Below are 55894 nucleotides of genomic sequence, written 5' to 3'. Positions count from 1 at the left end.
TTCTCGCGGCCGTTCGGCGCCGCGGCAGTGAGAACTGCCACGGCCCGCTGTGGGCTGCGCCACGTTGCGCTTCCCCCGGTTCTGACGTACCACAAAACGGAACCAAAGCGGCCCCATTTTCCGGACATTGACGAACGAAGCGACGAACATCCGGCTGCGGTACAACGATCGGCCAGCCTACCTCGCGCCGTCCGGCAGCAAGGTCACGGGGCGCTCTCGACCCTTCGGCCGGAGAGCAGGAAGACGACGGAACGCTCACGTTCCGCCCATGCCGTCGTGTCCATTTCGACGGACTGCAGCAGCGCGCACTCCACCTCGTAGCCGCCCGCCGCGAGGGCCGCGCCGATCGCCTCGGCCTCGTCCCGCGTCGAGGCGTGCGTGACGATGCGCTGGGGCCGCCGGTCGGCGCACGCGGTCACCACCGGGACTCCCCCGCCACCGATCCGTACGACATCGGGCTCGGGCAGCCGCTCCAGCACATGCGGCGCGCGCCCTTGGACGACCTGGAGCTGGGCGCCCGCGTGCCGGGCCGTGGCCTCCGTGCGGGCGCAGGCGTCCGCGTCCGCGTCGACGGCGATGACCGCGGCGCCGAAGCGGGCCGCCTCCACCGCGAGTGCCCCGCTGCCGGAACCGATGTCCCAGACCAGGTCACCGATACGCGGCCCGAGGCGGGCCAGTTGGGCGGCGCGCAGCTGCACCGACTCGCCTTCGCCGAGACCTTCTCCGTACAACTCTCCGTACGAGTCCGAAGGCAGCGCCCAGCCCCGTACCGCCGGCGGATAGCCGGGCTCGCGGCCCGCGATCCAGCCGCCGCCCTGGACGGCCGCGGTCGCGGCGCCGCCGATGACGATGACGACGTTGGGGTCGCGCCAGGCGTGGTCGGCGGCCTTGTCGGAGGTGAGGACGGTGACCTGCTCACGGTCCGTGCCCAGTTCCTCGCAGATGACGAAGGTGCGGTGGACTCCTTCGAGCAGCAGGGCGAGCTCGGCGGGCCCGGCGCCCGGGGAGGTGAGGACGGCGACCTTGGGGTGCGCCCGGCACACGTTGACGGCACGGCGCAGCGTACGGCGGTGGGCGACGACGATCTGGGCGTCGTCCCAGGGCATTCCGGCCCGGGCGAAGGCGGTGGCGACGGACGAGACGGCGGGGACGACCTCGACCTCCAGGCCGTGCTCCGGCGCACGCAGCGTGCGTACGACGCCGAAGAAGCCCGGGTCGCCGTCGGCGAGGACGACGGCGCTGCCTCGGTGGCCCGCGATCCGCCGGGCGGCGAGGTCGACGCTGCCGAGCCGGATGCGCTCGGCGCCCTTCGGCACCTCGGGGAGGGCAAGGTGGTGGGCCGCTCCGGCCACCAGGGTGGCAGCGGAGAGTGCGGACCTGGCCGCCGCGGTGAGGGGCGAACCGTCCCAGCCGATCACCGTGACCCGGTCGGCCATCGTCGTCAGTCTCCTGGTGTTGTCGCAGGTCGGGGCAGCCCGCGGGCGCGGGCATGGCGAGAGTACCTGGAGCGGGCGGCGGACGGTCGTGGGTGCCGGTCAGTTCCAGTCGGTGAAGGAGGCGTAGCCCGCGTCCGCCATGTGGTCCGAGACGCCTTCGAGGTCCTCGGGCAGCAGGCTCCAGACGATCAGATCGGTACGGATGTCGGCCCAGCCGCCGTCCTCCGTCTGCGTACGCGCTATCCAGGCGTTGCGGAGCACGCCCTCGCTGATGGAGCCGATTTTCTGCGCGACCTGCTGGGATGCGGTGTTGTCCGCGGCGGTGCGCAGTTCCAGGCGCTCGAACCGCTGGTCGCGGAACAGCCACTGGGCGACGGCCAGCACCGATTCGGTGGCGTAGCCCTCACCGCGCGCCCAGGGGGCGGTGACGTACGCGGCCTCGGTGGCGAGGGTTCGCCAGTCGGTGTTCTTCAGTTGGACGATGCCGACGAGCCGCTGGGTGAGGAATTCGGTGACGGCCAGAACGATTCCGCGGCCTTCGGTGCGCTCTGCAGGAGCGATCCTGCGGATCCATGCCTCGGAGTCGGCAGCGGTGTACGGGTGCGGCACCGAGGTCCAGGCGGTGACCATCTCGTCGTTCATCATCTCGGTGTGCGCCTGGATGTCGGCCTCCTCGAAGGGGCGCAGCACCAACCGCTCCGTGCTGATGGACACGTCCGGGAAGGTGGTAGTCATGCGCAGCTCCATGCCGAAGACCGTCGAAAGGGTCGTAGCCGTAAAGGCACAGCATGCAGCATCCGGTGACGGATGCGCATGGCCGGGTGGTGAGTTGCACAAGGCCCCGCGCACCTGTCGTGGTGCGCGGGGCCTCGTTCAAACGGCGTGCGGCAAGCGTTACTTGGCGGCGCCGAAGGCCGGGACGACGGAGCCGGCGTACGTGTCCTCGATGAACTTCTTCACCTCGGGGGAGTTGAGGAGCTTCGCGAGCTTCTGCACGCGGGCGTCCTTCTCGTTGCCCTCCTTGACGGCGAGGAAGTTGGCGTACGGGTTGCCCTCGGCCTTCTCGAGCGCCAGGGAGTCCTTGGCGGGCTTGAGGTCGGCCTCGATGGCGTAGTTGCCGTTGATGACCGCGGCGTCGACGTCGTTCAGGGCGCGGGGAAGCGTGGCGGCCTCGATCTCCTTGAACTTCAGGCCCTTGCTGTCCTTGATGTCGGAGAGCTTGGCGCCGCTGCCCGCGCCGTCCTTGAGGGTGATGAGGCCGTTGTCGGCGAGCAGCTTGAGCGCGCGGCCCTCGTTGGTGGTGTCGTTCGGCACGGCCAGCGTCTGGCCGGACTTGATCTCCTTGAGGTCCTTGACCTTCTTGGAGTACAGGCCGAGCGGCTCCAGGTGGACGGTGACGACCGGGACGATGTGGGTGTTGTTCTTCTTGTTGAAGTCGTCGAGGTACGGCTTGTGCTGGAAGAAGTTGGCGTCGACCTGGCCGCTCTCGGTGGCGGTGTTCGGCAGGACGTAGTCCGTGAACTCCTTGACCTCGAGGTTCAGTCCGGCCTTCTTCGCCAGGTTGTCCTTGACGTAATTGAGGATGTCCGCGTGCGGCGTCGGGGACGCGGCGACGACCAGCGCCTTCGACTCGTCGGCCTTGGCGCCGGAGTCGGACTTGGCGGCCGGGTCGGACGCGGTGCCGCAGGCGGTGAGGCCGAGGGCGAGGGCCGCGAGAGCGGCGGCGGACGCAGTGAGCTTGATGTTCTTACGCACGAAAAGTGCCTCTTTCTGGTGGAGCGGAACGGCGCCCGGACAAGGAGTGCGGGCTGTGCGGGATGTGGTCCGTGGCGTCAGGAAGCGGTACGGCCGCGGCGTGCCAGGAGTCGTACGACTCCGTCGCCCACGAGCTGTACGACCGTGACGATGGCGATCAGGACGACGACCGTGATCAGCATGAACTGGGTCTCGAAGCGCTGGAATCCGTAGGTGACGGCCTTGGATCCGAGCCCCTCGCCGCCGACCGCGCCGGCCATCGCCGAGTAGCCGACGAGCACGATCACGGTGGTGGTGACGGCGGAGACGAGTGAGGGCAGGGCCTGCGGCAGCAGCACCTTGCGGACGATCGTCGGGATCGAGCCGCCCATCGCCTGGACGGCCTCGACCAGGCCGTGGTCGACCTCGCGGATCGCCGTCTCGACGAGCCGCGCGAAGAACGGAATGGCGCCGACGGCGAGCGGCACGATCATCGCGGTAGGGCCGATGAAGGTTCCGACGACCAGCGTGGTGAAGGGGATCAGCGCGATCAACAGGATGATGAACGGCAGCGAGCGGCCGATGTTCACGATCACGCCGACGACCTTGTTCACCGGGGTGTTCTGCAGCAATCCGCCCTTGTCGGTGAGGACAAGGAGCACACCGAGCGGCAGTCCGCCCGCGACGGTGACGAGGGTGGACCACAGCACCATGTAGAGAGTGTCGATGGTGCCCTGGCTCAGCAGGGGCTGCATCTCCGACCAGGTCACTTGGCGACCTCCGCGACCAGCGCGGCGATGCTCTGGGCGGGGAGCGCGACCGGCTCGGCGGGGGCGTCGGGGTCGACGACGTCGACCTGGAGGCCCTGCTCGCGCAGGAAGCCGACCGGGACGACGTTCTCCTCGTACCGTCCGGGCAGTTCGATGCGCATCCGGCCGATCTGCTTGCCGCCGACGGTGTCCATCGCCGCGCCGAGGATCGAGATGTCGATGTTGTACGTGCGCGAGAGCTGGGAGATGACCGGCTGCGTCGCGGCCTCACCGTGGAAGGTGACGTCGATGACGGTGCGGTCGGGGCCCGAGGCCTCGCCGCTCACCGGGAACAGCTCCTGAGCCAGCTCGGAGCCGGGGGTCGCGAGCAGTTCGCTCACGGTGCCGGATTCGATGATCTTCCCCTTCTTCATCAGGGCCGCCGAGTCGCAGATGGTCTTGACGACGTCCATCTCGTGCGTGATGAGCAGGACGGTCAGTCCGAGCTGCTGGTTGAGGTCGCGCAGCAGCTGCAGGATCGAGCGGGTGGTCTCGGGGTCGAGGGCGCTGGTCGCCTCGTCGGACAGCAGCACTTTGGGGTCGCCGGCGAGCGCCCGGGCGATGCCGACGCGCTGCTTCTGGCCGCCGGAGAGCTGTCCGGGGTACGCCTTGGCCTTGTCGGCGAGGCCCACCAGGTCGAGCAGTTCGAGGGCCTTGCGGGAGCGCTCGGCGCCGGAGACGCCGAGGATCTCCAGCGGCAGCTCGATGTTGTCCTTGACGGTGCGCGAGGACAGCAGGTTGAAGTGCTGGAAGACCATGCCGATACGGCTGCGTGCTTCGCGCAGTTCCTTGGATGCGCGGCGGCCGCGGCCGGCGAGCGCGGTGAGGTCCTGGCCCGCGACGGTCACGGTGCCGGAGGTGGGGCGCTCCAGCAGGTTGACGCAGCGGATGAGCGAGGACTTTCCGGCGCCGCTCTGGCCGATGACTCCGAAGACTTCGCCCTCACGGACGTGCAGATCGACGCCGTCCAGGGCGGTGACCTTGCGGCCTCGTGACTCGTAGACCTTTGTAAGGCCCGTAGTGGTGATCACAGGGGGTTTTCCGTCGCTGTCGAGTGCGCGGCGCGGTGTTCCGCCGGGCACGGGGCATTCGGGTGTGGACAGTCGGGCGCGACACGGCTGATTCGGCTCGTGGCCCGGGGTAACGCGTGCGCGGGGCAGGCTCGGTCCGATGCGTCCTGGCGGAGCACCGGAGTCGGCTCGGCTGTCGGTCTCGCTTCGGGGCGCGAGGCTCAGGCAGGGGCCCTCAGTTGGCGCACATTCGACACATACAACGAGCACCGGGCGTCGTGATCGCCTCGGTCGCAAGGGTGCGGCTGCTCGTCGTGGTCATGTCGGCAAGTAAAGCAGACAGGGGTACGAGGCAATCAGCGCTGTCCGAATAGCGGACAGTGCTGATACAGCATGCGGACAGGGTCGGCCTGGGCTCAGTCGGCGGCCGTGATCTCCACTCCCCCGTGCGTGGCCTGCGCGGACACGGCCGAGAGGTCCCTGACGACGACATCGGCGAACAGCTCGGAACGCTGGTGCGTTGTGGCCAAGGCCACGGTCCGCATGCCGGCCGCGCGGCCCGCGGTCAGACCCGCCGGGGCGTCCTCGAAGACGACACAGCGCGCCGGATCCACACCGACGCGGACGGCCCCGAGCAGATAGGGCTCCGGGTCGGGCTTGCCGCGCGTGATGTCGTCGGCGGCGATGAGGACCTTGGGCCGGATACCGACCTCTTCGAGCCGGGCCTCGGCCAGCCGGCGCGTTGCTGACGTGACCACCGCCCAGCGGTCGGCGGGCAGCCGGTCCAGCAGCTCGGCGGTGCCGGGCAGCAGCACGACTCCCCCGGCCACGTCCTCGACCTCGAGCTGTTCGATACGGGCCACCGCCTCCGGCACCACACCCGCGGGCAGCAGATCGGCGGCTATCTCGGCGGCGGTACGGCCGTGCAGCTCGATGCGGGCGAAGTCCTCCGCGGTGATTCCGTACTCCCCCGCCCATCGGGTCCAGCAGCGCTGGACGGACTCCATCGAGGAGACAAGGGTTCCGTCGTTGTCGAACAGCAGGGCTGCGGCGTCGATCCTCATGGTCGTCGACCCTACGGGGCAGTCGGGGCCGCGCGCATCGGGCCTTTTGGCCCGTAATACGCTCAGGGCCATGCTTGACGCCCTGACGGTCGCGGTCGCCGTGACCGCGCTCGCCCTCGCCGCCTGGTGCGGCTATGCCGCCCTTCGCGACCAGCCCACCAAGGACTGGCACTTCATCGGCATGGCCGTGGTGTCTGTGCTGGCGCTGGCGCAACTGCTGATCGGGATCGTGCAGCTGGCACGCGGCGAGAAGGCCGACGAAGGCTCGGTCATCTTCGTCGCGTATCTGATCGGGGCGTTCGCGGCCGTACCGGCGGCGGGCTTTCTCTCCCTCTCGGAGCGGACCCGCTGGGGCTCCGTGACGGTCGCCGCGGGCGCGATCGTCCTGGCCGTGCTCGAAGTGCGCCTCTACGACATCTGGAACGGCTGACCATGACCGAGACCGCAGAAGGCAAGAAGACCCGGCTGGTCCAGGGCCCTGGGCTGCTGCTGGTCTGGGTGTACGGAGTGATGTCGGTGGGCGCGGTCTCGCGCTCCGTCTACCAGATCCTCACCGACTACGGCTCGGCGCCGCTGGCCCACACACTCTCCGCCGTCGCGGCGGTGGTGTACGCGTTCATCACCTACACGCTGGTGCGCGGCGGGGAGAGGGCGCGCAGGGCGGCGCTGGTGTGCTGCGCCGCCGAGCTCGCGGGCGTACTGATCGTGGGGACCTGGACGGTTCTCGAGCCGTCCGCCTTCCCGGACTCGACGGTCTGGTCCACGTACGGCATGGGCTACATCTTCATTCCGGTGCTGCTGCCGATCACCGGAATGCTCTGGCTGCGCCGCTCCCGCAGAAGCTGAACCCGCAGGGAGCCGAACCCGCAGGGAGCCGAACCCGCGGCAGCTCAACCCGGCTACGCGCTCGCGGCGTAGGCGCTCGCCGTGACCTCCTTCTCCAGCGTGACCAGCGTCAGCCGCGGGCCGACCTGCTCGCTGGAGACCTGCACATAGCCGCGGCTGCGGTACAGCCGCAGATTGCTCTCGCTGCGATGGCCGGTGAACAGCTGGAACCGCTTGGCCGCCGACTCACCCGAGAAGCGCCGCTCGATCGCGTCGAGCAGCCGGCCGCCGAGGCCGTGGCGCTGCATCCGGGGGTGCACGATCAGCTTGGCGAGCCGGGCCGTTCCGCCTGCGTCGACGCTGCCGCGCACGGATGCGACCACCTCGTCGCCGAGCCGGGCCACCAGGGCGTGCCCCTGGGCTATTTCGGCCCGCAGATCGTCGAGGGACTGGGTGAGGGGCTCGATTCCGTAGTCGCCGTAGAGCTCGGCCTCACTCTGGTAGCACAGGTACTGCAACTTGAGGATCTGCTCCGCGTCCTGAGCTCTTGCCGCTGAGATGGTCACGCTCATGCCCATGTGCGCATGCCTCCCGCTCACCTGTCCGCCGGTTGTCTATCGCTCCTTTCCCCCGAGTTCAGGAGCCGCAACCTCTGCCGTCAGCATTCTGCGCAGGCATCCCAGGCAGCGGGAACGCATCGGCCCCAGACTGCCCTGTGAGATTCCCAACTCCCCTGCGATTTCGCGGTAGGTCGGGTCGTCGGGCGACAGCATCGCAGTCAGCAGCCGCGGGCAGTTGCCGGGTGTGCGGGCGACCGCGGCGCGCAGGGTCCGGCGGCGCTCGGACCTCAGCGCGGCACGTTCCGGGCTGCCTGCCGGGTCCGCCAACGGCTCCGGGCCGTACGGCCGCTCCCTGGCCGCGGTGCGCCGGGCGCGGCGCGCTTCCGCTCGCACGGCCGACTTGACCCAGCGGGCGGCGTCCGGCGGCGGGCCGTCGCCGCCGAGCCGTTCGAGCAGCCGCACCCAGACGGCCTGTTCCAGATCGCGCGGCTCCATCGCGGCGGCAGGGGCCTCGGCGGTCGCCTCGGCGCTCACGAGCGGACGGAGTTCTTCGAGAAGCGTCATGCCCGGCGGGACGTGCCGTCGCACGGCGGTGGTTGCCGTGCGACGGCACAGTCACCCGTACGGGCGGCCGGGCCTCGCGTGCTGTCAGCCGTTGAAGTCGGCGGCCGCCAGCAGCCCGGTGTCGGCGTTGTCGGTGAAGATGCCGTCGATGCCGGTCTCGAAGTAGACCTTGAAGGCGCCGAAGGCGTCGCCGTAGGCGTTCGGGTCGGTGCCGCGCCGGAAGTCGGCGGGCAGGAAGGTGTTCTCGTTGCGCATCGTGTACGGGTGCAGGATCAGGCCCTCGGCGTGCGCGTCCGCGACCAGGGTCGTCGGCGTGCCCAGCTTGCCGCTCGCGTCCTTCGGGATGATCAGGTCGAGGGTCGGCCCGATGCCCTGCGCGTAGGACGCGATCCACGCAAGGCCCTCGGGCTTGACGAGGTCGGCCACGGTACGCGCGTCGCCCGCCTGGACGAAGTCCCACGGGCGGCTGCTCGCGCCGGACAGCAGCACGACGCCCGGCGAGGACACCAGCTTCGACAGCCGCTGGATGCTGCTCGGCTCGAACGACTGCAGGAAGACGGGCGAGTTGCGGCGGTCGCGGCCGTATCGGCGCAGCAGCTTGGCCAGCGGCTCCTCAAGTCCCAGCCCGAGCCCCCGGAAGTAGGTGGGGTGCTTGGTCTCGACATGGAGCCAGACGGGACGGCCGCGTCGGCGGCCCTCCTTCTCCGCCCAGCGCAGCACCTCTTCGAAGGTGGGGATCGCCCAGCGGCCGTCGTAGAGGGTGTTCTCCTGGCGGTTGGCCGGGATCCGCTCCTTTGCGCGCAGCGTCTTCAGCTCGGCGAGCGTGAAGTCCTCGGTGAACCAGCCGGTCAGGCTCACGCCGTCGACGGACTTGGTGGTCTTGCGGGAGGCGAACTCCGGGTGAGCCGCGACATCCGTGGTACCCGTGATGTCGTTCTCGTGACGGCATACGAGATGGCCGTCCTTGGTGGGCACCAGGTCCTGCTCGATGACATGCGCACCCATGTCCAGGGCGAGCTGGTAGGAGCCGAGGGTGTGCTCGGGCCGGTAGCCGCTGGCGCCGCGGTGGCCGATGATCGTGGGGGAGGGCAGATCCCTGTACGACGATCCGTGTCCGTCATGGCTGTCGTGGAGCTCGCCGGCCTCGGCACGCCCCGCGGTGACACCGCCGACGCCGAGAGCTGCCGTGCCGAGTACCGCCGCCCCGAGGACGGTCCGGCGTCCGGGACTTCTGTCCGCACCCTGTGTCATCGACATTCCTCCGTGTGATGTCCCGCACCTGTCAGGCGACGCCCGATGGTAGGCAGCCACGCCCTACATACGGCAGACCAGGGACGAACGCAGCGAAAACACACGTCAACACTGCGTATCCGCTCCGTGAACCCGATGTGCGATCAACTCTGACCCGCGAGTATGGTCCTCACCTGCACAGACTTCGCCGCCGTTACCGTCCGCCCCCACGCCACCGTGTCTGACACCGGAGGACCCGTTGTCCCGCTTGTCGCTCATCAAGGCCGTGCTAGGACCGATCCTGCGCCTGATGTTCCACCCACGCGTGGAAGGCGCCGAGAACATTCCCGGGACCGGTCCGGTGATCCTCGCCGGAAACCACCTGACGTTCATCGACTCGATGATCCTCCCGCTGGTGTGCGCCCGTCCGGTCCACTTCATCGGCAAGGACGAGTACGTCACCGGCAAGGGCATCAAGGGCCGGGCGATGGCGTGGTTCTTCACCGGCAGCGGCATGATCCCGGTGGACCGCGACGGCGCGAACGGCGGTGTGGCCGCGCTGATGACGGGCCGTCGGGTGCTGGAGGAGGGCAAGATCTTCGGCATCTACCCGGAGGGCACCCGCTCCCCCGACGGCCGCCTGTACCGGGGCCGTACGGGTATCGCCCGGCTCACCCTGATGACGGGCGCGCCGGTGGTCCCGTTCGCGGTGATCGGCACCGACAAGCTCCAGCCGGGCGGCGCGGGACTGCCGCGGCCGGGCCGGGTGACGATCCGCTTCGGCGAGCCGATGGAGTTCTCGCGGTACGACGGGATGGACCGTGACCGCTATGTGCTGCGGGCGGTGACTGACTCGGTGATGACGGAGGTCATGGAGCTGTCGGGCCAGGAGTACGTGGACATGTACGCAACGAAGGCGAAGGCAGCCTGAGGCAGCGCGTGAGGAGGGCCGGACCCCGGGGGTGGGGTCCGGCCCTCCGTCCTGTTCATGGGTGTTGGGGCCTGTCTACGAGTGCTCGAGGCCGTCCTCGAGCTTCTGGCCGCGCAGCAGGAACCACGCCGCCACCGCCGTCGCCAGCAGCACCGCCGCTCCGACACCGGAAGCGAGCCGCAGTCCGTCGGTGAACGCCTCCTGCGCCGCGGCCACCATCTCCGCGCCCTGCCGCTGCGGCAGCGTCGCCGCCGCCTCGACCGCACCGCCGAGCGATTCATGCGCAGCGGACGCCGGACCGGCGGGGACGCCCGCCGGGGTGGTGAACCCGCGGTAGACGCCGGTGACGATGGAGCCGAGCAGGGCGATGCCGAGGGCCGCGCCCAGTTCGTACGCAGTCTCCGAGACCGCGGACGCGGCGCCCGCCTGCTCCTTGGGGACGCTCGACAGGATGACGTCGGCGGTGACGGTGAACGAGAATCCGGCGCCGACACCGACCATCAGCAGGGCCGCGCCGAGCAGCGGATAGCCGGTGGACTGGCCGAGCAGCGTCAGTGCGGCGAGGGCGACGCCCACGGCGGCGAGGCCACCGGCGACGACCGACCGTACGGAGAACCGGCGGGCCACCGTGCCCGCGATCAGACCAGTCGCCACCGCACCGATCGCGGCGGGCAGTTCGGCGAGTCCGGCCTCGAACGGCTCCCGGCCCTGCACCAGTTGCAGGAACTGGGAGAGGAAGAAGACCAGGCCGGACAGGCCGAGGATGGTCAGCAGATCGGCCAGTACCGCGCCCGAGAAACCCCGGTGCCGGAACAGCCGCATGTCGAGCAGTGGCGCCGGCAGCGTCAACTGCCTGCGGACGAAGCCGTACAGCGCGCCGAGGCCGAGCACCGCGGCGGCGGCGGCCTCCGGGCTCGCGCCGTGCGTCGCCGCCTCCTTGACGGCGTAGACGACACCGACCATGCCGACGAGGGACAGTACGACACTGATCAGGTCCCAGGGCCCTGCCACCGGATTCTTCGACTCGGGCAGCAGCTTGACACCGACCAGCACCAGGACGGCCATCACCGGCAGGTTGATCAGGAAGACCGAACCCCACCAGAAGTGTTCCAGCAGGAAGCCGCCGACGACCGGCCCGACCGCCGCGCCGGCGGAGGCCATCGCGCCCCAGATGCCGATGGCGAGGCTGCGCTCCTTGGGGTCGTGGAAGATGTTCCGGATCAACGCGAGGGTGGAGGGCATGAGCGTCGCGCCTGCGACGCCGAGGAGTGCCCTGGCGAGAATCATCATCTCGGGGGTGGTGGCGTACGCGTTGAGGACGGACACCGCTCCGAACGCGACAGCGCCGAGCAGCAGGAGCTTCTTGCGGCCGATACGGTCGCCGAGGCTGCCCATGGAGACGAGCAGGCCCGCGATGACGAACGAGTAGACATCGCCGATCCACAGCAGCTGGGTGCCGGTGGGCTTGAGGTCCTCGCTGAGGAACGGGGTGGCGAGGCCGAGGACTGTGGCGTCGACGGCCACCAGCAGAACGGCCAGGACGAGGACCGACAGCGCGAGCCAGCGCCCGGGGCGGTACAGGGTTTCGTCCGTCCCGCTCGTGCGCTGGATGGTGCTGCTCATTGCTCCACACTCCGTCTCGCTCCGCCGAGCAGCAGCTCGGCGATCATGTACTGGAAGTCGTTCTTGGCGACGCGGCCGTCCATGACGGCCCAGGCGCAGGTGCCGATGAGCCCGTAGAGGGCTTCGGTCAGCCATGCGGGTGTGAGGTCGATCCGGAACACGCCCTGTTCCTGACCGCGCCGGAAGAGGGCGGACACACGGGCATCGAGCCTGGACCAGCCCTCGTTGATCTGGTCGCCCTCGAAGAGCTGGTTCTCGGTGACGAGGAAGGCGAGGAGCTCGGCGACGGGCTCCATCTCGGCGACGAGCCGCCGAAGCCCGTCGTCGGCGGTCCCCTCGTCCAGCCGGGCGCGGTCGATGGAGACCTCGAACTCCTGGATTCCGAGCTGCTCCAGCGCCTTGACGAGCGCGTCCCGCCCGGCGAAGTGCCGATGCAGGGTGGCCCGTCCGATACCGGCGGCCCGCGCGACCTCGTCCATGGTGGCGGTCGATTTACGGGAGAGGAGGGCGGCGGCGGTACGGAGGACCTGCTCGCGATCGACTGTCATGAGACGACTGTACCCCAGATGAGACATTCTTGTCTCACTCGGGTTATGGATGTCTCATCAGCAGTGCGGGAAGGCAGCACGAAGCCGCCTGACCGGCCATGAGGCTCCTCCGGTCAGGCGGCTGAAGGTCGGCGAAAGATCAGCCGACGGGCAGGCAGTCGGGCCGGAAGCCCGGGTCGGCGGGGCCGGACCGCCCCAGGGCGTTCAGCACCCACTGGGCGACGACAAGATCCTTGGGGGCCTGGTCGTGCTCCGAAGTGTTGAGCGGACAGGCGTCCTGGAGCGGCACATTGGTGACGTGGCGGGCAGAACCCTTGAGATAGGAGCTCGTGTACGGGACCACGACCTCGTCGTATCGCGTGGCGATCTGCGTGTAGTCGGGGCCGACCGGCGCCTCGGGGTCGGCGTTGAGCTTTGTCAGCAGCTCGGAGCCGGCCGTCTGGTCCACGCAGGCAGGACAGACAGTGGCACCGGCGGCGAGCGCCAGGGGGTTGCTGGTGCCGTGGTTGGACGGCACGATGCCGACCAGGTCGTCCACCTTGGTCGCCCCGCCGAGGAACTTCACGTAGTAGCGCGGCATCATGCCGCCCTGACTGTGGCCTACGAGGTCGACCTTCTTGGCACCCGTTCTGCTGCGCACGGTGTCGACGAAGTCGCGCAACTGCGCCGCCGAGTCGGGGATCGGGGCGGTGGCCGCCTCGCCATAGTCGAACGCGAAGACGCAGTAGCCCTCGGCCGCCAGCTTCGGTGAGAGCGTGGCCCAGTTCTCCGCCATCGTCTTGAAGGTGCCGTTGACCAGGACCACGGGCTGCGGGTGCGCCACGTCCGGCTTGCAGGACCAGTCGTTCGCGCCGGGTGGGGCGACGGCGGGCTCCGCGGCCGAGGCCGAGGCGGTTCCGGATACGGCGAGCCCCGCCGCTCCGAGTGCCGCCACCGCGGCGGCCGAGATCAGCGGGCGGATGAGGTTGCGTAGACGCATGACGTGGGGGCCTTTCCGTGCTCCGGTCGTGACAGCGGCTGTTCGGCAATGCCAACCGGGATACGGAATATTTGCTTCCGTGTTACTGACGCGTCAAGACATGCGTCGTCGGTAAATGTCACACCGGCCGGGGCGCATGCCCGGGCCGGTGTGGTTGCGACGTGCGCTCGAGTGTCAGCGCTTGGCGTCCGCCCACGCCCGCTGCACGGCCAGGTCTGCCTTCAGCTCGGCCAGTTGCACCGCCACTGCCGACGGTGCCGTGCCTCCCCGGCCGTTGCGGGACGCCAGCGCGCCCTGGACGTTCAGGACCGTGCGGACCTCGGGGGTCAGTTGGGGGGAGATCTTCGCGAACTGCGCGTCCGTGAGTTCGTCCAGCTCGATGCCCTGCTGCTCGCACTCCTTCACGCACCCGCCCGCCACGTCGTGCGCCACCCGGAACGGCACGCCCTGCTTGACCAGCCACTCCGCAATGTCCGTCGCGAGCGAGAAACCGGCGGGGGCCAGCTCCTCCATCCGCTCGCGGTTGACCGTCAGCGTCGCCATCATCCCGGTGAAGGCCGGGAGCAGGACCTCCAGCTGGTCACAGGAGTCGAAGACCGGCTCCTTGTCCTCCTGGAGGTCACGGTTGTACGCGAGCGGAAGGGCCTTCAGCGTGGCCATCAGGCCCGTCAGATTGCCGATCAGACGGCCCGACTTGCCGCGCGCCAGCTCCGCGATGTCCGGGTTCTTCTTCTGCGGCATGATCGACGACCCGGTCGAGAAGGCGTCGTGCAGGGTCACGAAGGAGAACTCCTTCGTGTTCCAGATGATGATCTCCTCCGCGATCCGCGACAGATTCACGCCGATCATCGCGGTGATGAAGGCGAACTCCGCGACGAAGTCCCGCGAGGCCGTGCCGTCGATGGAGTTGCCCGCCGAGCCGTGTTCGAAGCCCAGGTCCGCGGCGACGGCCTCCGGGTCGAGGCCGAGGGACGAACCCGCCAGCGCGCCCGAGCCGTAGGGAGAGACCGCCGTGCGCTCGTCCCACTGCCGCAGCCGCTCCGCGTCCCGGGACAACGGCTGGACGTGTGCCAGGACGTGGTGGGCGAAGAGCACCGGCTGGGCGTGCTGAAGGTGCGTACGGCCCGGCATCGCGACGTCGGGGTGCGCCTCGGCCAGGCCCACCAGCGCGTCCTGGAGCTCGGCGATCAGGCCGCCGATGATGCGGGCGTGGTCCCGCAGGTACATCCGGAAGAGCGTGGCGACCTGGTCGTTCCGCGAACGGCCGGCCCTCAGCTTGCCGCCGAGGTCGGGGCCGAGGCGCTCCAGCAGACCCCGCTCAAGAGCCGTGTGCACGTCCTCGTCGGCGATCGTGCCCACGAAGGACCCGTCGGCGACATCCGCTTCGAGCTGGTCGAGCCCGGCCAGCATGCGCTGCAGCTCGTCGTCCGTGAGCAGGCCCGCCTTGTGGAGCACGCGCGCGTGCGCTCGCGAACCGGCGATGTCGTACGGCGCGAGACGCCAGTCGAAGTGGACCGACGCCGACAGCTTGGCCAGCGCCTCGGCGGGACCGTCGGCGAAACGGCCGCCCCAGAGCCGTACGTCACCGTTGTTGCTGCTCACAGCTGAAGCTCCTCAAGAGGGTGGATGTGCCACCGCCTCCCCGCCGCGGAGGTCGGGGAGGCGGCTGTCGTACGCGTATCGAATCAGGCGAGGTCGCGCTTCGCGGCGATCTTCGACGACAGGCCGAAGATCTCGATGAAGCCCTGCGCCTTCGACTGGTCGAACGTGTCGCCCGAGTCGTACGTGGCGAGGTTGAAGTCGTACAGCGACTCGTCCGACTTCCGGCCGGTGACGACGGCGCGGCCGCCCTGCAGGGTCATCCGGATGTCACCGGTGACATGCTGGTTGGCCTCGTTGATGAAGCCGTCCAGGGCCCGCTTGAGCGGGGAGAACCACAGGCCGTCGTAGACCATCTCGCCCCAGCGCTGCTCGACCTGCCGCTTGTACCGCGCCAGCTCACGCTCGACCGTGACGTTCTCCAGCTCCTGGTGCGCGGTGATCAGCGCGATCGCGCCGGGCGCCTCGTACACCTCACGGGACTTGATGCCGACGAGCCGGTCCTCGACCATGTCGATCCGGCCGATGCCGTGCGCGCCCGCCCGCTCGTTGAGCTGCTGGATCGCCTGCAGGACGGAGACGGGCTTGCCGTCGATGGCGACCGGGACGCCCTCCTTGAAGGAGATGACGACCTCGTCGGCCTCGCGCTGCACGGCCGGGTTCGAGGTGTACTCGTAGATGTCCTCGATCGGCCCGTTCCAGATGTCCTCCAGGAAGCCGGTCTCGACGGCCCGCCCGAAGACGTTCTGGTCGATGGAGTACGGCGACTTCTTGGTGGTCGCGATCGGGAGCTGCTTCTCCTCGCAGAAGGCGATGGCCTTGTCCCGGGTCATGGCGTAGTCACGGACCGGGGCGATGCACTTCAGATCGGGACCGAGAGCGGAGATACCCGCCTCGAACCGCACCTGGTCGTTGCCCTTGCCGGTGCAGCCGTGGGCGACGATGCCGGCGTTGTGCTTCCTGGCCGCGGCGACGAGGTGCTTGACGATCGTCGGCCGGGAGAGCGCGGAGACCAGCGGGTAGCGGTCCATGTAGAGGGCGTTGGCCTTGATCGCCGGGAGGCAGTACTCATCGGCGAACTCGTCCTTGGCGTCGGCGACCTCGGCCTCCACGGCACCGCAGGCGAGCGCGCGCTTGCGGATGACGTCCAGGTCCTCGCCGCCCTGGCCGACGTCCACGGCAACGGCGATGACCTCGGCGCCCGTCTCCTCGGCGATCCAGCCGATGGCGACGGAGGTGTCCAGGCCTCCCGAGTAGGCGAGTACGACGCGCTCGGTCACGGGTTTCTCCTTACGATGCATTCAGCGACAGGCATAACTATGCACTACTCCGTATGTTTCGTCAACGCGGCTTCCGTGCGTGCTCAAATTCGGCGGCGCCCGGCCGTGCGCCCCGCCTACGATCGGCGCTTCGCAGGTACGACCGGGGGGAGCGGCAGTGACAAGGGACGATCGGACCGGGTGGGCGATGGCGGGCAGGCTCCTGGACGGCGAGCCGGTCCGTACCGTCGTCGACACGGCCGACGCCGCCGCCTGGACGGCCCTCGACGTGGGCATACGCGAGCGGGCGCAGTTCCGGCCGGCGGTCCTTCCCTCCCGCGCCCGCATCGAGGGCCGCCGGATCGCGTGGGACCAGAACGAGGGGCTTCAGCTGCACCGCCGGGGCCGTGCTCCGCTCAGCGAGAGCGAGCTCGCTCTCGCGATGTGCCACGTCGACGGCCGGATCCGTGAGGCCGTGATCGACCGGGTCGCGGACTTCCCCGGGCTGCTGCCGCTGATCGTGATCCGCTGTGCGGACTGGGCCGAGCCGGTGCGCGAGCGAGCCCGGCCGCTGCTGGCGGGCGCGCTGCCCAAGGTCGGCGGGCAGGAACTCGTCGCGCTTGCCGCCCTGGTGCTCCGGGTCGCCGGACGCGGCCACGGCACGTTCGGCCAAGACCTGTTGGACCGGACCCTGCGCGAGGCCCCGCGGCAGCACGTCGAAGCACTGCTCGCGAGCGGGGATCGCACCACGCGCCGGTTCGCCCTTCGTCTCGCCGTCCAAGAGGGGCTGCTCTCCCCGGCGAGCCTCGCCCGTGCCGCCGCAGGTGACGACGACGTCGTCATCCAGGACCTCTGCGCCGAGGCGGCCCTCGCCGCCGTACGCGAGGGCGCCTACGACGAGGTGCTGAGCCCGCTGCTGGGCTCCCGGCAGCCGCGGGTGCGCTCAGCGGGGGTCACCGCGCTGCGCCGGGCGGGGCGTCCGGCACAGGCCGAACCCTTTCTCGTCGACCGCTCCGGACTTGTGCGCGCCTGTGCGCGCTGGGTGCTGCGGCAGCACGGCATCGATCCACTGCCGCTCTACCGCGAGCTGTGCGCCGACCCCTCGAACCTGGATCTGCCGCCCGCGGCCCCACTGGGGCTGGCCGAGTCCGGAACGCGTACGGACGCCGTACTGCTGGTGCCCTTGCTCTCCCACCCGTCCGGGCCGGTCCGAGCCGGTGCAGTCGCCGGTCTGCGGCTGCTCGACCGGGCCGACACCGAACTGCTGCTGCCGCTCCTGGACGACCCCTCGCCGTCCGTGGCCCGCGAGGCGGCCACCGCGTTCCTCCCGTTCGCGGACCTGCTGCCCGAGGCGTGGCTGGCGCAGCGGATCGCCGCGAAACGCCCCGTACACACCAGGAAGGCCGCCTTCCGGCTGCTGCGCGCGCAGGGCGGCATCGCCCAACTCCGGGCGGCGGTGCATCTGCTGGCGGACGAGAGCCCCAGGCTCCGGGCGCTGGCCGGACAGACGATCCAGCTGTGGACGGTGCCGCCGGCCGGTGTCCCGCTCGGCGACGCCGAGGTGGATGCGCTGCTTGACCGCTGCACCCATCTGTTCAGCGACCATGTCCTGCGCCGACTGCGGCGCCAGTTGGGTATCACCAGGTGAAATCGGACCCGGCGGCCGGAGCTGATCGTCGATAATCCGTGGCATGGGAAAGCTCTACGAACGGATAGACGGCCGACTGCGCACCTTCATCGAGGCACAGCCCCTCTTCTTCACGGCGACCGCGCCGCTGGCCGGCGACGGGACCGTCAACCTCTCCCCCAAGGGTCTGACCGGCTCCTTCGCCGTCGTCGACGACCAAACCGTGGCCTATCTCGACTTCGCCGGAAGCCACAACGAGACCATCGCCCACCTCCGTGAGAACGGCCGCATCACCCTCATGTGGTGCGCCTTCCAGGGACCGCCGACCATCGTCCGGGTGCACGGCCGCGGGGAGCCCGTCTTCCGTGACGACCCCCGCTGGAAAGAACTGCTCACGCACTTCCCGGACATCGACACCACTCCGCACGGGCTGCGCGCCATCATCGTCGTACAGGCCGAAGTCATCCGGGACAGCTGCGGGTTCGCGGTGCCGTACATGACGTACGACAGTGACCGCGCGACGCACGGCCAGCGGTTCTCGCGTGAGGACGACGCGTCGCTCAGCGCGTACTTCGAGAAGAAGCCGGAGATCGCCACCAGCATGGACGGGCTTCCGGGCCTTCCGCTGCCGCTGCCGCCGACGCCCTGAGCCGTATGGAGCAACGGCGCTGCCGGGCGGGCGGGGAGCGCATACGGTCGCCCCTATGCGTAAGGGTGTCGTCCTCGGTCCTGTTCTGTTCGTGGTCGCCTTCGTGGTCGCTTTCGTGCTCTCCGCCTCGGCGGGCGCCGCGCCGGTCTACGCACCGATCCACGCGCCGCCGCTGCCCGTACGGATGGCCGACACCGGTGGCGGCTCCCAGCTGATCACCGCCGTGGCCGCGCGTCCCGGCTCCACCACCGGCACGGTGACCTGGTGGGACCGCCGCAGCGACGGGCAGTGGGTGGCGGCTGGATCGGCCGTGGCGCGGTTCGGGGCGAAGGGCCTGGTCGAGGGCGTCCGCCGCAAGCAGGGCACCAGCACCACGCCGACCGGGCTCTACCGGCTGCCGTACGCCTTCGGGATCGAAGCGGCGCCCGGCGGGACCGGCTATGCCTATCGCCGCGTGACGACGAGGTCCTGGTGGTGCCAGGACAACGCGTCCCGTGCGTACAACCGCTGGGTGGAGGGGCTGCCCGCGGGCTGCCGGGCCGCCGAGTCCGAGCACCTGTCCGCCTACAGCCCGCAGTACGCCCATGCCATGGTCATCGGCTTCAATTACGACCGTCCGGCGCGCGGCCGCGGCGCCGGGATCTTTCTGCACGTCAACGGGCGTGGCGCGACGGCCGGTTGTGTGTCGGTGCCGGACACGGCGATGCGCCGGATCCTGGCCTGGGCCGAACCGGCGCACCGTCCCCACATCGCGATCGGGACCGCAAACGGCCCGACCGCGATCACTCGCTACTAGCGGTCGTTACTAGCGGTCGTTCTGGGCGAGACGCAGCAGATGGTCGGCGAGCGCCTGACCGCCCGCCGGGTCCCGGCTGATGAGCATCAGCGTGTCGTCGCCCGCGATGGTGCCGAGGATGCCGTGCAGCTCGGCCTGGTCGATGGCCGAGGCCAGGAACTGGGCGGCGCCTGGCGGAGTACGCAGGACCACGAGGTTGGCCGAGGCCTCAGCGGAGATGAGCAGTTCCGCGGACAGCCGCCGCATCCGCTCCTCCTTCGCCGACTCGCCGAGCGGAGCCTGCGGGGTGCGGAAGCCGCCCTCGCTGGGCACCGCGTAGATCAGCTCGCCGCCGGTGTTGCGGATCTTCACCGCGCCCAGCTCGTCGAGGTCCCGGGAGAGCGTCGCCTGGGTGACGCTCAGCCCGTTGTCCGCGAGGAGCTTGGCCAGCTGGCTCTGCGAGCGCACCGGCTGCCGGTTGAGGATGTCCACGATCCGGCGGTGGCGGGCCGTGCGGGTCTGGGGTACGGCGGGCCCGCCGCGCTCGGTGTCCTGCGCGTCGCTCATCGTCGTCTCATTCTCCGGCTCGTCCATCCCCGCTGACTGCGTCGAGAACGCCGGGCAGGGCCCGGAGGAATCCGTCCACGTCAGCCTCTCCGATGATCAGCGGCGGCATCAGCCGTACGACATCGGGGGCGGGGGCGTTCACCAGGAAGCCGGCGCTCTGAGCCGCCTGCTGCACCTGGGGCGCGAGGGGCTCGTTGAGCACGATACCCAGCAACAGGCCCGCACCACGGACATGCGAGACCAGCGGATGTCCGAGCGATTCGATTCCGTCCCGGATCTTCTCGCCGAGCCGCTTGACCGCGTCGAGGATTCCGTCGGCCGCGAGCGTGTCGAGTACGGCGAGTCCGGCGGCGCACGCGACCGGGTTCCCGCCGAAGGTGGTGCCGTGCTGACCGGGCTTCAGCAGCTCGGCGGCCTCGCCGAACGCGATCGTCGCCCCGATCGGGAGCCCGCCGCCTAGCCCCTTGGCGAGCGTCACGAGATCGGGCTCGACGCCCTGGTGGGCCTGGTACTCGAACCAGTGGCCGGTGCGCCCGATGCCCGTCTGGACCTCGTCGAGCACAAGCAGCGTGCCGGTGGCCCGGGTGATCTCCCGGGCGGCTTCGAGATAGCCCTTGGGCGGGACGACGACGCCGTTCTCGCCCTGGATCGGCTCGATGATCACGAGCGCGGTCTCTTCGGTGACCACGGCCCGCAGCGCCTCGGCGTCTCCGTACGGGACATGCGTGACGTCTCCGGGAAGAGGCAGGAACGGCTCCTGCTTGCCCGGCTGGCCGGTGAGCGCGAGGGCCCCCATCGTGCGGCCGTGGAAGCCGCCGAGGGTGGCGACCATGTGCCGGCGGCCCGTCAGCCGGCCGATCTTGAAGGCGGCTTCGTTGGCCTCCGCGCCGGAGTTGCAGAAGAAGACGCGTCCGGGGTGGCCGAAGAGCTGGATGAGCCGCTCTGCGAGCGCGACGGGCGGCTCTGCGACATAGAGGTTGGACACATGGCCGAGCGAGGCGACCTGGCGGGAGACGGCCTCGACGACGGCGGGATGAGCATGGCCGAGCGCGTTGACGGCGATGCCGCCGACGAAGTCGGTGTACTTCATGCCGTCCGCGTCCCAGACCGTGGCTCCCTCACCGCGGACGAGGGACAGCTTCGGCGTGCCGTAGTTGTCGGTCATCACGCCCTGCCACCGCTGCGTGAGTTCCTGGTTACTCATGATTCCCCCTGTCCGTCGGGCAGGACCATCGTGCCGATGCCCTCGTCGGTGAAGATCTCCAGCAGGATCGAGTGCGGTACGCGGCCGTCGATCACGCGGGCGGTGTTGACCCCGTTGCGTACGGCGAACAGACAGCCCTCCATCTTGGGCACCATGCCGCTGGAGAGGTCGGGCAGCAGCTTCTCCAGCTCGGTCGCGGTGAGCCTGCTGATCACTTCGTCGCTCTCGGGCCAGTCCTCGTAGAGGCCCTCGACATCGGTGAGGACCATCAGGGTTTCGGCGCCCAGAGCGGCGGCGAGCGCGGCAGCCGCGGTGTCGGCGTTGACGTTGTAGACGTGGTGGTCGTCGGCGGAGCGCGCGATGGAGGAGATGACCGGGATACGTCCGTCGTCGAGGAGCGCCTGAATGGCGCCCGTGTCGATCTCGGTGATCTCGCCGACCCGGCCGATGTCGACCAGCTCTCCGTCGATCTGCGGCTGGTGCTTGGTCGCGGTGATCGTGTGGGCGTCCTCGCCGGTCATGCCGACGGCGAGCGGACCGTGCTGGTTGAGCAGCCCGACGAGCTCGCGCTGGACCTGCCCGGCGAGCACCATCCGTACGACGTCCATGGCCTCGGGAGTGGTGACCCGAAGGCCCGCCTTGAACTCGCTGACCAGTCCGTGCCTGTCCAGCTGTGCGCTGATCTGCGGCCCGCCGCCGTGCACGACGACCGGCTTGAGCCCGGCGTGGCGCAGGAAGACGACGTCCTGGGCGAAGGCCGCCTTGAGTTCCTCGTCGACCATGGCATTGCCACCGAACTTGATGACGACGGTCTTGCCGTTGTGCCGGGTGAGCCAGGGCAGTGCCTCGATGAGGATCTGCGCCTTCGGCAGTGCGGTGTGCTTCCGCGTCGTGTTCGTCATGAGCTGTACGCGCTGTTCTCGTGGACGTACTCGGCGGTGAGGTCGTTGGCCCAGATGACGGCCGATTCACTGCCCGCGGCGAGGTCGGCGGTGATCTTCACCTCGCGGTAGCGCATGTCGACCAGCTCGCGGTCCTCACCCACGCTGCCGTTCTTGCAGACCCAGACGTCGTTGATGGCGACATTGAGCCGGTCCGGCTCGAATGCGGCCTTCGTGGTGCCGATGGCGGACAGCACCCGGCCCCAGTTGGGGTCCTCGCCGTGGATGGCGCACTTGAGGAGGTTGTTACGGGCGATGGAGCGGCCCGCCTCCACGGCGTCCTCCTCGGTGGCGGCATTGATCACTTCGATACGGATGTCCTTGGACGCGCCCTCGGCGTCGCCGATGAGCTGGCGGGCGAGGTCGTCACAGACGCTCTTCACCGCCTCGGCGAAGTCCTCGTACCGGGGCGTGATCCCGCTCGCTCCGGACGCGAGCAGCAGCACGGTGTCATTGGTGGACATACAGCCGTCGGAGTCGATCCGGTCGAAGGTCCGGCGGGTCGCGTCGCGCAGCGCCTTGTCGAGGGTCGCGGCTTCCAGATCGGCGTCGGTGGTGAGGACGACGAGCATGGTGGCGAGACCGGGGGCGAGCATGCCCGCGCCCTTGGCCATTCCGCCGACGGTCCAGCCGTCCTTGCCGGCCACGGACGTCTTGTGGACGGTGTCGGTGGTCTTGATGGCGATGGCGGCCTTCTCGCCGCCGTGCTCGCTCAGCTCGGCCGCGGCCTTGTCGATGCCCGGCAGGAGCTTGTCCATGGGGAGCAGGATGCCGATGAGGCCGGTGGAGGCGACGGCGACCTCGCCGGCGCTGTGGCCCTCGAGAGCCTCGGCGACCTTCTCGGCGGTGGCATGGGTGTCCTGGAAGCCCTTCGGGCCCGTACAGGCGTTGGCGCCACCGGAGTTGAGGACGACGGCGCCGACCTCACCGCCGCGCAGGACCTGCTCGGACCACAGGACGGGGGCGGCCTTGACGCGGTTGGAGGTGAAGACGCCCGCGGCGGCGCGGCGCGGACCGTTGTTGACCACGAGGGCCAGGTCCGGATTGCCGTTCTCCTTGATCCCGGCGGCGATGCCTGCCGCCGTGAATCCCTTCGCTGCCGTGACGCTCACGGTGCCACTCCGATCGTGGAAAGTCCGGTGTCCTCGGGGAGCCCGAGGGCGATGTTCATGCTCTGCACCGCGCCGCCGGCGGTGCCCTTGGTGAGGTTGTCGATGGCGCTGATCGCGATGATGCGGGCGGCCGCCTCGTCGTACGCGACCTGGATCTGGACGGCGTTCGATCCGTACACGGACGCGGTCGCGGGCCACTGCCCCTCGGGGAGAAGGCGGACGAACGGTTCGTCCGCGTACGCCTTCTCGTAGGCGGCCCGGACGTCCTGCGCCGTCGTGCCCGGCTTGGCCTTTACGGAGCAGGTGGCGAGGATGCCGCGGGCCATCGGCGCGAGGGTCGGCGTGAACGAGACGATGACCCGCTCCCCCGCCGCCGCGCTGAGGTTCTGGATCATCTCGGGGGTGTGGCGGTGACCGCCGCCGACGCCGTACGGGGTCATGGACCCCATCACCTCGGAGCCGAGCAGATGCGGCTTGGGCGCCTTGCCCGCGCCGGAGGTCCCGGACGCCGCGGTGATCACGGCCTCGGGCTCGGCGAGGGAGGCCACGTACGCGGGGAAGAGTGCGAGCGAGACGGCGGTGGGATAGCAACCGGGCACCGCGATGCGCTTGGACCCCTCCAGCGCGGCGCGGGCACCCGGCAGTTCGGGCAGACCATAAGGCCAGGTCCCGGCGTGCGGGGATCCGTAGAACGTCTCCCAGTCGGCGGCGTCCTTGAGCCGGAAGTCGGCGCCCATGTCGACGACGAGCACCTGATCACCGAGCTGCTCGGCGACGGCGGCGGACTGCCCGTGCGGGAGCGCGAGGAATACGACATCGTGCCCGGCGAGCACCTCGGGGATGGTCGCTTCGAGCACCCGGTCGGCGAGCGGCAACAGATGCGGCTGAAGACCGCCGAGCTTCTGGCCCGCGTTGGAGTTCCCGGTGAGGGCGCCGATCTCGATCCCGGGGTGGGTGAGGAGCAGCCGGAGCAGTTCCCCGCCCGCGTATCCGCTCGCTCCTGCCACTGCTGCTCGTACCGCCATCGAACCCTCCATCGGTGATGGCATGACTATACGCAGCGCCGCACTTTTATGCAATCAACCCAAAGAGGAGGCGGGGCGGTGCGGGAGCAACGGATGCCGATCGGAATCGGTCGCCGCCCACCACACCGCCCCGCCTGCCGGGACTTCGGATCGGACAGTCCGCCGAGATCAGACCACCGGAACCGGGTAGGTCGGGTACTCGACCCCGGATACGTGCTGGACGACGCGGATGACCTGGCAGGAGTAGCCGAACTCGTTGTCGTACCAGAGGTAGAGGATCGCGTCGTCGCCCTCGACCTTGGTGGCGCCGGCGTCGACGATCGAGGCGTGGCGCGAGCCGATGAAGTCGCTCGAGACCGCGTCGGGGGCGGTGGTGAAGTCGATCTGGCGCTTGAGCGGCGAGGTCAGCGACACGTTGCGGAGGTAGTCGAGGACCTCCTCGCGGGTGGTCTCGCGCCCGAGTCGCAGGCTGAGGATCGCGATCGAGACGTCCGGAACCGGGACGCGGATGGAGCTGCCCGTGATCCTTGCGTTGAGGTCGGGCAGCGCCTTGGCGACGGCGGAGGCGGCACCGGTCTCGGTCATGACCATGTTGAGCGGCGCCGAGCGGCCGCGGCGGTCGGAGCTGTGATAGTTGTCCAGCAGGTTCTGGTCGTTGGTGAACGAGTGGACGGTCTCCACGTGGCCGCGCAGGACGCCGTACTCGTCCGCCATCGCCTTCAGCGGCGGGACGATCGCGTTGGTGGTGCAGGACGCGCAGGACAGGATCTGCTCGTCCGGCTTGATCGTGTCGTGGTTGACGCCGTGGACGATGTTGGGGACGTCGCCCTTGCCCGGCGCGGTCAGGACGACCTTGTCGATACCGGGGCGCAGGTGCTTCGACAGGCCCTCGCGGTCGCGCCACTTGCCGGTGTTGTCGATGAGGATGGCGTCCTTGATGCCGTGCGCCGTGTAGTCGACCTCCGACGGGTCGTTGGCGTAGATCACCTTGATCTCGTTGCCGTTGGCGATGATCGTGCTCTTCGCCTCGTCGACGGTGATGGTGCCGTGGAACTGACCGTGGATGGAGTCGCGGCGCAGCAGCGAGGCGCGCTTGACGATGTCCTGGTCGCCGCCCTGGCGGACGACGATGGCGCGCAGCCGCAGGCCGTTGCCGGAGCCGGCCTTCTCAATGAGCAGGCGGGCGACGAGGCGGCCGATGCGGCCGAACCCGTAGAGGACGACGTCGCGCGGCTCGCGGCGCTCGATCTTGTTGGCACCCGTGGCACCGACGACGGCCCCGGCGGTGAACTCCTCGACCGAGAGACCGCGGTCGTCGGCCTTGTACGTCGCGGCGAGCATGCCGATGTCGATCTGGGAAGGGCCGAGATCGAGCGTGGTGAGAGCCTGCAGGAACGGCAGCGTCTCGGTGACCGAGAGTTCCTCACCGGCGATCTGCCGGGCGAACCGGTGGGTCTTGAGGATGCTGACCACCGACTTGTTCACCAAGGAGCGGCTGTGAAGCAGGACGGTGACGTCCCGCTCCCGCTGCAGCTTCCCGATGATGGGGATCATCGACTCCGCGATCTCCTCGCGGTTTTTCCAGTTGGTGAACGAGTCGTCATTGACAGTCACAGGTTTATCTTTCGAGCTAGGCGGCGCTCATATGCTAACCCGCGGTCACTTTGATCATTCACGCGGTGCCGCCTGAGCGGAATGCCATGACCGGGCCGACCTCGCCATGCTCGACGGCACAGACCTCGCCCACGCCCTCGTCACCGAACGCCGCACAGACCCCGCGGAGCCGTGCGCGGGGGCGGTCGCTAGTCTGCCCGGATGCGTGATGGGGGAAGCAACAGCGACAGCGTCGACGGGGCAGTCGTTGACGGTCCGACTGAACCGAGCGGGCGGTTCCGCCGGTTGAGGAAGCACCGGCTGCTCGCCTCGGGGGTGGCCGTGGTGGTGCTCGCGGCCGGGGTGGCAATTCCGCTGGCCGTGGCCGACTCCGGTGACGACACGCCCTGTTGGCAGCTGCCCGCCTCGGCGCGGGCCCTCGCCGACGATCCCGCGGCTGCCACCAGAGCGCTCGATCCGGGCGACGATCTCGCCCGCCTCGGGTCCGCGAAGAAGCTGCTGGCGCACGAGGAGGTGTGCGGCGACGGCGCCCGGGTGCTGGGCCGGATCGTGGACGGAGCCACCCGTTCCGCGGGTCCGGGCAAGCCGCACACCATGGCGCAGGCGCGCACCGCCTATGCGGTGGCCGCTGCCCTCGACGACGTCGAACTTCCGGCGGGGCTGGCGCCGGGCGTGGCCCGGATGGTGGCCGAATATGTGGTGGACGCGGCGCGTCACGACAGTCTCCACGACGACGATGTGTCCGGGCCCGCGCTGCCTCCCGAGGAGGCACGGCTCGACGAGCAGGGCTGGGTGTGGCTCGGCCGCTTCCTGGCCCCCCGCGAAGCGCGCGCCGCTTTCGAGTACGCGGACCGCGGTGCGGACGCGGACGCGGACATCGAGGACCTGGTCGGCGAACTCGCCAAGGACCCGGAGGCGTTCGCGATTCTGTACGACGCCGAGCGTGCCTACCTGGCGCACTATCTGGAGCGGCTCACGGGCCGGGGCGGCGACCCCGCCTTCCGCCCGCGGCCGGCCGGCCGGGACAGTCGCTACTCGTCGACCGCGACGACCTGGCCCGACAACGATCTCGAGGACCTGGCGGAACGCGTCGGCAACCTCATGAAGTTCCGCGCCGGCTACACCAGGGACGGGACGATCCCCGACCTCGCCGCCTTCGACACGTCCGTACGGGAACACACCCGGGGCACCTTCCGGCCCGCGCCCGGTCAGCTGGACACCCGTCCGCCGATGGGCGACATCGCGGGCCGGCCGGTCGCCGGGCCGGTGCGCGGCGACCTGATGGACGGACGGCACCAGATGTTCACGGTGCTTGACCAGTGGGCGCAGGAGCGGAAGGTACCGGCGCAGCGCGCCCGCGCGATGCGGCAGTTGGTGGACGACGCGTATGTCCGCGCACTGTGGCTGAGGTTCTGACGCCGGCCGGCCCGACCGGCGCGCTCCGGTGGCGTCAGAGGGAGAACCGCAGGCCGGAGCAGCCGCGCCGGCGCACCTGGTCCTGCGCGAACTCCTTGAACATCCGCTGCTTCATGGCGTTGCCGACCCCCGGAATGTCGTCGGACGCGCTGAGCGCGAAGTTGGCGGCCTCGCCCTCGCAGCGGGCGGTGGCCGTCATGGGGAGGGGCTCGCCATTGCCGTCCTCTGCCCTGAGCCGGTTGCTCCAGTCGCCGTACCAGCCGACGAAGGCCATCCGTGACCGCTCGTGCGTGGACTCCTGGTCACCTGAGTACAGGCGGCAACGCCCCGTGGGTGCGGCGTCGTTCGTACCCACCTCGACCCGCCAGTCCGTGCTCTGAGGCAGCCCGGACCTGGTCGCCCACCCGCAGCCCGTGTTCTTCGCCTGCGACAGCGGCACCGTCTTCGGATCGTCCTCGGGGTCGGCCGGCACGGCGTCCCCCTTGGGTGCATTGAGGGGCTTCGCGCCACAACCGAACCTTTCCGAGGCCGAGTTGGCGAGCGCGACGGCCGTCCGGTACGCGGCTCCCGGGACCCCGGTGTTGACGTCCCGCCCCATCCACGTCCGCACCAGAAGCTTGCGCTGTCTGCCTTCGGCGTCCTTGCCGAGGTCCGGGCAGGGCAGCAGGAGCTGGATGGAGCCGAACCTGTCGATGAAGCCGGGCAGCCCCTCGGGCAGCGGAGCCTGTGGGGAGAATCCCTCCTCCGGGAAGATGGACATGAACTCCCGGTCCTGATCGTCGCGGCGGGTGTACGCCGCCATGCGGACCAGTCGCTCGTCGTTCACCTCGTCGCCCTTCACGGTGAGGCTGCACCCGTACGAGCCGAGCGCTTTCGTCTGCTTGGACTCCTCGGCCTCCATGTGCGAGTCCTTGGGTGCGAGCTGCTGCACGGCATCCCGGGGCAGTGCCCCGCCGCAGGCGTTCCGGGTCAGCAGCCAGTCCTGCGCATAGGGCTCGGCGACGTAGCCGCCCACGCCCAGGACCGCCGCAGCCGCCACCGACACCTTGACCCAGCGCCGCATCGTCTTCCGCCCCCGTAACACCGACAACAACTGTGGCCCCATGGCCGTACGTACGGGCCGGACCCTACTCGTTGCCGTCCAGCCCCTTGCACAGCAGGGCGCAACTCAGCGCGGCGAGCAGCTGGAAACCGGCAGCCGTCAGCAGCGCTCCGGGCAGCGAGCGGACGGCCAGCGGCCCGGCGAGGGCGGCACCGACAGCGAAGGCGGTCAGCTTCAGGCTGGCACCCGTGGTGAAGATCTGGCCGCGCAGCCGCTCGGGCGCCTCCCGATGACGTATCGCGAACAGTGCGGTGAGCTGGGGGCCTTCACCGATGCCTGCGAGCACGACGGCGGCGATGAGCAGCGCGGGGTGACCGGTGGCGGCGAGGAGGAGGGCCGCGGCGAGAACGAGGGTGCTGCACCAGATGACGGTCTCCGGGCGCAGCAGCCGGGGGTGGCGGGTGAGCAGCGCGTTGGCCGTGAGTGCCGATACGGCGATGCCGGAGAGCAGGATCACGCCGTGACCGGCTGCGCCCAGGACCTGCACTCCGAGCAGGGGGGCGCAGGCGACCAGTATCCCTTCGCCCACGCACGAGATCGCCGAGGCAGTCGTCGCGCGTGCCAGCGGCCGGATACGGCAGATTGCGCGGAACCCTTCGGCGAGGTCGGCGCTGACCGGCGTACGTCTTCGCGTGTGCGCCCGATCGCCGGCCGCAGGCAGCGCCCATGCGGTGGGCAGGGCAAGGCAGATGAGTACGGTCGACACGATCACGCCGGCCGTCGCCCCGGCAAGGCCCGCGACCGCTCCGGCCAGTGCGGGCCCCACCAGAGCGGCCACGTTGAACGTCATCGCATCGAGGCTGTTGGCACGCGGAAGGGCTTCGGGCGGGACGACGCGCGGCAGTTGAGAGGTCCAGCCGCCGGACAGGGCCGGTCCCAGGAGACCCGCGAACACAGCGATCGGGACGGTGAGAGCGTTCGGAAGGCGCCCCAGGGCGACGAGGATGACGACGAGCGCCGAGGCGTATCCGGCCAGGGCTCCGGTCAGCAGGCGGCCCGGCCTGCTGGACCTGTCGAGCAGTACGCCGAAGAGGGGACCGCCGACCGCCGCCGCGATCATGATGCCCGCCAGCAGGGACGACGCCGAGGCGGCCGATCCGGTGACCGCGAGCCCGGCGAGGAGGAGGGCTGGGCCCGACATCTCGTCGCCGGTGCGAGCGGCAGCCGCTCCGGCGGTGCAGCGCCATAGCGCGTAACCCTTTTCCATCTGGATCACGTTACGCAGGTAACTCAAAACATCGCCAGATGCGTTACATTGGTGAGGTGTTCCCCATGAACAGCGAGTGGTCGGCCCGGCATTCGGTGCAGGCCGTCGCCCTGCGAACTGCCGCCCTGATCAATGCACTCGCGGACGAGAGTCCGGCGGCCGGCCGTGTCGCCGAGGTGCTGCGCGAGCACGGCGAGACGGATCCCATCAAGCTTTCGGACAGCGACATCGCCGGGATGCGTACTGCAGCCCTGCACCTGCGCGAGGTCTTCGCCGCCCTTCACGTCGACGCCGCCGCCGCAAGTCTGAACGGTCTGCTGCCGCAGAGCACCGGCACCCTGCGCCTCACCTCGCACGGCGGCAGCTCCCCCTGGCATCCGCATCTCGACAGCAAGGACGACGCACCCTGGAGCGAGTGGTTCCTGGCCTCCTCCTGCCTGGCACTGACCGTTTTGGTCTGGGACCGCCAGCGTCCGCCCGGTGGCATCTGTACCTCCCCCGCCTGCCGCAATGTCTTTCTCACCCAGGGCAGCGGACCGACTCGTCGCTACTGCTCACGACGGTGCGCGACACGTGAGCGCGTGGCGGCCCACCGGCGGGCGAAAAAACGTGCCGGTCCGGCCGCGTCCGGTGTCGATCCGGCCGAAGGCCGTTCGTATAGAGGGTGAGCGGCCGGCCGTCCGACGCCGGCCCACACACCGAGGAGAGCCGCCATGCAGGAGTATCTGCTCAGCATCTACCAGCCCGACGGGGGCCCGCCGCCGCCCGAGGTCCTGGATCCGATCATGCGGGATCTCGAAGCCGTGAATGCCGAAATCAGGGCGGCCGGTGCCTGGGTGTTCGCGGGCGGTCTGCACCCGCCGAGCACGGCAACCGTCGTACGGGTGAAGGACGACGAGGTGCTCATGACCGACGGGCCTTACATCGAGGGCAAGGAGCACATCGGCGGGTTCACGGTCATCCAGGCGCCCGATCTCGACGCCGCGCTCGAATGGGGCCGCAAGCTCGCCCGGGCGATCACCCTCCCGGTCGAAGTCAGGCCGCTGCAACACGTGTCCGGTGGGTGAGGTCCGGCAATGCCGAAGGTGACCGCAGCGGTGATGGAACGGGTGTTCCGCGAGGAGTACGGTCGCGCGGTCGCCGTCCTGGTCCGCGTCTTCGGTGACATCGACGTCGCCGAAGAGGCGGTCCAGGACGCGTTTACGAAGGCCCTGGAGCGGTGGCCGTCCACCGGAGTGCCTCCGAGCCCGGCCGGCTGGATCATCACCACCGCCCGGAACCGGGCGATCGACCGCCACCGCAGAGAGGCGTCCCGCGAGGACCGGCACGCGCAGGCCGCCCTGCTGTCCGCCGGCGACGAAGCGTTCGAGGAGGGCCCCGTGCGCGACGACCGGCTGCGGCTGATCTTCACCTGTTGTCACCCCGCGCTGGCACCCGCCGCCCGGGTTGCACTCACTCTCCGTCTGCTGGGCGGTCTCACCACCGCCGAGATCGCGGCGGCCTTCCTGGTCACCGAGCCGACGATGGCTCAGCGGCTGGTCCGCGCCAAGGGCAAGATCCGTGACGCGGGCATCCCCTACCGCCTCCCGCGCGACGCCGATCTGCCGGACCGCCTGCGGGCGGTGCTCGCCGTCGTCTACCTCATCTTCAACGAGGGCTACACGGCCAGTTCGGGCGAGCGACTGGTCCGCGAGGACCTCTGCGCGGAGGCCATCCGTCTCGGCCGGCTGCTGGCCGAGCTGATGCCCGACGAGCCGGAGGTCAAGGGTCTGCTCGCGCTGATGCTGCTCACCGAGTCGCGCCGGGCCGCCCGCACCACGTCCGGAGGCGACCTCGTCCTGCTGGCCGACCAGGACCGCGGCCGCTGGGACCGGGGCCTGATCGCCGAGGGTCAGGATCTGGTCCGGCAGTGTCTGCGGCGCGATCAGCCCGGCCCGTACCAGATCCAGGCGGCGATCAACGCGGTCCACAGCGACGCACCGGTCGCGGCCGCCACCGACTGGCGGCAGATCCTCCAGCTGTACGACCAGTTGCTCGCCCTCGGCCCGAACCCGGTCGTCGCCCTCAACCGGGCGGTCGCGGTGGCCGAGGTCGACGGCCCGGCCGCGGCACTCGCCCTGGTCGACGGTCTCGAACTCGACGGGCATCACCTCTTCCACGCCGTCCGCGCGGATCTGCTGCGTCGCCTGGGGCGCAAGGAGGAGGCCGCCCGCGCCTACGAGGCTGCAATCGACCGCAGCCATAATTCGGCCGAGCGCGCCTTCCTGCGGCGTACGCTCCTGGGCATGTCCATCACATTCGGCGCAGCCGCGCTCAAGCTCCTCGACCAGCCGAACCCCGCGGTCCTGGCGACCGTCAACCCCGATGGAAGTCCGCAGACTTCGGTGGTCTGGGTGGCCAGGGAGGGGGACGATCTGCTCATCTCCTCCGAGGCCGGACGCCGCAAGGACAAGAACGTACGGCGCGAGCCCCGGGTCAGCCTCACCGTGTACGACCGGAACGACCCGCTCCAGTACATCGAGGTGCGCGGCACGGCCACCGTGACCGAGGACACCGGGCGGAAGCTCGCGATCTCACTGGCCGAGCAGTACGAGGGGCCGGGCGCGGGCGAGGAGTATCTGGAACTGCCGCCGGAGGTCATACGCATCGTCATCCGGATCACCCCGGAGCGGGTGGTGGGCAGCGCCACGGAATGATGCGGCCGGGCCCGTATCAGACGGTCGTCCCCAGACGCAGGCTCCAGCGGCCCGCCTGGCCGGCCAGTGTCACGGTGGACAGCGGGCGGACATCCACATTCCAGTACGACGAGGGCGGCGCCTTCAGCGCGTAGACGAGGGCCGCCCGGACGACGGCGGGTTCGGCGACGGCGACCATCGAGCCGCCGTCCTCGCCGGGCCGGGTGTCCAGCCAGCCCCCTATGCGCGATATGAACGCCAGCAGCGGCTCACCCCCGTGCGGCGCCGAGCGCGGGTCGGCGAGCCAGGCGTCGACGGCAGCGGGTTCGCGTGCCGTGACCTCCGCCAGTGTGAAGCCGCGCCAGCGCCCCATGTCGCAGTCGCGCAGCGCGGGCTGGGCGATCGGTGCGAAGCCGAGGGCCTCGCCGGTCGCACGGCTGCGGGGGGTCGGCGAGCAGTACCTCAGCTCGGCCGTGTTGAGCGGCACGAGGGCGTACGCGGCGAGCTGCACCTCGTGCCAGCCCGCGTGGTCGAGAGGCCGGTCGTCGTCGAAGCGCTCCGCGAGCAGGGCAGAACTGCGGGCGGCGGCGACCAACGTGATCCGGACTGTCATGGCGAGATCGTGGATGCGAAAGCCCCGCAGGTCAAGAGGCACCCGAAGGGCCGTGCGACGCGCTCGCGCGCTGCGGAAGAGATGCAGGTCACCGGGTACGGCCCACGCCGGAGCTGCTCAGGTCCGCGGATACTCCCGGCGGTCCGGCTCCGTAGCCGACTGCTCCTGACGGCCGGTCAGACCAGGACCTCGTCGCAGGCGCTCCGCAGTCTTCGTACGCCCTCGGCGATCTCGGCCGGCCCCGCCACACCCGCGAAGCTCAACCGCACATGTCCGGCCGGGGGTTCGGCGCAGAAGTAGGGGCGGCCGGGGGCGATTGCCACGCCTGCGCGGAGCGCGGCCGAGAGCAGGGCCGCCTCGTCCATGCCGTCGGGAAGGCGGAGCCAGAGCTGGTAGCCGCCCGACGGGATGTGCGGGAGGGCGAGTTCGGGCAGATGCATCCTCAGGGCGGCTGACATGGTGTCACGGCGGACCTTCAACTCGGCTGCCACGGTACGCAGATGCCGGTTCCAGGCCGGTGAGCCGACGAGCTCCAGGGCCGCTTCCTGGAGCGGGCGGGGTACGAAGAAGGTGTCGACGACATGGATGGCGCGCAGCCGTTCGAGGACCGGACCGCGGGCGGCCAGCATGCCCACCCGCAGGCTGGCCGAGGTCGCCTTGGTGAGTGAGCTGACGTGGACGACGACTCCGGCGGGGTCGTCGGCGGCGAGCGGGACCGGCAGCGGGCCCGCGTCCTCGTGGGCCAGGCGACGGGCGAAGTCGTCCTCGACGACGAAGGCTCCGGCCTCGCGGGCGATGCGCAGCACTTCGGGGCGGCGATCGGGCGCGAGCACCGCACCGGTCGGGTTCTGGAAGAGCGGCTGGCAGACGAAGACCCGGGCGCCGGTGGCCTTGAAGGCGGCGGCGAGCAGTTCCGGGCGCACCCCCTGGGCGTCCACGGGTACGGGTACCGGCCGCAGCCCGGCGGCCCGGGCGATCGCGAGCATGCCCGGGTAGGTGGGTGATTCGACGAGGACGGCGGCGCCGGGTGGGGCGAGCGCGCGCAGGGCTGTGGTCAGCGCGGACTGGCCGCCGGCCGTGACCAGCACATCGGCCGCGCTGCTGCTCTCGCCGAGGCCGCGGGCGAACCATTCGCGCAGCTCGGGCAGCCCGTCGATGGGCGGCCGCCCCCAGGCGCCGGGCCGCCGTCCGGCCCGGGCCAGTGCGGCGGCCATCGCCCGTTCCGGCTGGAGCGAGGGATGCAGATAGCCGCCGTTGAACTCCACGACGCCGGGCGGCGGGGCGGCGAGCGTCGCGAGGACTCCGGAGGCGTCCACGGCACGCGGCACCAGATCGGTCGCCGCGTCCGCGCTGAGGGTGACCTCCTGCCAGGAGGTGTCCCCGGGTGCGGTGCCAGTGCGGGGCTGCGCCCGGAAGGCTCCGGCGCCCGGGCGGGTGACGACCAGACCTTCGGCGGCGAGCCGGGCGATCGCGCGCGAGACGGTCACCGGGGAGACGCGGTACCGCTCGACCAGCGCCCGACTCGACGGCAGCTTCCCGCCAGGTGAGTAGCGGTTGAGCTCGTCCTTCAGGGAGTTTGCCAGATCAGCGACACTGCTACGCTCATGCATGAAGACACAGGATAGCGCTACTGCTCGGACTTCGATAGCGGTCGCCGACTCGGCGCCGGGCCCCACGGCCGCGCCCGGGACCGGCACCTTCCTCGCCGCACTCGGCGTCGTCGCGTTCTCGCTCACCTTCCCGTCCACCGTCTGGGGCCTGGAGAGCTTCGGTCCCTGGTCGCTCGTCTCCGTACGCAGCGTCCTGGCCGCCGTCATCGCGGGCGGTTTTCTGCTGGTGATGCGCGTCCCGCTGCCCGAGCGCCGCCACTGGGCGGGCCTCGCCGTGGTGGCGGGCGGTGTCGTCCTCGGCTTTCCGCTGCTGACCACGCTGGCCCTGCAGACCTCCACCACCTCGCACGCCGCCGTCGTCGTGGGCCTGCTGCCCCTGACCACCGCCGCCTTCGCCGCGCTGCGCACCGGCCGCCGCCCGTCACGCAGCTTCTGGCTGGCGGCGCTGGCAGGCGCGGCCGTCGTGATCACCTTCACCGTGCAGCAGAGCGGCGGCGCGCTCCAGAGGGGCGATCTGTATCTTTTCGCCGCGCTGCTGGTCTGCGCGGCCGGTTACACCGAGGGCGGCAGGCTGGCCGGCCGGATGCCGGGCTGGCAGGTGATCGGCTGGGCCCTGGTCCTCTGCCTGCCGCTCACCCTTGCGGGCTCGGCCGTCGCCCTCGGCGTCGAGCCGGTCCGGCTCACCGCGCACGGCGTGATCGGACTCGCCTGGGTCGCTGCCGGTTCAACTTTCTTCGGTCTGTACGTCTGGTACCGCGGCATGGCCTCGATCGGCATCGCCAAGGCCAGCCAACTCCAGCTCGCGCAGCCGCTCCTCACTCTGGTCTGGTCGGTGTCCCTGCTGGGCGAGCGGCTCTCCCCCGCTGCCCCGGTCGCGGCCGTCGCAGTCCTGGTGTGTATCGCGGTCACCCAGCGCGCCCGGAGCTAGGTCCTGGCGCGCCCGGAGCCAGGGGGTGCAACTCCCGGCCCCGGCCGTAGACTCGAAGCACGACTACTGCCCTCGAGGAGGTCACTCCCGATGGAAGCAAACGTGGGCGACAAGCTGCTGATGCACGGCAGGACCGTGGGCCAGCACGACAGGGTCGCCGAAGTCGTCGAGGTACTGGGGCAGAAAGGAAACCCCCCGTATCGCGTGCGCTTCGACGACGGGCACGAGGCCCTGATGTCTCCGGGCCCCGACACTGTCGTACGCCACCACGAGCAGACCTGACGCAGTCCGGACTCAGTCCGGCGGGCGCACTCTGGTCGGATAGTGATCGGCCACCACTCTGGCCATCGCCCCGATCCGGTCGGCCATGACCTCCTTCGCAGCGAAGAAGCAGTGGCCGCGTACCCCTTCGTACGTGCGCGCCAGCGTGAGATGGCGTGAGAGCTCGGCGGGGTCCTGCCAGGGCGCGGGCTGGGCCGGGTCACCCGCCTTGTAGAGGGCCTCGCCGGCGTAGAGATCGACTCCCGTGTCCTGTACGACGTCGTTCCACCACGGGAGCAGCCGGGCGTAGTCGGCGACGGGGAAGCCGATGTGCCAGTAGATCTGCGGGATGACGTAGTCGATCCAGCCTTCCTTGACCCACGTGCGGGTGTCGGCGTGCAGATCGTCGTAGGTCTGCACGCCCGCCGCGGTGTCCGAGCCGAGCGGATCGGTGGCGGCATTGCGCCACACTCCGAAGGGGCTGATCCCGAAGGGGATGTCCTTCCCGGAGTTCTTGATCCGGTCGACCATCTCCCGCACCAGCCGGTCGGTGTTGTCGCGCCGCCAGGCGGCCTTGTCCGGGAAGCCCGCGCCGTAGCGTGCGTAGGTCTCGTCGTCCTCGAAGACCTGGCCGGCGACGGGATAGGGGTAGAAGTAGTCGTCGAAGTGCACGCCGTCGATGTCGTAGCGGTGCACGGCGTCCATCATCGCGTCCTGGACGAAGCTGCGGACCTCCGGAATGCCGGGGTTGTAGTAGAGCTTCCCGCCGTACGGAAGGACCCACTCGGGGTGCACCCGGGCCGGGTGGTTCTCGACCAGCCGGGACGGATCGGTGTGCACAGCGACGCGGTACGGATTGAACCAGGCGTGCAGCTCCAGATCGCGTCGGTGGGCTTCGCACACGGCAGTGCCCAGCGGGTCCCAGCCGGGGTCCTGCCCCTGCGATCCGGTGAGGTACTCGGTCCACGGCTCGTACGGCGATGGCCACAGGGCGTCCGCGGTGGGTCTGACCTGGAGGATGACGACGTTCAGCTTCCGGGCGACGGCGGTGTCGAGATGGGCGACGAGTTCAGCGCGCTGCTGGGCCGCGGTGAGGGCGGGTCGGGAAGGCCAGTCACGGTTGACGACGGTGGCGAGCCACATGCCGCGGAACTCCCGGGCCGCCGTATGACGCCCGTGCGTCGCTCCGGCTGCGGACGACGCGGCCGCGTCCCCGGCCGATGCCAGTGCGGCCAGTGCTCCGGCCGCGCCGACCACAAACCCTCTTCTCCCGATTCGCGCCATAAGTCGTCCCCTGCTCTCTCGGTGCCGACCGTCGTATCCGCTCAGCATGCCCGCCCCTGGCCGTCGTGCACGCGCACATCCGGAGTAACGTCGGGGGGTCGAGGTGGGCGCCGGAATCACACGGGGGACCTGCCACACGGGAACAGCGAAAGGCACGAGGTGACGGACTCAATGGCCGACATTGCACGCGTCGGAGTGGTGGGCTGTGGCCAGATGGGCGCAGGCATCGCGGAGGTGTGCGCCCGCAGCGGCCTGGAGGTGAAGGTCGCCGAGACCACGGGCGAGGCCCTGGAGATCGGTCGCACCCGGCTCTACAACTCCCTCTCGAAGGCCGCCGAACGCGGCAAGATCACCGAGGAGGAGCGCGACGCGACCCTGGAGCGCCTCAGCTTCACGACCGACCTCGGGGAGTTCGCCGACCGCGATCTCGTCATCGAGGCCGTCGTGGAGAACGAGCAGGTCAAGACCGAGATCTTCCAGGTGCTCGACCAGGTGGTGACCCGGCAGGACGCGATCCTCGCCTCCAACACCTCCTCCATCCCGCTGGTGAAGCTGGCCGTCGCGACCTCCCGCCCGGACCAGGTCATCGGCATCCACTTCTTCAACCCGGCCCCCGTTCAGAAGCTCGTCGAGCTGATCCCGGCCCTCACCACCTCCGAGGAGACGATCAAGCGCTCCGAGGCAGTGGTGCAGCAGGTGCTCGACAAGCACCCGATCCGCGCCCAGGACCGCTCGGGCTTCGTGGTCAACGCCCTGCTCATCCCGTATCTGCTCTCCGCGATCCGGATGTTCGAGTCGGGTATCGCCAGCCGCGAGGACATCGACAACGGCATGGAGCTGGGCTGCGCCCACCCGATGGGTCCGCTGAAGCTCTCCGACCTGATCGGTCTGGACACCGTCGCCTCGGTCGCGGACTCCATGTACGCGGAGTTCAAGGAGCCGCTGTACGCCGCTCCCCCGCTGCTGCAGCGGATGGTGGACGCGGGTCGCCTCGGCCGCAAGTCGGGCTCCGGGTTCTATCCGTACTCCTGATTCACACGGAGTGTGCGGGGCGTGCCCGCATATGCCGTGCGCACACGCTCCCGCCCTCCTACCAGGGAGAGTTGACTCGGTTCCGCTCAGTCAAGGGTCCGCAGTACAACCTTCCGAAGAGGAGTTGAATCCGTGACCACCGACCCTGATCATTTAGTGGTCGTCGAGGAGTTCGCCGAGTTACGCCGCTGCCTCGACGTCGGCCTCGCCCGTATCGACGGGCATCTGGCCCTGCTCGCACAGCGCAACGACCAGATCGACAGGGATCTCACCGATCTGGCCGCACGCGTCGGGGCACTCGAGCACGCCAGGTGGCCGCTGCCCGCCGTGGCTGCGCTGACCGCGCTCGGAGCGCTTGCAGTCGCGGTCTGGCAGGCGCTCGGCCAGTAGCCGCCGAGGCCGGCCGGCTGCCCGGGGCCGTCAGCCCAGGCGAAGATGGTGGAGCATCAGCAGCCCGGCCGCCATGTTGGCGGCCGGGACCTCACCGCGGGCGATCATGTCGGGGACCAGCTTGAGCGGTATCCATTCGCGGCGCGAGGACTCGAAGTCGTCCTCGGGGTGCCCGATGTACGTGGCGTCCTCGGACCAGTAGAGATGGTGCCGGGCGTCGGTGAGGCCGTTGGACGGCTCGACGGTCATGAGGTGCTGGAGGGGGCCCGGGCGCCAGCCCGTCTCCTCCTCCATCTCCCGGGCGGCCGCGGCCTCGATGTCCTCGCCGTCCTCGACGACCCCTGCGGCGAGTTCCCAGCCCCAGGTGTTGGTGATGAAGCGGTGCCGCCAGAGCATCAGCACCTCGTTGGCCCGGTTCACCGCGGTCGCGACGGCGACCGGGCGCAGCCGGATGAGGAAGTGGTCCAGGTGCCGGCCGTCGGGGAGCATGACGTCGGCCAGGTTGACCCTGAACCAGCGGTTTTCATACACAGTTCGTTCGCTTAAGTTCGTCCACTGCACTTTTCTGCCACCTTCCGACAAGTAGATGGCAATATCGCAGCAGGAGCCGGGTCAGAGGGGAACGCGCAGTGCCCCGTCGATGAGTTCGGCCGCCTCGTTTGCATTGGTGCAACCGCTCGCCACGAGATGCTCACGCACCGCGCGCAGCCGGTCCCTCAGACGCTGCGACTCCATCCCCCTCGCCCGCTCCACCATCTCCGCGGCCGTGTGCGCCGCCCGGTCCACCTCGCCCTGGCGCAGCTCGATCTGGCTGAGCATGGCGAGCCGGTGGACCCTGCCACGGTCGTGCGCGGGAGTGTCGACGGCCGCGGCGGCGTGCTCGCGCGCCGCGGGCAGATCGCCGAGACTCAGCAGGGCCTCCGCGACCTGGACGTTCACCAGGCCCGGCTGGACGTAACCCGTCTCGTCGGGCTCATGCCCCGGACGGATCCGCTCCGCCTCCAGCTCCGCCCGCCGGATGCAGCGCAACGCGCTGCTGCCGTCGCCGAGATGGGCATAGGCCTTCGCCTGCATCGCGTACAGATCGGCGGCCAGCGCGGGGGTGATCTGCTGCCCGGCCGCCCGCAGCGCCGCCTCCGCGAAGGCCACCGCCTGCCGGTGCTCGGCCATGTACAGCGACTGGTTGACCAGCAGCGCGATGACATACGCGCCAAGTCCCCGGTCGCCGCTGGCCTTTGCGAGCCGCAGCGCCTGATGGAAGTAGCGCTGGGCGAGACCGTGCGCGTCGGAGTCGTACGCGCAGATACCGGCGACCGCCACCAGACCGCCCGTCGCCCGGTGCAGCTGGCGGCCCGTCGCGTCGCTGTAGCCGCCGCGCAGCAGGGGCGCGGTCTCGGCGTTGAGAAAGCCGACGATGCGGGCGCGGGTCGCGATGCCGCCCGCCTTGCGGTACATCAGCTCGTAGTGCGCACGGGCGGCCCGCAGCATCTTGATGTCGGCCATGCTCACGCGCGTCTGGCCCGAGCGGGAGACGTCGGAGTCCTCCGGCGGGTTCTCCCACTCCCATACGGGCATCACGGCGGGGGTGCCGGTGACCGCGGGCGCCTCGATGATGTGCGGCCGCTGCTGTTCGTCGGAGCGCCACAGTGCGGTCGCGCGCTCCACGAAGCCGGACAGGGGCGAGCCGGGCGGTGTGACCAACTCGCCCGGTACTCCGAGGCCGATGTCCCCGAGCGTTATGGCCCGGTGCAGCCGGCCCGCGAGGACCTCGCAGATCAGGTCGGGCACCTGGCCGCGGGGACGCTGCCCCTTCAACCACCGTGCCACGGCCGTGTGTTCGTACCGCAGTGACAGGCCTCTTGCCCGGCCCGCCTGGTTGACGCGGGCGGCGAGGCCCGCGTTGGAGATACCCGCCTCGTCGAGCAGGGCGTCGAGCAGGGTGTTGGGCTGCATACGGCCCCTCCGTGGGCTCGGTGGGATCAGCGTAGTGTAGGGGGATTCGCACGGGGTGTGAACGGAGTGCCCCGATCTGTGCCGCGCGCGCTCTGCCGCCGTACTGCGCACACCGGTTGACTGAAATGCCTCTCACAGAGGCGGCCGGGCCGCCGGCTCCCCCTCGTACAGTGCGGCGGCCCTCAATCGCGTCGTCTGCCCTGCTGATCTGCCCGACACTCCGCGGCAGGGCGGGCGGCGCCGGCCGCACGGCAATCCCTTGGTTGCCGATCGCTGCACATGGCTGCAGGTGACGGCTAGCGATTGGAGGGTTCCCGCCGGGTTCGGCGCAGTGTGGCGTCCCCGCACTGCGCCGGCACCCGGGACCGGTCGTTGCGCAGCACCAGCAGCGCCACGTCGTCGGCGAGCCGCCCGCCCGTGTGCCGCAGCAACTGCGAGTGCACGGTGGTGATCACGGCGGCGGGCGAGACCGGCGAGCCGAGCGCCGCTTCGGCGAGTACGGCTTCCAGAGCGAAGAACGTCCCCGACGCGTCACGCGCGTCCGCAGCACCGTCCGTGTGCAGAAACAGCGCCTCGCCGGGAAGCAGCCGCGCACACCGGTGCACCGGCAGCTCGGCGGGCAGCGGAAACAGGCCGACCGGCGGCAGCGGATCCACACAGGCAAGCGGCGACACACCGCAGCGGCCCAGCCGATAGGGCCAGGGGTGACCGCAGTTGAGAGCCACCAGGCTTCCGTCAGGACTGATCTCGAGCAGCAGTACGGTGACGAACTCCTCCGCCGACGGGCAGTCCGGCTCTCCCCCGCCCGCCGCCGGGTGCTCGTCCCTGGCCCGCTCCCGCAGATGCCGCTGAACCGCCCGGTCCAACCGGCCGAGAACACCGCCCAGTTCGGGCTCGTCGTAGGCGGCCTCCCGGAAGCTGCCGAGCACCGCGGCGACGGCCCCGATCGCGGCCAGGCCATGACCGCGGACATCACCGATGACGATCCGGACTCCGTACGGCGTGGCCACCGCCTCGTACAGATCACCGCCGACCGCGGCCCCGCGGCTCACCGAGAGCTGGCCGGCGGCGAGCGCCAGACCGTCCAGGCGCGGTGGCAGCGGCCGCAGCAGCACCCGCTGCGCGGCATGGGCGATTTCACGGACCCGCCTGAGCTCACGGCTCAGCTCCCGCCAGATACCCAGCACAAGTACGGCGCCCACGGCGAAGAAGACGACCGCGGTGACGATCCGCCGGACAAAGCTCTCCGGCTGCTCGGGCGGCCAGCCGATCCTCCGGACGAGGGCGGCCACACCCCAGGCCGCGGGAAGCAGCAGCGGCAGCAGTCGCCTGATCCGTGAGTCGCCGGCACGCGCTGCCCTCGCCCGCCGCGGGGCCGGAAAGGGACCCCAAGACCTGAAACGGATCATGCGGATGGTCCCCTCATAGGCCCTGTCCGGCGCGCAGGCAGGCCCCTACGGCCGCGTCGATTCTGTCGATCGATCGGGCCCCATGGGAACGTCCCCCCGCGTTCTCACCCGAATGAGTGAGGGGCTCACCCGGTGGTCCGGGTGAGCCCCTCATCATGCGGCACGGCAGGTCACATGCGGTCAGGCACCGCGCAGGACCGCCCCGGTGCGCTCGGCGGCGCGCGCGACGGCGGCGTCGCGCGCGGCCGATGACTCCTCGACCGTCAGCGTCCGGTCCGGGGCACGGAACCGCAGCGCGTACGCCAGGGACTTCTTGCCCTCGCCGATCTGCTCACCGGTGAAGACGTCGAACAGCCGGATGGACTCGAGGAGTTCACCCGCGCCCTCCGTCAGCACCCGCTCGACCTCGGCGGCCGGAACCTTCTCGTCCACGACGAGCGCGACATCCTGGGTCGCCACCGGGAAGGTGGAGATCCGCGGAGCCTGGATCGCGCCCTGCGACGCCTGCTCCAGCAGGTCCAGGTTCAGCTCCATCGCGCAGCTGCGCGCGGGCAGGTGCAGTGCCTTGACCACGCGCGGGTGCAGCTCACCGGCGTAACCGACGGTCTGCTCCACTCCGTCGATCACCACGGCCAGCTCGGCACAGCGGCCCGGGTGCCACGGACCGTACTGGCCCTGGCGGACGATCAGTTCGGCCCTGGCCTCGCGGGCGACCGTGCGGGCGGACTCGACCGCGTCGGCCCAGTCGGCCGGGCGGCCCTTGCCCCACCAGCCGGCCTGCTCACGCGCACCGGCGAGCACGACCGCGACATGGCGCGGCTGCAGCGGCAGCACCCCGCTCAGACCGGCGATCTCCTCGTCGGTCGGACGGCGGTGGACCGGCAGCCGTACCGCGATGCCCTCCTGCTCGGGAGCCCGGAAGACCAGGCCGGCCTCGAAGAGCGCCAGGTCGTGGCTGCCGCGGCCGTCGTTGCGGCGCAGCGCGCCGAGCAGCCCGGGCAGCAGCGTCGTGCGCAGCGCGGGCTCCTCGTCGGAGAGCGGGTTGACCAGCTTGACCAGCCGACGGCTCTCGTCGTCCGCCGGGATGTCGAGCTGGTCGAGGACCTGCTCGCCGATGAACGGGTAGTTCAGCGCCTCGACATAGCCGGCGCCGGCCAGCGCGCGGCCGACGCGGCGGTACAGCCGCTGCCGCTCGGTGAGCCCACGGCCCGAGGGCGGCTTGGGCAGCGTCGAGGGGAGGTTCTCGTACCCCTCGAGCCGGATGACCTCTTCGGCCAGGTCGTTCGGCTCGTTGAGGTCCGGACGCCAGGACGGGACGGTGACGACAAGCTCGTCCTGCCCGTAGACGTCGCAGCCCACCTCCTGGAGGCGGCGTACGACGGTCTCACGGCCGTAGTCGACGCCCGCGACGCGGTCCGGGTGGTTCGCCGGCATGGCGATCGTCCGGGGCGCGGACGGCGCGATGATCTCCGTGACACCGGCCTCGGCGGTGCCGCCCGCGAGCAGCACCAGCAGGTCGACGGTCCGCTGCGCGGCGGCGGCCGCGGCCTGCGGGTCGACGCCGCGCTCGAAGCGCTTGGACGCCTCGGAGGCCAGCTTGTGGCGGCGGGCGGTACGGGCGATGGAGATCGCGTCGAAGTGCGCGGCCTCGATGACGACCTCGGTGGTGGCACCGGCCTCGTCGGCGTGGTCGGCGATCTCGGTGTTGGCGCCGCCCATGACACCCGCGAGCCCGATCGGCCCGCGGTTGTCGGTGATCACCAGGTCCGCGGGGTCAAGCACCCGCTGGACTCCGTCGAGGGTCGTGAGCTTCTCGCCGGGCTCGGCGCGGCGCACCCCGATCGGCCCGTCGAGACGGGAGCGGTCGTAGGCGTGCAGCGGCTGGCCGAGCTCGAGCATCACGTAGTTGGTGACGTCGACGGCGAGCGAGATCGGGCGCATCCCGGCCTTCTGCAGCCTGCGCTGCAGCCAGATCGGGGAGCGGGCCTCGGGCTCCAGGCCGACAACGGTGCGCGCGGTGAAGCGGTCACAGCCCATCGGGTCGGCGACCTTCACCACGTAGCCGTACGAGTTCGGGGCGGGGACGTCGAGGAGCGCCGGGTCGCGCAGCGGCAGGCCGTAGGCGATGGCGGTCTCGCGGGCGACACCGCGCATCGAGAGGCAGTAGCCACGGTCGGGCGTTACCGCGATGTCGAGGACCTCGTCGACGAGTTCGAGCAGCTCGATCGCGTCGGTGCCGACCTCGTGCTGGGGCGGCAGCACGATGATGCCGCCGCTGCCGTCGTCGCCCATGCCGAGCTCGTCGCCGGAGCAGATCATGCCGTGCGAGGTCTTGCCGTACGTCTGGCGCGCAGCGATCGCGAAGTCACCGGGCAGCACGGCGCCCGGCAGGACCACGACGACCTTGTCGCCGACGGAGAAGTTGCGCGCGCCGCAGACGATCTCCTGCGGCTCGCCGGTGCCGTTGGCCTGGCCGACGTCGACGGTGCAGAAGCGGATGGGCTTCTTGAACTCCGTCAGCTCCTCGATGGTGAGGACCTTGCCGACGACGAGGGGGCCCTTGAGCCCGGCGCCGAGCGGCTCGACGGTCTCGACCTCGAGGCCGGCGGATACAAGCTTGGCCTGGACGTCACGGCCGGTCTCGGTCGCCGGCAGGTCGACGTACTCCCGCAGCCAAGAAAGCGGGACCCGCATCAGATCTCCATCCCGAACGGCCGGGTGAACCGGACGTCACCCTCGACCATGTCTCGCATGTCTTCGACGTTGTGGCGGAACATCAGCATCCGCTCGATGCCGAACCCGAAGGCGAATCCGCTGTACTTCTGGGGGTCGACGCCGGTGGCGATGAGCACCTTCGGGTTGACCATGCCGCAGCCGCCGAGCTCGATCCACCCCTCGCTGCCGCAGGTGCGGCAGGGCCGGTCCGGGTTGCCGACGGACTCGCCGCGGCACACGTAACAGACCATGTCCATCTCGGCGGACGGCTCGGTGAAGGGGAAGAAGTTCGGGCGGAGCCGCGTTTTCATGTCCCGGCCGAAGAGCGCCTGGACCATGTGGTCCAGGGTGCCCTTGAGGTCGGCCATGGTCAGGCCCTCGTCGACGGCGAGCAGCTCGATCTGGTGGAAGACCGGAGTGTGCGTCGCGTCCAGTTCGTCGGTGCGGTACACGCGGCCCGGTACGACGACGTAGACCGGCGGCTCGCGGTCGAGCAGCGTGCGGGCCTGCACCGGGGAGGTGTGCGTACGCAGCACGATGCCGGATTCGTCGTCCGTGGTGCCATCGGGGCCCTGGACGAAGAAGGTGTCCTGCATCTGCCGGGCGGGGTGGTCGGGCACGAAGTTCAGGGCGTCGAAGTTGAACCACTCCGCCTCGACCTCGGGGCCCTCGGCGACCTCGTACCCCATGGACACGAAGATGTCCTCGAGGCGCTCCATCAGCGTGGTCAGCGGGTGGCGGGCGCCGGCCGGGACGCGGTCGTGGGGCAGCGTGACATCGACCGCCTCCTCGACGAGCACCCGGGCGTCTCGCTCGGCCTCGAGCTCGGCCTGGCGGGCGGCCAGGGCCTTGCTCACGACGCCGCGGGCCTGGCCCACGCGCTTGCCGGCCTCGGCCTTGGCCTGCGGCGGCAGCGCACCGATCTCCCGGTTGGCGAGCGCGAGCGGCGAGGCACCGCCGGTGTGCGCGACCTTCGCGTGCGCGAGCTCTTCGAGGTCGCCCGCGGCGGCGAAGGCGGCGAGCGCCTCGTCCCGCATGCGCTCGATCGCTTCCGGTTTCAGTGCCTCGACCTCAACAGGGTCGTACGACTTATTGGGTGCGGACATCTCTTCCCGTACTTCCGATGGGCTGGCTGGGGCCCCCGCTCGTCGACCGAGGACGCAAAGGTGCCAAAGGTCGAGTCTAACGGGGTGTGGAGAGGCAGATGAGCCCGCGGGCTGCCTAGGCCAGATAGGCCGGGGCGCCCACGGGCAGAATAAATCGGAACTCGGCGCCGCCGCCGGGTCCGCGGCCGACGGTGATCGTCCCGCCGTGCGCCTCGACGATGCCCTTGACGATGTAGAGGCCCAGGCCCGTGCCGCCGCGCTTGCTCCCCCGCCAGAAGCGGGTGAAGACGCGGCCCATCGACTCCTCGGGGATGCCGGGGCCCTCGTCGCTCACGGTGACGGCCGTACCCTTCTCGTCGTCCTTCGCCGATGCCGGCGCCACCTCGATGGTGACCGTTCCGGCGCCGTGGCGCACCGCATTTTCCAGCAGATTGCCCAGCACCTGGTCGATCTTGTCGGGGTCGGCCCACAGATCGGGCAGCTGCCGCTGAATGCGTACGAAGAAACGGTCGGGGGACTGGCCGCTGGCTATGTGCGCCTGGATGTGCCGGCCGACCGCGGCCGCGATGTCGATGGGCTGGCGGCGTACTTCGAGCCGCCCGGAGTCGATACGGGAGATGTCGAGCAGTTCGGCGATGAGCCGGGTGACGCGGTTGGCGTCGGCGTCGACGGTCTCCAGCATCAACCGCTTCTGGTCGTCGGTGAAGCGCTCCCACTTGGCCAGGAGCGTCGCCGTGAAGCCCTTGACGGAGGTGAGCGGCGAGCGCAGCTCATGGGCGACGGTGGCGATCAGCTCGGCATGGCTGCGTTCGGTGCGGCGCCGGGCCTCGGTGCCGCGCAGGCAGATGACGAGGCGGCGTATCGGCCCGGTGGGGTGTTCGCGCACATAGCGGGCGGAGACGAGGACCTCACGGCCGCCGGGCAGCAGCAGATTGCGCTCGGGCTGGCCGACGCGGGTGGTCAGTCCTCCGTACGGATCGGTCAGCGTCCACCAGCGGCGGCCCTTGAGGTCCTCCAGCGGCAGCGCGTGCTCCAGGGGGTATCCGAGCGCGTCGCCCTTGGCCACGGCTGTGATCTTCGCGGCCGCGTCGTTGAAGCAGATCACCCGGCCGGTCTCGTCGGCGACGACAAGGCCGTCGGGGAGGTCGTCGGGGTCTATCCCGAACACCTCGGGGCCGCCGGAATGGCACAGCAATGCCCCGTGTGTCTCCGCGGGCCTGCTCGTCCCGACAGCCATCCCCGTACCCCACCTCTCCGCCGGCGCAGTGGGCCCCCGAGCCCGTCACCCTACTAGCTACATGTGACGGAGCGGACCCCCTGAGCGAGTACTCAAGCTCAGTGAGTACCCCCTGCGCGCTGGGCGCGCGCCGAGGCATAGAGGCATACGGCTGCGGCGGTCGCGAGGTTCAGACTTTCGGCCTTTCCATGGATGGGTACGCGCACGACGGCATCGGCGAGCGCGCGGGTCTCCTCCGGGAGCCCCCAGGCCTCGTTGCCGAAGATCCACGCGGTGGGTCCGCCCATGGTGCCCGCGTCCAGCTCGTCGTCCAGGTCGTCGTCGCCCGCACCGTCGGCGGCCAGTACGCGCACTCCGGCGTCGCGCAGCCCCTGCACCGCCCGTTCCACGGGGACACCGACGGCGACGGGCAGATGGAAGTGCGAACCGACCGAAGCGCGCACGGACTTGGGGTTGTACAGGTCCACGGAGGCGTCGGTGAGGACGACGGCGTCGGCGCCGGCGGCGTCCGCGCAGCGCAGCACCGTCCCGGCGTTGCCGGGGTCGCGTACGTGCGCGAGCACGGCCACCAGCTTCGGCCCGGCCGCGAGGATCTCCTCGAAGGGTGAGTCGAGAAAGCGGCAGACGCCGACGAGCCCTTGCGGGGTGACGGTCTGCGACACCTCGGCGAGCACCGCGTCGGAGGCGTGGTGCACCCGTGCTCCGGCGTCCCGCGCGGCGTCGACGATGTCCGTGTACCGCTCGGCGGCCTCGACGGTGGTGAAGAGCTCGACCAGCGTGGGCTCACCACTCGGGCCGCGGTGGGCGACGGCCTCGCGCACTGCCTGCGGTCCCTCGGCGATGAACAGGCGCTCCTTGCCCCGGAAGGCGCGCCTGGCGAGCCGCCGCGCGGCGGTGACGCGCGGGGATCGCGGGGAGATCAGCTCAGGAGTGCCCATGGTCTGCGGCTCGCTTTTCCTACGTACGAGAGGGGTCCGGGAACAGACCGGACCCGCAGGCGCAGGGCCTGCGGGTCCGGCAGAAGAACTGCGGCCTGGAAGATCAGGCGGCGGCCTTCGGGGCGTTGACGTCGCTCGGCAGCGCCTTCTGCGCAACCTCGACGAGCGCCGCGAACGCGTTGGCGTCGTTGACCGCGAGCTCGGCCAGGATCTTGCGGTCCACCTCGATGTTGGCGGCCTTCAGACCCTGGATGAGGCGGTTGTACGTCATGCCGTTCTGGCGGGCAGCGGCGTTGATGCGCTGGATCCACAGCTGACGGAAGTCGCCCTTGCGCTTCTTGCGGTCGTTGTAGTTGTAGACCAGGGAGTGGGTGACCTGCTCCTTGGCCTTGCGGTACAGGCGCGAACGCTGACCGCGGTAACCGCTGGCGGCCTCGAGAATTGCCCGGCGCTTCTTGTGGGCGTTGACTGCCCGCTTGACGCGTGCCACTTGTTAACTCCTTGTAGCGGGGCCGTGGTTGGACTCACACGGCCCGGAAACGTATAGGTCCCGGTCTCGGCGTCGCGCCCCCGTCACCGGGGGCCCGACGTCACTTGCCGAGAAGCTTCTTGATGGTCTTGCTGTCCGGCTTCGACATCTCGGCGTTGCCGGTGAGGCGGCGCGTCAGTGTGGACGGCTTGTGCTCGAGCAGGTGGCGCTTGCCGGCGCGCTCGCGGAGCACCTTGCCGGAGCCGGTGATCTTGAAGCGCTTCTTGGCACCGCTGTGCGTCTTGTTCTTCGGCATCGCGCCGTTATCTCCTCGTCAGTGGCGCTCCCCGGTGCGGACACCGGACTGCGGAGCGTCAGATCTTGGTTTGTGGTTCCGGGCGGGACCCTGGGCGCCTGGATGGCACCCCTCAGGTCACGCCTCGGAAGTCTCGGCGGGGGCTTCGGCCGGAGCCTCGGCGGCCTCGTCCGAGGTCTCCTCGTGTGCGTGGCCCTGGCGCTCCGCCTTGCGGGCGGCCTGAGCCTCACGTGCCTCGGCCATGGCCTCGGTCTTCTTCTTGTGCGGGCCAAGAACCATGATCATGTTCCGGCCGTCCTGCTTGGGGTTCGACTCGATGAATCCGAGGTCCTCGACATCGGAAGCGAGACGCTGCAGCAGGCGGAAGCCAAGCTCGGGGCGGGACTGCTCACGACCACGGAACATGATCGTGATCTTGACCTTGTCGCCCTGCTTGAGGAACCGCACGACGTGACCCTTTTTGGTGTCGTAGTCGTGCGGGTCGATCTTCGGCCGGAGCTTCATCTCCTTGATGACCGTGTGCGCCTGGTTCTTGCGCGCCTCACGGGCCTTCATGGCCGACTCGTACTTGAACTTCCCGTAGTCCATGAGCTTGCACACGGGCGGGCGGGCGGTCGCCGCCACCTCGACGAGGTCGAGGTCGTACTCCTGAGCAAGCTCAAGGGCCTTGGCAAGCGGAACAATCCCGACCTGCTCGCCGCTGGGACCGACAAGTCGCACTTCGGGAACGCGAATCCGGTCGTTGATGCGGGGCTCGGCGCTGATGGATCCTCCTCGGTAGCACCACACGGCTGGCTGGCAGGCAGCCGTGTAACGTCTGTTTCGTAAGACCAACCGCACCGGAACGTGAAAAATGCCCCGGACGGGACACAGGCGGAAGCTCCTGGAATACCGGAACACCGCCGCGTGCTACCGCGGGGCTTATCAGGTGACTCCATCGTCCGTACGGAACGATGGGCGCCACCAGACCGGTGACCCGCCGTCCCGGAGGACAGCCAGGTGGGAGATCGGAGCCTCCACTTGTGGGCCGGGCACACAGGTGCCCAGCCGGTCGTTACACAAGGTTAGCAGCTCTGGCCGGAACGGGCTAACCGGTGGCCGGGGCGGGACCTGGAGCGGCGGGGCATATCGTGTGCGTCATGAGTGACGCGACCACACCCAATGAGTCCCCCGACTTCGACGACATGACCCGCGACATCGCCGAGGTCCCCGCCGTCGAGGTCATCGTCACGGTCGCGGTGAATCTGATGAGCGCGGCCGCCGTGAAGCTCGGCCTGACCGAGGACGGCGCCGACCACAAGGACCTGGACGAGGCCCGGAAGCTGGTACACGCGCTGGCCGGTCTGATGGACGCGAGCGCGACGGAGATCAGCTCCTTCCACGCGGCGCCGCTGCGGGACGGACTGAAGTCGCTGCAGCTGGCATTCCGCGAGGCCTCGCTGGTCCCGGACGAGCCGGGCCAGGGGCCGGGCGAGAAGTACACCGGGCCGGTGTACGGCTGAGTCCCGGTTTTCAATCCCGTACGAACAGGGGCTCGCCCGGAAGCGTCGCCTCGGCCGGCAGCAGTGCCAGGTCGAGGCCCCGCACCAGGCGGGCCCTCAGTACGTCGTCGGCCGCCAGCGCCTCGGCGACGCGGCGGGCCGCCTGGGCCGGGACCGCGTCCGCGGCGAGAACCAGAGCGAGGGTCCCGTCCGCGCCGCCCGGGCCCAGATGGGCGCGGAGCACCGCGGGCTCGGCGGCGACCGCGTCCCGAACCGCCGTCGTGACGGCCGGGTCGTCCAGCGGGTCGGCACTGGTGCGGCCCTCGGCCAGGGCGAGCAGCGCGCGGCCGGTCAGCTGATACGTGACGGGCCCGGCCAGGTCGAGCACGAGGGTGTCGGCCTTCTCGTGCGCGACTGCCTGGAGCGCCTGGTGGAGCGGTACGGCGACGGGCCTGGCCTCGGGGTCCCAGCGGGCCAGCGAGGCGATCGAGGTGAAGGCGGGCAGCGCCCGGCGGTCGCCCGCCGTCAGGGTGGGCACGGCCATGTCGCTGGTCTTCTCGCGGCGCAGACCGTTCTCGTCCTCCTCGACCTCGCCGAGGACGGCGACGACGGGGACGAGCAGCCGGGCCTCCTTGAGGGCTTCGAGCACCGGTCCCTCCGCCGTACGGTCCGCGGACCAGGCGGCGAGGGCGGCCGTCAGCCGTGGATCGGCGGTGCCGTCGTCGTCGGAGAAACCGGAGTCGGGAATGTTCTTGAGCGCCACGCGACGAGCCTAGCCGCACCGGCCCGGGCGTTTTCTCACCGGACCCGAAGGCTGGGCACAGGCCCTTCCCAGGCACGGTTCCTAGCGTCCGGCCCATGCCTCCTCGCCACCGAGCCCGAGTCCGCAGATCCGTCGTCTTCGCGGCGGTGACGACGGCGGTCCTGGTGACCGGTTCGGTCGCCGCAGGTGCGTACTCCCTCGGGCGCTCCCCGCACGCCGCGCCCGGCGCCGTATCGTCGGCTGCACCGTCTGCGTCCCCGTCGGGGACTCTCGATCCCCAAGCCGCGGAGGCCGCCGTGGATCTCGATACGGTGCTGGCCGCCGCGGTCCAGCCGGTCGTCGGGCAGTCCGACGCGTCGCTGTCGGTCGCCGTGCTCGACACCGGGAGCGGGCGGAGCGCGGTGTACGGCGACGAGACGTACGACACCGCGAGCATCGTCAAGGTCGACATCCTGGCCGCTCTGCTGCTGGGGGCTCAGGACGTGGGGCGTTCACTCACCGCCACGGAGAAGACCCGGGCGTCCGCCATGATCCGGCTCAGCGACAACACAGCGGCCACGGCGCTCTGGCAGACGATCGGTGGGGCCCGGGGTCTCGACGCGGCCAATGGGCGGCTCGGTCTCGGCGAGACGGCCGGGGCGGACGCATGGGGGCTGACGCAGACCACGGTCCGCGATCAACTCGCCCTGCTTCAGGCAGTGTTCGGTATGGACTCGGTGCTGAGCGAGGCGTCCCGTACGTATCTGCAGGGGCTGATGCAGCAGATCTCGACGGATCAGGACTGGGGGGTGTCGGCGGCCGGAAGCGGCTGGGCGCTCAAGAACGGCTGGATGCCGCGGACCGCGACCGGGCTGTGGGACATCAACAGCATCGGACGGGTCTCGGTGGACGGCGGTGTCTGCCTGGTCGCGGTCCTCTCCGACGGGCACGCGACGAAGGAGGCGGGCATCGCGCTCGTCGAGGCGGCGGCGCGGAAGGCGGTCGGGTCACTCTGACCGGGCCGCCGCGGTCAGGTCGTTCTGATCCAGCCGCCGCGGTCAGGTCGTTCTGATCCAGCCGCCGGGGTGGTCAGGTTCCTCTGATCCGGCCGCCGCGCCAGAGCACGACCGCGCCCGCCAGTACCAGCGCACCGAGGCCGCCCGCGAGCGGGGCGAGCCAGCCGGCCGGTTCCGAGGCCTTGTCCGCGCGGGCGGGGCCGGGTCCGAAGTACGGCTTGCTGTACCCGGCGGATGCAGCCTTCAGATCCGCGGCGCGCAGCTTCGCGCCCGCCTTGATCGCTGCGGCCGGATCGACGCTGCCGTAGCCCTTGGCGTCGTCACGCCCGCCCTTGGGGCCGTTGCGGGCGGTGTCGGCGAGGAGTTTCTTGATCTGGGCGGGGGTGAGACCGGGGTGGGCGGCGCGCACCAGGGCGACCGCGCCGGAGACGAAGGCGGAGGCGGCGCTGGTGCCCCAGCCCTGGTAGTACTTCCGGTCGGGGTCGGCTATGACGATGTCGACGCCGGGGGCGCTGACGGTGGCGTACCAGCGGCGGGTGGAGAACGCGGCGTGCGTGCCGAAGCGGTCGACGGCCGTCACGGCGATCACGCCCGGGTAGGCCGCGGGGTACGAGATGTGGTCGCCCTTCTCGCCGCCGTTGCCCGCCGACGCCACCACGACGGAGCCCTTGGCGAGTGCGTACTGGACGGCGGCGTCCTCGCCGGGCTCCGGGTGCGCGGACTCGCTGTCGTCGCCGAGCGAGAGGTTGATGACGTCGGCGCCCTGGTCGGCGGCCCAGCGGATGCCCTGGGCGAGGGCCGTGCCGCGCGTGTTGCGGGCCTTCTCGCGGGCCTTGTCCGTGCCTTCGAGGATGACTCGGACGGGGAGGATCCTGGCCTCGGGGGCGATCCCCATGACGCCTTCCTCATCGTCGAGGCCATGGCCGTGGGCGGCGATGATGCCCGCCATCGCGGTGCCGTGGCGGGCCCAGGCACGGTCGCCCTGCTGCGCGCCGAAGCCGATGAAGTCCTTGCCGGGCAGGACAGAGCCCGCCAGGTCGGGGTGGCTCGCGTCGACTCCCGTGTCGAGGACGGCGACGGTGATGCCCTTGCCCTTGGTGGTGTTCCAGGCCTGGTCGGTGTGCAGGGCGTCGAGGCCCCACTGCTGGGCCCGGATGCCGTCCGCGTGCGCGGGCGTCGCCGGCAGGAGGGCGAAGGAGGCGGCCGCGAGGGTCGCGGCGATGCGGTGGCGGCGACCGCCGACGGCGCTGTGGCGGCGGTTCATTCGGGCTTCTCCGTGGCCGTGCTGACGGACTTGCGCAGACCGCCCTCTATACGGTCCGCGATACCCCTCGCCTCGTGGCCGAGGCCCGCCTGGGCGGGTGCGGAGGTGGCGCCGTCCGCCTTGGCCTCGGCGGCGGGCTGCGGGTCGGTGACGGTGCGTCCGTCGGCGAAGCCGGACACCGCGTAGACGACGACGGGCATCTCGGTCAGCACGCTGACCGTCCAGCTCGCGCGCTGCCGGTCGCCGAAGCCGGCGGCGACGGTGCCCTTGGCCGGGAGGGTGCGGGGCATGAGATCGGGGCGCTCGTCGAGACCCTGCTCGGTGAAACGGGAGTTGAGCGCGCCCATCGCTTCCGCGTCGGCCTCGGTGAAGATCATGCCGACCGTCGTGACGCTGGTGGCGGTGGCGTCGGTGTAGGTGGCGCGGAGCACTCGGACGCAGCCGACCGGCTGGAGCGTCTTGACCAGCAGCGGGTCGAGTGCGGGTGCGCAGGCACTGTCGGGCGCGACGGCGATCCGGGTCCAGACCCGGTCCGCGCCGCCGGGGCCGGCGCCCTCGCCCTTGAGGGTGCGGGGGAAGAGCGTGTCCACGGGGACGCTGTGCCACAGCGTGCGGGTCTCGGTGTATCCCGTGCGGGCGGTGGGGTCCGCGCTCGAGTCGCCGGTCAGCCAGCTGCCGGTGGCTGCGCCGCCGATCAGCCCGAGGCCCAGGACGACGCAGGCGAGCGCGCCTATGGTCCGCGCGGGGTGCCGGGTCCGTACGGGACGGAGCCGGGTGGTCATCTCGACCGGGGTCTCCGGCGGCACCCAGGAGTACGTGGCGGGCCCGGGGTGCGGGGGGCGTGCGCCGGGCTGCGGGGTGAGGTCGACGGAGCCGACGGGCCTGCGCCGGGCGGGCGGGGCGACGGGCCGCGGCGGAGCTTCGGGCGGCAGGGGCACGGAGGCGGGGCGGCCGCCGGGGGGCGTGGAGCGGGGCGCGGCGACGGGCCGCAGCCGGGTGGTGGTCTCGACGGGCGCGACGGGCGGTACGTCGGGACGCGGGGGTATGCCGGCGGGCACGCTCGGAACGCTGCTCGGCGCCGGCGCGTCGGCGCGGGCAGCGGGTGCGGACCGGGGGCCGCCGCTCGGGGGCACCGCCGGGCGCGCGGCGGCGGGGCGCCGGGTGCCGTCCGCAGGCGCGGGACGCCGGTCGGCATCGAGACGCCCGTCCGCGGGCGCACTCGGCGTGGCCGATGCAGGGCGACCGGCACCGTCAGTACCACCGGGACGCCCGTCCGCGGGCGGGACCGGCGTCGACGGCGCAGGGCGCCCGGCGCCGTCAGTAACGCCGCGGCGGCCGTCCGCCGGCGGGACCGGCGTCGACGGCGCACGGCGGCGGGCTCCCTCGCCGGCCTCGGGGCGGGCGCCGTCCCTCGGCGGGTCCGGGGGCAGGAGTTTCGCGATGCCCGAGATGCGGGGCTCCCTCGGAGCCGTCTCCGGCGGGACCAGTGCACCCCCGGGCGTCGTCTCCCCGTCGTCGGGCTGAGACGAGGACGGGCCGGAAGGGCGCTGCGCCTCCGTGCTCATCCCGCCCCCCTGTTCCTGGTCCGCGTACACCCAGCGGATCGCCTTTCGGGGCAGGCCCGTTCGTCACCGCGTGTGCGTCACTCTACGGGCTGGAACGCGCCCCGCGGCAACGAGACCGGGGGTCCGGGCGGATCTGCCCAGAACATCCCCCTACCCTGCGGTAATCCGGTCTGGCAAGCTCGGGCCATGACTCCCCGTGCCGCTGACCGGGCCCGCTACGACAGGGCCACTGCCCATCTCGATGCGCCGCTCGCGGTCGTCGATCTCGACGCGTTCGACGCCAACGCCGACGATCTGGTGCGCAGGGCGGGCGGAAAGCCCATCCGGGTGGCGAGCAAGTCCGTCCGCTGCCGGGCCCTGCTGGAGCGGGTCCTGGCGCGGGACGGGTTCGCGGGGATCATGTCCTTCACGCTGGACGAGTCGCTGTGGCTGGCGCGGGCCGGGTTCGACGACGTACTGCTGGCCTATCCGTCCGCGGACCGGGGCGGGTACGCGGAGCTCGCGGCCGACCCCAAGCTCGCGGCCGCGGTGACCGTGATGGTCGACGACGCGGCGCACCTCGAGCTGATCGACCGCTCACGCGCCGGCGGCAAGGAGGAGATCCGGGTCTGTCTGGAACTCGACACCGCGCTGCAGCTGCTGGGCGGTCGCGTACGCATCGGGGCCCGCCGTTCGCCGCTGCGCGAGCCCGCCCAGCTGGCCGAGCTCGCCCGGTCGATCGCGCGCCGCGCGGGCTTCCGGCTGGTGGGGCTCATGGCGTACGAGGGGCATGTGGCGGGCGTCGGCGACTCCCTCGCGGGCCGTCCGGTGCGCTCGCGGGCGATCAGGCTGATGCAGGCGGCCGCGCGCAAGGAGCTGGTCGAGCGGCGGGCGGCCGTGGTGCGTGCGGTGCGGGCGGTGACGCCGGACCTGGAGTTCGTGAACGGCGGCGGCACCGGCAGCGTCCAGCACACGGCGGCCGAGGACGCGGTGACCGAGATCGCAGCGGGTTCCGGGCTGTATGTCCCGCGGCTGTTCGACAACTACACGTCGTTCACGGGTCGTCCGGCCGCACTGTTCGCCCAGCCCGTGGTGCGCAGGCCCGGCGTGGGCGTGGTGACCGTGCTCGGCGGCGGGTACCCGGCTTCGGGCGCCGCGGGCGCGGACCGGCTGCCCGTCCCGTATCTCCCGGAGGGGCTGCGCTACGACCCGCAGGAGGGACCGGGCGAGGTTCAGACCCCGCTGCTCGGCTCCCCCGCCGACGATCTGCTGATCGGCGACAAGGTGTGGTTCCGGCATGCCAAGGCCGGGGAGCTGTGCGAGCGTTTCGACACGCTGCAGCTGATCGAGGGCGACCGCGTGATCGGTACGGCGCCGACGTACCGGGGCGAGGGCCGCACCTTCCTCTAGGTCCTGTCCGGTCGATCAGGCCGGATGAGGGAGCGGGGTCTGGCGATGGGGGCACCTCCCGTGCCCGAAGGGCTACGGGGGAGCATCGCAA

55 protein-coding genes and 1 pseudogene are annotated in these 55894 nt (G+C 70.6%); 18 read left to right on the top strand and 38 right to left on the bottom strand.

Annotated features, from left to right (window positions below; genetic code table 11):
* Positions 1-203: 203 nt before the first annotated feature.
* The 6 genes from cbiE to ABZS64_RS29600 all read right to left on the bottom strand — a co-directional run bounded on the left by cbiE (position 204) and on the right by ABZS64_RS29600 (position 6053).
* On the bottom strand, positions 204-1436 hold the full coding sequence (gene cbiE, locus ABZS64_RS29625; protein WP_355836230.1) for a precorrin-6y C5,15-methyltransferase (decarboxylating) subunit CbiE: 1233 nt from the start codon (positions 1434-1436) through the stop codon (positions 204-206).
* Between the two features lie 99 nt (positions 1437-1535).
* Entirely contained in the window at positions 1536-2183 is a 648-nt protein-coding gene (locus tag ABZS64_RS29620) for a GNAT family N-acetyltransferase (RefSeq protein WP_355836227.1), read from the bottom strand.
* 147 nt (positions 2184-2330) lie between these two features.
* Positions 2331-3191, bottom strand: a complete 861-nt coding sequence (locus ABZS64_RS29615; protein WP_355836225.1) for a MetQ/NlpA family ABC transporter substrate-binding protein — start codon at positions 3189-3191, stop codon at positions 2331-2333.
* 77 nt (positions 3192-3268) lie between these two features.
* A complete protein-coding gene (locus ABZS64_RS29610) occupies positions 3269-3940 on the bottom strand; it encodes a methionine ABC transporter permease (protein WP_355836223.1) in 672 nt (223 codons plus the stop codon).
* Positions 3937-5010, bottom strand: a complete 1074-nt coding sequence (locus ABZS64_RS29605; protein ID WP_355836220.1) for an ATP-binding cassette domain-containing protein — start codon at positions 5008-5010, stop codon at positions 3937-3939. The genes ABZS64_RS29610 and ABZS64_RS29605 overlap by 4 nt, the downstream gene beginning before the upstream one ends.
* 395 nt (positions 5011-5405) lie before the next feature.
* On the bottom strand, positions 5406-6053 hold the full coding sequence (locus ABZS64_RS29600) for an HAD family hydrolase (protein ID WP_355836217.1): 648 nt from the start codon (positions 6051-6053) through the stop codon (positions 5406-5408).
* Positions 6054-6123: 70 nt separating this feature from the next.
* Here ABZS64_RS29600 and ABZS64_RS29595 point away from each other — a divergent pair, with 70 nt between their 5' ends.
* Positions 6124-6483: a hypothetical protein gene (locus ABZS64_RS29595; RefSeq protein WP_355836214.1), complete on the top strand. Its 360-nt coding sequence runs from the start codon at positions 6124-6126 to the stop codon at positions 6481-6483.
* A gap of 2 nt (positions 6484-6485) precedes the next feature.
* On the top strand, positions 6486-6899 hold the full coding sequence (locus ABZS64_RS29590) for a hypothetical protein (protein WP_355836211.1): 414 nt from the start codon (positions 6486-6488) through the stop codon (positions 6897-6899).
* Between the two features lie 53 nt (positions 6900-6952).
* On the opposite strand, the gene ABZS64_RS29585 is transcribed toward ABZS64_RS29590, so the two are convergent.
* The 3 genes from ABZS64_RS29585 to ABZS64_RS29575 form a co-directional block, all read right to left on the bottom strand.
* Positions 6953-7456 (bottom strand): GNAT family N-acetyltransferase, encoded by a 504-nt coding sequence (locus ABZS64_RS29585; protein ID WP_355836208.1) that lies wholly within the window; start codon positions 7454-7456, stop codon positions 6953-6955.
* Positions 7457-7492: 36 nt separating this feature from the next.
* Complete coding sequence (locus ABZS64_RS29580; RefSeq protein WP_355836206.1) at positions 7493-8002, bottom strand: sigma-70 family RNA polymerase sigma factor; 510 nt, start codon at positions 8000-8002, stop codon at positions 7493-7495.
* An 84-nt stretch (positions 8003-8086) separates the two neighbouring features.
* Positions 8087-9253, bottom strand: coding sequence for a glycerophosphodiester phosphodiesterase (locus tag ABZS64_RS29575; protein WP_355836203.1), 1167 nt, complete (start codon positions 9251-9253; stop codon positions 8087-8089).
* A gap of 247 nt (positions 9254-9500) precedes the next feature.
* On the opposite strand from ABZS64_RS29575, the gene ABZS64_RS29570 reads away from it, so the two are divergent.
* Positions 9501-10163, top strand: a complete 663-nt coding sequence (locus ABZS64_RS29570) for a lysophospholipid acyltransferase family protein (protein WP_355836255.1) — start codon at positions 9501-9503, stop codon at positions 10161-10163.
* A 75-nt stretch (positions 10164-10238) separates the two neighbouring features.
* Here the strand turns inward: ABZS64_RS29570 and ABZS64_RS29565 are convergent, their stop codons facing one another.
* From ABZS64_RS29565 to ABZS64_RS29545, 5 genes are all read right to left on the bottom strand, one after another.
* Positions 10239-11786: an MFS transporter gene (locus tag ABZS64_RS29565; RefSeq protein WP_355836200.1), complete on the bottom strand. Its 1548-nt coding sequence runs from the start codon at positions 11784-11786 to the stop codon at positions 10239-10241.
* Entirely contained in the window at positions 11783-12334 is a 552-nt protein-coding gene (locus tag ABZS64_RS29560; protein WP_355836197.1) for a helix-turn-helix domain-containing protein, read from the bottom strand. Before ABZS64_RS29560 ends, ABZS64_RS29565 begins: the two co-directional genes overlap by 4 nt.
* A 139-nt stretch (positions 12335-12473) precedes the next feature.
* A complete protein-coding gene (locus tag ABZS64_RS29555; protein ID WP_355836195.1) occupies positions 12474-13313 on the bottom strand; it encodes an alpha/beta fold hydrolase in 840 nt (279 codons plus the stop codon).
* Between the two features lie 174 nt (positions 13314-13487).
* A complete protein-coding gene (gene argH, locus ABZS64_RS29550) occupies positions 13488-14915 on the bottom strand; it encodes an argininosuccinate lyase (RefSeq protein ID WP_355836191.1) in 1428 nt (475 codons plus the stop codon).
* An 83-nt stretch (positions 14916-14998) separates the two neighbouring features.
* Positions 14999-16192: an argininosuccinate synthase gene (locus ABZS64_RS29545; RefSeq protein ID WP_355836189.1), complete on the bottom strand. Its 1194-nt coding sequence runs from the start codon at positions 16190-16192 to the stop codon at positions 14999-15001.
* Positions 16193-16349: 157 nt separating this feature from the next.
* Here ABZS64_RS29545 and ABZS64_RS29540 point away from each other — a divergent pair, with 157 nt between their 5' ends.
* From ABZS64_RS29540 to ABZS64_RS29530, 3 genes are read left to right on the top strand one after another with little or no spacing between them, the layout of a single operon-like run.
* Positions 16350-17819: a hypothetical protein gene (locus ABZS64_RS29540; RefSeq protein WP_355836186.1), complete on the top strand. Its 1470-nt coding sequence runs from the start codon at positions 16350-16352 to the stop codon at positions 17817-17819.
* A 43-nt stretch (positions 17820-17862) separates the two neighbouring features.
* Positions 17863-18447, top strand: coding sequence for a pyridoxamine 5'-phosphate oxidase family protein (locus ABZS64_RS29535; RefSeq protein WP_355836183.1), 585 nt, complete (start codon positions 17863-17865; stop codon positions 18445-18447).
* 55 nt (positions 18448-18502) lie between these two features.
* Positions 18503-19243: a L,D-transpeptidase family protein gene (locus ABZS64_RS29530; RefSeq protein ID WP_355836179.1), complete on the top strand. Its 741-nt coding sequence runs from the start codon at positions 18503-18505 to the stop codon at positions 19241-19243.
* A gap of 9 nt (positions 19244-19252) precedes the next feature.
* On the opposite strand, the gene ABZS64_RS29525 is transcribed toward ABZS64_RS29530, so the two are convergent.
* The 6 genes from ABZS64_RS29525 to ABZS64_RS29500 all read right to left on the bottom strand — a co-directional run bounded on the left by ABZS64_RS29525 (position 19253) and on the right by ABZS64_RS29500 (position 25685).
* Positions 19253-19789, bottom strand: a complete 537-nt coding sequence (locus tag ABZS64_RS29525) for an arginine repressor (protein ID WP_355836176.1) — start codon at positions 19787-19789, stop codon at positions 19253-19255.
* Positions 19790-19796: 7 nt separating this feature from the next.
* Positions 19797-20993 carry an acetylornithine transaminase gene (locus tag ABZS64_RS29520; RefSeq protein ID WP_355836173.1) on the bottom strand — a complete coding sequence of 399 codons (1197 nt, stop codon included), beginning with the start codon at positions 20991-20993 and terminating at the stop codon, positions 19797-19799.
* Positions 20990-21895 carry an acetylglutamate kinase gene (gene argB, locus ABZS64_RS29515; protein WP_355836170.1) on the bottom strand — a complete coding sequence of 302 codons (906 nt, stop codon included), beginning with the start codon at positions 21893-21895 and terminating at the stop codon, positions 20990-20992. The genes ABZS64_RS29520 and argB overlap by 4 nt, the downstream gene beginning before the upstream one ends.
* The gene (gene argJ / locus ABZS64_RS29510) at positions 21892-23046 is read right to left on the bottom strand and encodes a bifunctional glutamate N-acetyltransferase/amino-acid acetyltransferase ArgJ (RefSeq protein WP_355836167.1); all 1155 of its coding nucleotides are present in this window, start codon (positions 23044-23046) and stop codon (positions 21892-21894) included. The genes argB and argJ overlap by 4 nt, the downstream gene beginning before the upstream one ends.
* Positions 23043-24071 carry an N-acetyl-gamma-glutamyl-phosphate reductase gene (gene argC / locus ABZS64_RS29505; protein WP_355836164.1) on the bottom strand — a complete coding sequence of 343 codons (1029 nt, stop codon included), beginning with the start codon at positions 24069-24071 and terminating at the stop codon, positions 23043-23045. The genes argJ and argC overlap by 4 nt, the downstream gene beginning before the upstream one ends.
* Positions 24072-24239: 168 nt before the next feature.
* The gene (locus tag ABZS64_RS29500) at positions 24240-25685 is read right to left on the bottom strand and encodes a glyceraldehyde-3-phosphate dehydrogenase (RefSeq protein ID WP_355836161.1); all 1446 of its coding nucleotides are present in this window, start codon (positions 25683-25685) and stop codon (positions 24240-24242) included.
* 201 nt (positions 25686-25886) lie between these two features.
* Between ABZS64_RS29500 and ABZS64_RS29495 the strand changes: the two genes are divergently transcribed.
* Positions 25887-27101, top strand: coding sequence for a hypothetical protein (locus ABZS64_RS29495; protein ID WP_355836158.1), 1215 nt, complete (start codon positions 25887-25889; stop codon positions 27099-27101).
* Between the two features lie 34 nt (positions 27102-27135).
* On the opposite strand, the gene ABZS64_RS29490 is transcribed toward ABZS64_RS29495, so the two are convergent.
* Both ABZS64_RS29490 and ABZS64_RS29485 read right to left on the bottom strand, forming a co-directional pair.
* Entirely contained in the window at positions 27136-28164 is a 1029-nt protein-coding gene (locus ABZS64_RS29490) for a hypothetical protein (RefSeq protein ID WP_355836155.1), read from the bottom strand.
* A gap of 64 nt (positions 28165-28228) precedes the next feature.
* Positions 28229-29410: an MFS transporter gene (locus tag ABZS64_RS29485; protein WP_355836252.1), complete on the bottom strand. Its 1182-nt coding sequence runs from the start codon at positions 29408-29410 to the stop codon at positions 28229-28231.
* A gap of 38 nt (positions 29411-29448) precedes the next feature.
* Between ABZS64_RS29485 and ABZS64_RS29480 the strand changes: the two genes are divergently transcribed.
* From ABZS64_RS29480 to ABZS64_RS29465, 4 genes and pseudogenes are all read left to right on the top strand, one after another.
* Positions 29449-30078, top strand: coding sequence for a CGNR zinc finger domain-containing protein (locus tag ABZS64_RS29480; RefSeq protein ID WP_355836152.1), 630 nt, complete (start codon positions 29449-29451; stop codon positions 30076-30078).
* 45 nt (positions 30079-30123) lie between these two features.
* A complete protein-coding gene (locus ABZS64_RS29475; protein WP_355836149.1) occupies positions 30124-30477 on the top strand; it encodes a YciI family protein in 354 nt (117 codons plus the stop codon).
* A gap of 9 nt (positions 30478-30486) precedes the next feature.
* A pseudogene (locus tag ABZS64_RS29470) lies at positions 30487-31683 on the top strand (RNA polymerase sigma factor); the annotation flags it as partial.
* Between the two features lie 12 nt (positions 31684-31695).
* Complete coding sequence (locus ABZS64_RS29465; protein ID WP_355836250.1) at positions 31696-32106, top strand: PPOX class F420-dependent oxidoreductase; 411 nt, start codon at positions 31696-31698, stop codon at positions 32104-32106.
* Between the two features lie 16 nt (positions 32107-32122).
* On the opposite strand, the gene ABZS64_RS29460 is transcribed toward ABZS64_RS29465, so the two are convergent.
* Positions 32123-32698 (bottom strand): histidine phosphatase family protein, encoded by a 576-nt coding sequence (locus ABZS64_RS29460; protein WP_355836146.1) that lies wholly within the window; start codon positions 32696-32698, stop codon positions 32123-32125.
* A gap of 176 nt (positions 32699-32874) precedes the next feature.
* On the bottom strand, positions 32875-34308 hold the full coding sequence (locus ABZS64_RS29455; RefSeq protein WP_355836144.1) for a PLP-dependent aminotransferase family protein: 1434 nt from the start codon (positions 34306-34308) through the stop codon (positions 32875-32877).
* Here ABZS64_RS29455 and ABZS64_RS29450 point away from each other — a divergent pair.
* Both ABZS64_RS29450 and ABZS64_RS29445 read left to right on the top strand, forming a co-directional pair.
* Entirely contained in the window at positions 34307-35236 is a 930-nt protein-coding gene (locus ABZS64_RS29450; RefSeq protein WP_355836141.1) for a DMT family transporter, read from the top strand. The two genes, ABZS64_RS29455 and ABZS64_RS29450, sit on opposite strands and share 2 nt — an antisense overlap.
* 90 nt (positions 35237-35326) lie before the next feature.
* Complete coding sequence (locus ABZS64_RS29445) at positions 35327-35518, top strand: DUF1918 domain-containing protein (protein ID WP_355836138.1); 192 nt, start codon at positions 35327-35329, stop codon at positions 35516-35518.
* A gap of 12 nt (positions 35519-35530) precedes the next feature.
* Here the strand turns inward: ABZS64_RS29445 and ABZS64_RS29440 are convergent, their stop codons facing one another.
* Positions 35531-36781: a family 10 glycosylhydrolase gene (locus tag ABZS64_RS29440; RefSeq protein WP_355836134.1), complete on the bottom strand. Its 1251-nt coding sequence runs from the start codon at positions 36779-36781 to the stop codon at positions 35531-35533.
* A gap of 171 nt (positions 36782-36952) precedes the next feature.
* Between ABZS64_RS29440 and ABZS64_RS29435 the strand changes: the two genes are divergently transcribed.
* Complete coding sequence (locus ABZS64_RS29435) at positions 36953-37813, top strand: 3-hydroxybutyryl-CoA dehydrogenase (RefSeq protein WP_355836131.1); 861 nt, start codon at positions 36953-36955, stop codon at positions 37811-37813.
* A 132-nt stretch (positions 37814-37945) separates the two neighbouring features.
* Complete coding sequence (locus tag ABZS64_RS29430; protein ID WP_266478397.1) at positions 37946-38203, top strand: hypothetical protein; 258 nt, start codon at positions 37946-37948, stop codon at positions 38201-38203.
* Positions 38204-38233: 30 nt separating this feature from the next.
* On the opposite strand, the gene ABZS64_RS29425 is transcribed toward ABZS64_RS29430, so the two are convergent.
* From ABZS64_RS29425 to infC, 10 genes are all read right to left on the bottom strand, one after another.
* A complete protein-coding gene (locus tag ABZS64_RS29425) occupies positions 38234-38764 on the bottom strand; it encodes an NUDIX domain-containing protein (RefSeq protein WP_355836127.1) in 531 nt (176 codons plus the stop codon).
* A 51-nt stretch (positions 38765-38815) separates the two neighbouring features.
* Positions 38816-40156, bottom strand: a complete 1341-nt coding sequence (locus ABZS64_RS29420) for a transcriptional regulator (protein ID WP_355836125.1) — start codon at positions 40154-40156, stop codon at positions 38816-38818.
* Between the two features lie 296 nt (positions 40157-40452).
* The gene (locus tag ABZS64_RS29415) at positions 40453-41565 is read right to left on the bottom strand and encodes a PP2C family protein-serine/threonine phosphatase (protein ID WP_355836122.1); all 1113 of its coding nucleotides are present in this window, start codon (positions 41563-41565) and stop codon (positions 40453-40455) included.
* A 180-nt stretch (positions 41566-41745) separates the two neighbouring features.
* Positions 41746-44259, bottom strand: a complete 2514-nt coding sequence (gene pheT / locus ABZS64_RS29410; protein WP_355836119.1) for a phenylalanine--tRNA ligase subunit beta — start codon at positions 44257-44259, stop codon at positions 41746-41748.
* On the bottom strand, positions 44259-45386 hold the full coding sequence (gene pheS, locus ABZS64_RS29405) for a phenylalanine--tRNA ligase subunit alpha (protein ID WP_355836116.1): 1128 nt from the start codon (positions 45384-45386) through the stop codon (positions 44259-44261). The genes pheT and pheS overlap by 1 nt, the downstream gene beginning before the upstream one ends.
* 115 nt (positions 45387-45501) lie before the next feature.
* On the bottom strand, positions 45502-46623 hold the full coding sequence (locus ABZS64_RS29400) for an ATP-binding protein (protein ID WP_355836113.1): 1122 nt from the start codon (positions 46621-46623) through the stop codon (positions 45502-45504).
* Between the two features lie 98 nt (positions 46624-46721).
* Entirely contained in the window at positions 46722-47561 is an 840-nt protein-coding gene (locus ABZS64_RS29395; protein ID WP_355836110.1) for an RNA methyltransferase, read from the bottom strand.
* Positions 47562-47664: 103 nt separating this feature from the next.
* Entirely contained in the window at positions 47665-48051 is a 387-nt protein-coding gene (rplT, locus tag ABZS64_RS29390; protein WP_114037952.1) for a 50S ribosomal protein L20, read from the bottom strand.
* A 100-nt stretch (positions 48052-48151) separates the two neighbouring features.
* Positions 48152-48346 carry a 50S ribosomal protein L35 gene (gene rpmI, locus ABZS64_RS29385; protein ID WP_355836107.1) on the bottom strand — a complete coding sequence of 65 codons (195 nt, stop codon included), beginning with the start codon at positions 48344-48346 and terminating at the stop codon, positions 48152-48154.
* 117 nt (positions 48347-48463) lie between these two features.
* On the bottom strand, positions 48464-49135 hold the full coding sequence (gene infC, locus ABZS64_RS29380) for a translation initiation factor IF-3 (protein WP_355836104.1): 672 nt from the start codon (positions 49133-49135) through the stop codon (positions 48464-48466).
* Between the two features lie 350 nt (positions 49136-49485).
* On the opposite strand from infC, the gene ABZS64_RS29375 reads away from it, so the two are divergent.
* Positions 49486-49848, top strand: a complete 363-nt coding sequence (locus tag ABZS64_RS29375; RefSeq protein WP_355836101.1) for a DUF1844 domain-containing protein — start codon at positions 49486-49488, stop codon at positions 49846-49848.
* 10 nt (positions 49849-49858) lie between these two features.
* On the opposite strand, the gene ABZS64_RS29370 is transcribed toward ABZS64_RS29375, so the two are convergent.
* Positions 49859-50590 (bottom strand): SseB family protein, encoded by a 732-nt coding sequence (locus ABZS64_RS29370; protein WP_355836098.1) that lies wholly within the window; start codon positions 50588-50590, stop codon positions 49859-49861.
* A gap of 95 nt (positions 50591-50685) precedes the next feature.
* On the opposite strand from ABZS64_RS29370, the gene ABZS64_RS29365 reads away from it, so the two are divergent.
* Positions 50686-51585: a serine hydrolase gene (locus tag ABZS64_RS29365; protein WP_355836095.1), complete on the top strand. Its 900-nt coding sequence runs from the start codon at positions 50686-50688 to the stop codon at positions 51583-51585.
* A 73-nt stretch (positions 51586-51658) separates the two neighbouring features.
* Here the strand turns inward: ABZS64_RS29365 and mycP are convergent, their stop codons facing one another.
* Positions 51659-52849, bottom strand: coding sequence for a type VII secretion-associated serine protease mycosin (mycP, locus tag ABZS64_RS29360; RefSeq protein WP_355836092.1), 1191 nt, complete (start codon positions 52847-52849; stop codon positions 51659-51661).
* On the bottom strand, positions 52846-53631 hold the full coding sequence (locus tag ABZS64_RS29355; protein ID WP_355836248.1) for a hypothetical protein: 786 nt from the start codon (positions 53629-53631) through the stop codon (positions 52846-52848). The genes mycP and ABZS64_RS29355 overlap by 4 nt, the downstream gene beginning before the upstream one ends.
* A gap of 969 nt (positions 53632-54600) precedes the next feature.
* Here ABZS64_RS29355 and ABZS64_RS29350 point away from each other — a divergent pair.
* A complete protein-coding gene (locus ABZS64_RS29350) occupies positions 54601-55803 on the top strand; it encodes an amino acid deaminase/aldolase (RefSeq protein ID WP_355836089.1) in 1203 nt (400 codons plus the stop codon).
* The last annotated feature ends 91 nt before the right edge of the window (positions 55804-55894 follow it).

The sequence above is a fragment of the Streptomyces sp. NPDC005408 genome (assembly GCF_040606445.1).
In the GTDB taxonomy this organism is placed as follows: domain Bacteria; phylum Actinomycetota; class Actinomycetes; order Streptomycetales; family Streptomycetaceae; genus Streptomyces.
This window is presented reverse-complemented; position numbering and strand designations above follow the sequence as displayed.

Bases quoted from the DNA above. Each gene is read 5' to 3' on its own strand.
- ABZS64_RS29600 (WP_355836217.1), bottom strand. From the start codon at position 6,053: ATGAGGATCGACGCCGCAGCCCTGCTGTTCGACAACGACGGAACCCTT.
- ABZS64_RS29480 (WP_355836152.1), top strand. From the start codon at position 29,449: ATGCGTTACATTGGTGAGGTGTTCCCCATGAACAGCGAGTGGTCGGCC.
- ABZS64_RS29595 (WP_355836214.1), top strand. From the start codon at position 6,124: ATGCTTGACGCCCTGACGGTCGCGGTCGCCGTGACCGCGCTCGCCCTC.
- ABZS64_RS29580 (WP_355836206.1), bottom strand. From the start codon at position 8,002: ATGACGCTTCTCGAAGAACTCCGTCCGCTCGTGAGCGCCGAGGCGACC.
- ABZS64_RS29460 (WP_355836146.1), bottom strand. From the start codon at position 32,698: ATGACAGTCCGGATCACGTTGGTCGCCGCCGCCCGCAGTTCTGCCCTG.
- rpmI (WP_355836107.1), bottom strand. From the start codon at position 48,346: ATGCCGAAGAACAAGACGCACAGCGGTGCCAAGAAGCGCTTCAAGATC.
- ABZS64_RS29565 (WP_355836200.1), bottom strand. From the start codon at position 11,786: ATGAGCAGCACCATCCAGCGCACGAGCGGGACGGACGAAACCCTGTAC.
- ABZS64_RS29355 (WP_355836248.1), bottom strand. From the start codon at position 53,631: ATGACCACCCGGCTCCGTCCCGTACGGACCCGGCACCCCGCGCGGACC.
- ABZS64_RS29555 (WP_355836195.1), bottom strand. From the start codon at position 13,313: ATGCGTCTACGCAACCTCATCCGCCCGCTGATCTCGGCCGCCGCGGTG.
- ABZS64_RS29560 (WP_355836197.1), bottom strand. From the start codon at position 12,334: ATGACAGTCGATCGCGAGCAGGTCCTCCGTACCGCCGCCGCCCTCCTC.
- ABZS64_RS29350 (WP_355836089.1), top strand. From the start codon at position 54,601: ATGACTCCCCGTGCCGCTGACCGGGCCCGCTACGACAGGGCCACTGCC.
- ABZS64_RS29575 (WP_355836203.1), bottom strand. From the start codon at position 9,253: ATGACACAGGGTGCGGACAGAAGTCCCGGACGCCGGACCGTCCTCGGG.
- ABZS64_RS29465 (WP_355836250.1), top strand. From the start codon at position 31,696: ATGTCCATCACATTCGGCGCAGCCGCGCTCAAGCTCCTCGACCAGCCG.
- ABZS64_RS29530 (WP_355836179.1), top strand. From the start codon at position 18,503: ATGCGTAAGGGTGTCGTCCTCGGTCCTGTTCTGTTCGTGGTCGCCTTC.
- ABZS64_RS29375 (WP_355836101.1), top strand. From the start codon at position 49,486: ATGAGTGACGCGACCACACCCAATGAGTCCCCCGACTTCGACGACATG.
- ABZS64_RS29485 (WP_355836252.1), bottom strand. From the start codon at position 29,410: ATGGAAAAGGGTTACGCGCTATGGCGCTGCACCGCCGGAGCGGCTGCC.
- ABZS64_RS29365 (WP_355836095.1), top strand. From the start codon at position 50,686: ATGCCTCCTCGCCACCGAGCCCGAGTCCGCAGATCCGTCGTCTTCGCG.
- ABZS64_RS29415 (WP_355836122.1), bottom strand. From the start codon at position 41,565: ATGATCCGTTTCAGGTCTTGGGGTCCCTTTCCGGCCCCGCGGCGGGCG.
- ABZS64_RS29440 (WP_355836134.1), bottom strand. From the start codon at position 36,781: ATGGCGCGAATCGGGAGAAGAGGGTTTGTGGTCGGCGCGGCCGGAGCA.
- argC (WP_355836164.1), bottom strand. From the start codon at position 24,071: ATGGCGGTACGAGCAGCAGTGGCAGGAGCGAGCGGATACGCGGGCGGG.
- ABZS64_RS29475 (WP_355836149.1), top strand. From the start codon at position 30,124: ATGCAGGAGTATCTGCTCAGCATCTACCAGCCCGACGGGGGCCCGCCG.
- ABZS64_RS29535 (WP_355836183.1), top strand. From the start codon at position 17,863: ATGGGAAAGCTCTACGAACGGATAGACGGCCGACTGCGCACCTTCATC.
- ABZS64_RS29400 (WP_355836113.1), bottom strand. From the start codon at position 46,623: ATGGCTGTCGGGACGAGCAGGCCCGCGGAGACACACGGGGCATTGCTG.
- pheT (WP_355836119.1), bottom strand. From the start codon at position 44,259: ATGCGGGTCCCGCTTTCTTGGCTGCGGGAGTACGTCGACCTGCCGGCG.
- ABZS64_RS29520 (WP_355836173.1), bottom strand. From the start codon at position 20,993: ATGAGTAACCAGGAACTCACGCAGCGGTGGCAGGGCGTGATGACCGAC.
- argB (WP_355836170.1), bottom strand. From the start codon at position 21,895: ATGACGAACACGACGCGGAAGCACACCGCACTGCCGAAGGCGCAGATC.
- ABZS64_RS29525 (WP_355836176.1), bottom strand. From the start codon at position 19,789: ATGAGCGACGCGCAGGACACCGAGCGCGGCGGGCCCGCCGTACCCCAG.
- ABZS64_RS29495 (WP_355836158.1), top strand. From the start codon at position 25,887: ATGCGTGATGGGGGAAGCAACAGCGACAGCGTCGACGGGGCAGTCGTT.
- ABZS64_RS29455 (WP_355836144.1), bottom strand. From the start codon at position 34,308: ATGCATGAGCGTAGCAGTGTCGCTGATCTGGCAAACTCCCTGAAGGAC.
- ABZS64_RS29435 (WP_355836131.1), top strand. From the start codon at position 36,953: ATGGCCGACATTGCACGCGTCGGAGTGGTGGGCTGTGGCCAGATGGGC.
- ABZS64_RS29590 (WP_355836211.1), top strand. From the start codon at position 6,486: ATGACCGAGACCGCAGAAGGCAAGAAGACCCGGCTGGTCCAGGGCCCT.
- ABZS64_RS29490 (WP_355836155.1), bottom strand. From the start codon at position 28,164: ATGCGGCGCTGGGTCAAGGTGTCGGTGGCGGCTGCGGCGGTCCTGGGC.
- ABZS64_RS29620 (WP_355836227.1), bottom strand. From the start codon at position 2,183: ATGGAGCTGCGCATGACTACCACCTTCCCGGACGTGTCCATCAGCACG.
- ABZS64_RS29450 (WP_355836141.1), top strand. From the start codon at position 34,307: ATGAAGACACAGGATAGCGCTACTGCTCGGACTTCGATAGCGGTCGCC.
- ABZS64_RS29445 (WP_355836138.1), top strand. From the start codon at position 35,327: ATGGAAGCAAACGTGGGCGACAAGCTGCTGATGCACGGCAGGACCGTG.
- ABZS64_RS29420 (WP_355836125.1), bottom strand. From the start codon at position 40,156: ATGCAGCCCAACACCCTGCTCGACGCCCTGCTCGACGAGGCGGGTATC.
- mycP (WP_355836092.1), bottom strand. From the start codon at position 52,849: ATGAACCGCCGCCACAGCGCCGTCGGCGGTCGCCGCCACCGCATCGCC.
- pheS (WP_355836116.1), bottom strand. From the start codon at position 45,386: ATGTCCGCACCCAATAAGTCGTACGACCCTGTTGAGGTCGAGGCACTG.
- ABZS64_RS29585 (WP_355836208.1), bottom strand. From the start codon at position 7,456: ATGGGCATGAGCGTGACCATCTCAGCGGCAAGAGCTCAGGACGCGGAG.
- ABZS64_RS29395 (WP_355836110.1), bottom strand. From the start codon at position 47,561: ATGGGCACTCCTGAGCTGATCTCCCCGCGATCCCCGCGCGTCACCGCC.
- cbiE (WP_355836230.1), bottom strand. From the start codon at position 1,436: ATGGCCGACCGGGTCACGGTGATCGGCTGGGACGGTTCGCCCCTCACC.